This window comes from Isoptericola halotolerans, assembly GCF_003003075.1.
GTDB lineage: Bacteria > Actinomycetota > Actinomycetes > Actinomycetales > Cellulomonadaceae > Isoptericola > Isoptericola halotolerans_A.
The window spans coordinates 1-57,671 of sequence record NZ_PVTX01000009.1 but is presented as its reverse complement, the minus strand read 5'-3'; the positions used below and the strand labels follow the sequence as shown (position 1 = coordinate 57,671).

General features: G+C 73.3%; 44 protein-coding genes and 1 rRNA gene. 31 read left to right on the top strand and 14 right to left on the bottom strand.

Features of this window, described 5'->3' with window-relative positions; genetic code table 11:
* The first annotated feature begins 263 nt into the window (after nt 1-263).
* Genes BCL65_RS13335 through BCL65_RS13325 form a run of 3 tightly spaced genes read left to right on the top strand, consistent with a single transcriptional unit; the run spans nt 264 to nt 5,625 of the window.
* Nucleotides 264-1,679, top strand: coding sequence for an MFS transporter (locus BCL65_RS13335; RefSeq protein ID WP_106268821.1), 1,416 nt, complete (start codon nt 264-266; stop codon nt 1,677-1,679).
* Complete coding sequence (locus BCL65_RS13330) at nt 1,676-3,925, top strand: molybdopterin oxidoreductase family protein (RefSeq protein ID WP_106268819.1); 2,250 nt, start codon at nt 1,676-1,678, stop codon at nt 3,923-3,925. The genes BCL65_RS13335 and BCL65_RS13330 overlap by 4 nt, the downstream gene beginning before the upstream one ends.
* Nucleotides 3,922-5,625: an FAD-dependent oxidoreductase gene (locus BCL65_RS13325; RefSeq protein ID WP_106268817.1), complete on the top strand. Its 1,704-nt coding sequence runs from the start codon at nt 3,922-3,924 to the stop codon at nt 5,623-5,625. The genes BCL65_RS13330 and BCL65_RS13325 overlap by 4 nt, the downstream gene beginning before the upstream one ends.
* A 22-nt stretch (nt 5,626-5,647) precedes the next feature.
* Here the strand turns inward: BCL65_RS13325 and BCL65_RS13320 are convergent, their stop codons facing one another.
* Nucleotides 5,648-7,015 carry a cellulase family glycosylhydrolase gene (locus tag BCL65_RS13320; RefSeq protein WP_106268815.1) on the bottom strand — a complete coding sequence of 456 codons (1,368 nt, stop codon included), beginning with the start codon at nt 7,013-7,015 and terminating at the stop codon, nt 5,648-5,650.
* 219 nt (nt 7,016-7,234) lie between these two features.
* Here BCL65_RS13320 and BCL65_RS13315 point away from each other — a divergent pair, with 219 nt between their 5' ends.
* Genes BCL65_RS13315 through BCL65_RS13300 form a run of 4 tightly spaced genes read left to right on the top strand, consistent with a single transcriptional unit; the run spans nt 7,235 to nt 12,293 of the window.
* Entirely contained in the window at nt 7,235-9,976 is a 2,742-nt protein-coding gene (locus BCL65_RS13315) for an FAD-dependent oxidoreductase (protein ID WP_106268813.1), read from the top strand.
* Nucleotides 9,973-10,380, top strand: coding sequence for a nitrite reductase small subunit NirD (gene nirD / locus BCL65_RS13310; RefSeq protein WP_106268811.1), 408 nt, complete (start codon nt 9,973-9,975; stop codon nt 10,378-10,380). The genes BCL65_RS13315 and nirD overlap by 4 nt, the downstream gene beginning before the upstream one ends.
* Nucleotide 10,381: 1 nt before the next feature.
* The gene (gene cobA / locus BCL65_RS13305; RefSeq protein WP_106268809.1) at nt 10,382-11,164 is read left to right on the top strand and encodes a uroporphyrinogen-III C-methyltransferase; all 783 of its coding nucleotides are present in this window, start codon (nt 10,382-10,384) and stop codon (nt 11,162-11,164) included.
* Between the two features lie 31 nt (nt 11,165-11,195).
* Complete coding sequence (locus BCL65_RS13300; protein WP_106269061.1) at nt 11,196-12,293, top strand: uroporphyrinogen-III synthase; 1,098 nt, start codon at nt 11,196-11,198, stop codon at nt 12,291-12,293.
* Between the two features lie 9 nt (nt 12,294-12,302).
* On the opposite strand, the gene BCL65_RS13295 is transcribed toward BCL65_RS13300, so the two are convergent.
* Together BCL65_RS13295 and BCL65_RS13290 are read right to left on the bottom strand one after the other, a co-directional pair.
* Complete coding sequence (locus BCL65_RS13295) at nt 12,303-13,604, bottom strand: ATP-binding protein (protein WP_106268807.1); 1,302 nt, start codon at nt 13,602-13,604, stop codon at nt 12,303-12,305.
* Nucleotides 13,601-14,257: a response regulator transcription factor gene (locus BCL65_RS13290; protein WP_106269059.1), complete on the bottom strand. Its 657-nt coding sequence runs from the start codon at nt 14,255-14,257 to the stop codon at nt 13,601-13,603. The genes BCL65_RS13295 and BCL65_RS13290 overlap by 4 nt, the downstream gene beginning before the upstream one ends.
* 91 nt (nt 14,258-14,348) lie before the next feature.
* On the opposite strand from BCL65_RS13290, the gene BCL65_RS13285 reads away from it, so the two are divergent.
* From BCL65_RS13285 to BCL65_RS13275, 3 genes are read left to right on the top strand one after another with little or no spacing between them, the layout of a single operon-like run.
* Entirely contained in the window at nt 14,349-15,569 is a 1,221-nt protein-coding gene (locus BCL65_RS13285) for a LolA family protein (RefSeq protein ID WP_106268806.1), read from the top strand.
* Complete coding sequence (locus BCL65_RS13280; protein ID WP_106268804.1) at nt 15,566-16,555, top strand: ABC transporter ATP-binding protein; 990 nt, start codon at nt 15,566-15,568, stop codon at nt 16,553-16,555. The genes BCL65_RS13285 and BCL65_RS13280 overlap by 4 nt, the downstream gene beginning before the upstream one ends.
* Complete coding sequence (locus BCL65_RS13275) at nt 16,542-17,408, top strand: ABC transporter permease (RefSeq protein ID WP_106268802.1); 867 nt, start codon at nt 16,542-16,544, stop codon at nt 17,406-17,408. Before BCL65_RS13280 ends, BCL65_RS13275 begins: the two co-directional genes overlap by 14 nt.
* Here BCL65_RS13275 and BCL65_RS13270 read toward each other — a convergent pair.
* The 6 genes from BCL65_RS13270 to BCL65_RS13245 are packed head-to-tail and all read right to left on the bottom strand — an operon-like array spanning nt 17,383 to nt 21,829.
* On the bottom strand, nt 17,383-17,808 hold the full coding sequence (locus BCL65_RS13270) for an iron chaperone (protein WP_106268800.1): 426 nt from the start codon (nt 17,806-17,808) through the stop codon (nt 17,383-17,385). The genes BCL65_RS13275 and BCL65_RS13270 overlap by 26 nt on opposite strands.
* A gap of 32 nt (nt 17,809-17,840) precedes the next feature.
* Nucleotides 17,841-18,896 (bottom strand): sulfate/molybdate ABC transporter ATP-binding protein, encoded by a 1,056-nt coding sequence (locus BCL65_RS13265; RefSeq protein ID WP_106268798.1) that lies wholly within the window; start codon nt 18,894-18,896, stop codon nt 17,841-17,843.
* Nucleotides 18,893-19,735 (bottom strand): ABC transporter permease, encoded by an 843-nt coding sequence (locus BCL65_RS13260; RefSeq protein WP_106268796.1) that lies wholly within the window; start codon nt 19,733-19,735, stop codon nt 18,893-18,895. The genes BCL65_RS13265 and BCL65_RS13260 overlap by 4 nt, the downstream gene beginning before the upstream one ends.
* Nucleotides 19,732-20,511 (bottom strand): molybdate ABC transporter substrate-binding protein, encoded by a 780-nt coding sequence (gene modA / locus BCL65_RS13255; protein ID WP_106268794.1) that lies wholly within the window; start codon nt 20,509-20,511, stop codon nt 19,732-19,734. The genes BCL65_RS13260 and modA overlap by 4 nt, the downstream gene beginning before the upstream one ends.
* Entirely contained in the window at nt 20,508-20,915 is a 408-nt protein-coding gene (locus tag BCL65_RS13250) for a TOBE domain-containing protein (protein ID WP_106268792.1), read from the bottom strand. The genes modA and BCL65_RS13250 overlap by 4 nt, the downstream gene beginning before the upstream one ends.
* A gap of 47 nt (nt 20,916-20,962) precedes the next feature.
* Complete coding sequence (locus BCL65_RS13245; protein ID WP_165800024.1) at nt 20,963-21,829, bottom strand: AraC family transcriptional regulator; 867 nt, start codon at nt 21,827-21,829, stop codon at nt 20,963-20,965.
* Nucleotides 21,830-21,926: 97 nt separating this feature from the next.
* On the opposite strand from BCL65_RS13245, the gene BCL65_RS13240 reads away from it, so the two are divergent.
* The 7 genes from BCL65_RS13240 (at nt 21,927) to BCL65_RS13210 (ending at nt 30,951) form a co-directional block, all read left to right on the top strand.
* Nucleotides 21,927-23,213 carry a molybdopterin molybdotransferase MoeA gene (locus BCL65_RS13240; RefSeq protein WP_243401046.1) on the top strand — a complete coding sequence of 429 codons (1,287 nt, stop codon included), beginning with the start codon at nt 21,927-21,929 and terminating at the stop codon, nt 23,211-23,213.
* Nucleotides 23,210-23,701 (top strand): cyclic pyranopterin monophosphate synthase MoaC, encoded by a 492-nt coding sequence (gene moaC, locus BCL65_RS13235; RefSeq protein ID WP_106268790.1) that lies wholly within the window; start codon nt 23,210-23,212, stop codon nt 23,699-23,701. Before BCL65_RS13240 ends, moaC begins: the two co-directional genes overlap by 4 nt.
* Nucleotides 23,698-24,678: a molybdenum cofactor biosynthesis protein MoaE gene (locus BCL65_RS13230; RefSeq protein ID WP_243401045.1), complete on the top strand. Its 981-nt coding sequence runs from the start codon at nt 23,698-23,700 to the stop codon at nt 24,676-24,678. The genes moaC and BCL65_RS13230 overlap by 4 nt, the downstream gene beginning before the upstream one ends.
* A gap of 139 nt (nt 24,679-24,817) precedes the next feature.
* Complete coding sequence (locus BCL65_RS13225; protein WP_106268789.1) at nt 24,818-27,094, top strand: PhoX family protein; 2,277 nt, start codon at nt 24,818-24,820, stop codon at nt 27,092-27,094.
* 424 nt (nt 27,095-27,518) lie between these two features.
* Nucleotides 27,519-28,766: a cysteine desulfurase family protein gene (locus BCL65_RS13220; protein WP_106268787.1), complete on the top strand. Its 1,248-nt coding sequence runs from the start codon at nt 27,519-27,521 to the stop codon at nt 28,764-28,766.
* Nucleotides 28,763-29,917 (top strand): tRNA 2-thiouridine(34) synthase MnmA, encoded by a 1,155-nt coding sequence (gene mnmA / locus BCL65_RS13215; RefSeq protein WP_106268785.1) that lies wholly within the window; start codon nt 28,763-28,765, stop codon nt 29,915-29,917. Before BCL65_RS13220 ends, mnmA begins: the two co-directional genes overlap by 4 nt.
* Nucleotides 29,914-30,951, top strand: coding sequence for a hypothetical protein (locus BCL65_RS13210; RefSeq protein ID WP_106269051.1), 1,038 nt, complete (start codon nt 29,914-29,916; stop codon nt 30,949-30,951). Before mnmA ends, BCL65_RS13210 begins: the two co-directional genes overlap by 4 nt.
* Before the next feature lie 48 nt (nt 30,952-30,999).
* Here BCL65_RS13210 and BCL65_RS13205 read toward each other — a convergent pair whose 3' ends face one another.
* Entirely contained in the window at nt 31,000-33,174 is a 2,175-nt protein-coding gene (locus BCL65_RS13205) for a prolyl oligopeptidase family serine peptidase (protein ID WP_106268783.1), read from the bottom strand.
* 223 nt (nt 33,175-33,397) lie between these two features.
* On the opposite strand from BCL65_RS13205, the gene BCL65_RS13200 reads away from it, so the two are divergent.
* The 5 genes from BCL65_RS13200 to BCL65_RS13180 are packed head-to-tail and all read left to right on the top strand — an operon-like array spanning nt 33,398 to nt 37,355.
* A complete protein-coding gene (locus BCL65_RS13200; RefSeq protein WP_106268781.1) occupies nt 33,398-34,759 on the top strand; it encodes an ATP-binding protein in 1,362 nt (453 codons plus the stop codon).
* Complete coding sequence (locus BCL65_RS13195; protein WP_207767729.1) at nt 34,756-35,175, top strand: roadblock/LC7 domain-containing protein; 420 nt, start codon at nt 34,756-34,758, stop codon at nt 35,173-35,175. Before BCL65_RS13200 ends, BCL65_RS13195 begins: the two co-directional genes overlap by 4 nt.
* 11 nt (nt 35,176-35,186) lie before the next feature.
* Entirely contained in the window at nt 35,187-35,540 is a 354-nt protein-coding gene (locus BCL65_RS13190) for a DUF742 domain-containing protein (protein ID WP_106268779.1), read from the top strand.
* On the top strand, nt 35,521-36,129 hold the full coding sequence (locus tag BCL65_RS13185) for a GTP-binding protein (RefSeq protein ID WP_106268777.1): 609 nt from the start codon (nt 35,521-35,523) through the stop codon (nt 36,127-36,129). Before BCL65_RS13190 ends, BCL65_RS13185 begins: the two co-directional genes overlap by 20 nt.
* Nucleotides 36,126-37,355 (top strand): cytochrome P450, encoded by a 1,230-nt coding sequence (locus BCL65_RS13180; RefSeq protein WP_106268775.1) that lies wholly within the window; start codon nt 36,126-36,128, stop codon nt 37,353-37,355. The genes BCL65_RS13185 and BCL65_RS13180 overlap by 4 nt, the downstream gene beginning before the upstream one ends.
* 43 nt (nt 37,356-37,398) lie before the next feature.
* Here the strand turns inward: BCL65_RS13180 and BCL65_RS13175 are convergent, their stop codons facing one another.
* Complete coding sequence (locus BCL65_RS13175; RefSeq protein ID WP_106268773.1) at nt 37,399-38,886, bottom strand: flavin-containing monooxygenase; 1,488 nt, start codon at nt 38,884-38,886, stop codon at nt 37,399-37,401.
* A 146-nt stretch (nt 38,887-39,032) separates the two neighbouring features.
* On the opposite strand from BCL65_RS13175, the gene ligA reads away from it, so the two are divergent.
* Nucleotides 39,033-41,444 carry an NAD-dependent DNA ligase LigA gene (gene ligA / locus BCL65_RS13170; RefSeq protein WP_106268771.1) on the top strand — a complete coding sequence of 804 codons (2,412 nt, stop codon included), beginning with the start codon at nt 39,033-39,035 and terminating at the stop codon, nt 41,442-41,444.
* A gap of 21 nt (nt 41,445-41,465) precedes the next feature.
* Here ligA and BCL65_RS13165 read toward each other — a convergent pair whose 3' ends face one another.
* Nucleotides 41,466-42,137 (bottom strand): ThuA domain-containing protein, encoded by a 672-nt coding sequence (locus tag BCL65_RS13165; RefSeq protein WP_106268769.1) that lies wholly within the window; start codon nt 42,135-42,137, stop codon nt 41,466-41,468.
* Nucleotides 42,134-43,330 (bottom strand): ROK family protein, encoded by a 1,197-nt coding sequence (locus BCL65_RS13160; RefSeq protein ID WP_106268767.1) that lies wholly within the window; start codon nt 43,328-43,330, stop codon nt 42,134-42,136. The genes BCL65_RS13165 and BCL65_RS13160 overlap by 4 nt, the downstream gene beginning before the upstream one ends.
* 128 nt (nt 43,331-43,458) lie before the next feature.
* Here BCL65_RS13160 and BCL65_RS13155 point away from each other — a divergent pair, with 128 nt between their 5' ends.
* The 7 genes from BCL65_RS13155 to BCL65_RS13125 all read left to right on the top strand — a co-directional run bounded on the left by BCL65_RS13155 (nt 43,459) and on the right by BCL65_RS13125 (nt 56,394).
* The gene (locus BCL65_RS13155; RefSeq protein WP_207767728.1) at nt 43,459-44,979 is read left to right on the top strand and encodes a sugar ABC transporter ATP-binding protein; all 1,521 of its coding nucleotides are present in this window, start codon (nt 43,459-43,461) and stop codon (nt 44,977-44,979) included.
* Nucleotides 44,976-46,007 carry an ABC transporter permease gene (locus tag BCL65_RS13150; RefSeq protein ID WP_207767727.1) on the top strand — a complete coding sequence of 344 codons (1,032 nt, stop codon included), beginning with the start codon at nt 44,976-44,978 and terminating at the stop codon, nt 46,005-46,007. The genes BCL65_RS13155 and BCL65_RS13150 overlap by 4 nt, the downstream gene beginning before the upstream one ends.
* 62 nt (nt 46,008-46,069) lie before the next feature.
* Nucleotides 46,070-47,137 (top strand): substrate-binding domain-containing protein, encoded by a 1,068-nt coding sequence (locus BCL65_RS13145; RefSeq protein WP_106268764.1) that lies wholly within the window; start codon nt 46,070-46,072, stop codon nt 47,135-47,137.
* Between the two features lie 102 nt (nt 47,138-47,239).
* Complete coding sequence (locus BCL65_RS13140; RefSeq protein ID WP_106268762.1) at nt 47,240-48,415, top strand: Gfo/Idh/MocA family protein; 1,176 nt, start codon at nt 47,240-47,242, stop codon at nt 48,413-48,415.
* A 174-nt stretch (nt 48,416-48,589) separates the two neighbouring features.
* Nucleotides 48,590-54,478 (top strand): ThuA domain-containing protein, encoded by a 5,889-nt coding sequence (locus BCL65_RS13135; protein ID WP_243401044.1) that lies wholly within the window; start codon nt 48,590-48,592, stop codon nt 54,476-54,478.
* Nucleotides 54,479-54,701: 223 nt separating this feature from the next.
* Nucleotides 54,702-55,343 (top strand): hypothetical protein, encoded by a 642-nt coding sequence (locus BCL65_RS13130; protein WP_106268758.1) that lies wholly within the window; start codon nt 54,702-54,704, stop codon nt 55,341-55,343.
* A 52-nt stretch (nt 55,344-55,395) separates the two neighbouring features.
* Nucleotides 55,396-56,394, top strand: a complete 999-nt coding sequence (locus BCL65_RS13125; RefSeq protein WP_106268756.1) for a sugar phosphate isomerase/epimerase family protein — start codon at nt 55,396-55,398, stop codon at nt 56,392-56,394.
* A gap of 15 nt (nt 56,395-56,409) precedes the next feature.
* On the opposite strand, the gene BCL65_RS13120 is transcribed toward BCL65_RS13125, so the two are convergent.
* Nucleotides 56,410-56,997, bottom strand: a complete 588-nt coding sequence (locus BCL65_RS13120; RefSeq protein ID WP_106268754.1) for a GNAT family N-acetyltransferase — start codon at nt 56,995-56,997, stop codon at nt 56,410-56,412.
* 531 nt (nt 56,998-57,528) lie between these two features.
* On the opposite strand from BCL65_RS13120, the gene BCL65_RS13115 reads away from it, so the two are divergent.
* A 16S ribosomal RNA gene (locus BCL65_RS13115) occupies nt 57,529-57,671 on the top strand; the annotation flags it as partial.

The window sequence follows — 57,671 nt, the reverse complement described above, 5'->3', positions numbered from 1 at the left end:
ATGTGTCGTCGGCGAAGCAATGTCCTCACCACCGGTGGTCCTGCACTGTGAGGAATCGGCAGCGTCCGGAACTCACAGCGGGGGCCCGAGGTCTGAGAGATTCGCCTCATCGAGAATTCACGCCCCCACGCCGCACGGCGAAACACCCGGTTCCTACTGTCGTCAGCACCGGCCCGACGTCGAGCCGGTCCGGCACCCGTCACCCGGCGGGCGCCGTGACCCGCCCGACGTCGTCGGGCACGAGCACGGAGGGGAGAACGACGATGGTTGCTCCGACCAGCGGGACCACCTCGTCCGAGGCGGTGCCGGCAGGCACCACCACCACCGCCACGGCCGGGACGGGGGGGACGGTCGAGGCCGACGCCCCGCCCCGCCGCCCGGTACATCGCTCCGGCCGGTGGATCGACCACTGGGACCCTGAGGACCCCGTCTTCTGGCGCGACGGCGGTCGCCGCATCGCCCGACGCAACCTCGTCGTCTCGATCTTCGCCGAGTTCCTGGGCTTCTGCGTCTGGGCGATCTGGTCGATCGTGGTCCCGCAGCTGCCCGAGGCCGGGTTCGCGCTCACCGCCGACCAGACGTTCTGGCTCATCGGCCTGCCGGCGCTCGTCGGCGCCGCGCTGCGGGTGCCCTACACCCTGGCCGTGCCGGTCTTCGGTGGGCGCAACTGGACGATGATCTCTGCGGCGCTGCTGCTGGTCCCCGCGCTCGCCCTGGTATGGGTGGTGCAGCGGCCCGAGACCTCGTTCGGCGTCCTGCTGCTCGTCGCGGCGCTCGCGGGCTTCGGCGGCGGCAACTTCGCCTCCTCCATGGCGAACATCTCGTTCTTCTTCCCCGAGAAGGAGAAGGGTGCCGCGCTCGGCTGGAACGCCGCCGGCGGCAACATCGGCACCGCCGCCGTGCAGTTCGTCGTGCCGCTGGTCATCGTCACCGCGGCCGGGGTGTCGCTGCAGCGCGCCGGCCTCGTCTTCATCCCGTTCATCCTGCTCGCCGTGATCCTGGCGTGGCGGCTGATGGACAACCTGGGCACCGCCAAGGCCGACCCCCGCTCGTTCGGGGTCGCCGCCCGCGAGAAGCACACCTGGGTCATCTCGTTCGTGTACATCGGGACCTTCGGCAGCTTCGTCGGCTTCGCCGGTGCGTTCCCGACCCTGTTGTCGCGGGAGTTCCCGGAGGTGACGCTGTCGCTGGCGTTCATGGGGGCGCTGGTCGGGTCGCTGACCCGCCCCCTCGGCGGCTGGATCGCCGACCGGCTCGGCGGGGCCGTGGTGAGCGTCGCGAGCTTCGCCGTCATGATCCTGGGCGCGCTCGGCGCGATCCAGGCCCTCGGCACCGGCTCGTTCGCCCTGTTCTTCGGCTCGTTCATGCTGCTCTTCGTGGCCACCGGCGTCGGCAACGGGTCGGTGTACCGGATGATCCCGGCGACCTTCCGGGTCGCGAACGTGGGCGGCGGCGGGGCCGCGACGGCGAAGGCGGCGGCCGGCTGCATCGGGATCGCCGGCGCGGTGGGCGCCTTCGGCGGGTTCCTCATCCCGCGCGGGTTCGCGATGTCGGACTCCCTGACGGGCTCGCTCGTGCCCGCCCTGTGGGCGATCATCGGCGCCTACGTGGTCATGGCGCTGGTCACGTGGCTCGTCTACGGGCGCCGGGGGAGCGCCATGGGGGCTGCCCGCGTATGAGCACCACCGTGGCCGCGCCCGCGGCGCCGCAGAAGACGCACTGCCCCTACTGCGCCCTGCAGTGCGGCATGGAGCTCACGCCCGCCGGGACCCCGGGTCCCGACGGGCGTGCGCCCCTGCCCGTGACCGTCGCCCCGCGCGACTTCCCCACGAACGCGGGCGGGCTGTGCCAGAAGGGCTGGACGAGCGCGACGGTGCTGGGTGTGCCGGACCGCCTCACCACGCCGCTGGTCCGGGGCGCGGACGGCGGGCTGACCGCGGTGACGTGGGACGCGGCGCTCGACCTGGTCGTGTCACGGGTGCGCGCCGTCCAGGCCGAGCACGGCCGCCACGGCGTGGCGATCTTCGGTGGCGGCGGGCTGACCAACGAGAAGGCCTACGCGCTGGGCAAGTTCGCGCGGACGGTGCTGCGGACCCCGAACATCGACTACAACGGCCGGTTCTGCATGTCGTCCGCGGCCGCGGCCGGCAACCGGGCGTTCGGGGCCGACCGCGGCCTCCCGTTCCCGCTCACCGACCTGGGCGGCGCGGACGTCGTGCTCCTGCTCGGGTCCAACCCCGCCGAGACGATGCCGCCGTTCGTCCAGCACCTCGCCGGTGCCCGGGGTCGCGGCGGGCTGATGGTCGTGGACCCGCGGCGCTCGGCGACGGCGCGGCTCGCCGACGACGGCCAGGGCGTGCACCTGCAGCCGGTCCCGGGCACGGACATGGTGGTCCTCCTGGCCCTGCTGCACGTCGTCGTCGCGGAAGGGCTCGCCGACCGCGACTACCTGGCGGCGCGCACCACCGGGTGGGACGACGTCGTCCGGTCGGTCGCGGCGTGGTGGCCGGAGCGCGCGGAGACCGTGTGCGGCATCCCCGCCGAGGAGCTGCGGGCCACGGCGCGCCGGCTCGCGGCCGCTGCGCCCGCGCGAGGCGGCCGGGGCGCCTACGTGCTCACCGGCCGGGGCGTCGAGCAGTCGGCGCAGGGCACCGCGACCGTCACGGCGGCGATCAACCTGTCCCTCGCGCTCGGCCTCGTGGGCCGCGAGGGGTCCGGGTACGGCTGCCTGACGGGCCAGGGCAACGGCCAGGGCGGCCGGGAGCACGGCCAGAAGAACGACCAGCTGCCCGGGTACCGCAAGATCGACGACCCGGCCGCCCGCGCGCACGTCGCCGGCGTGTGGGGCGTGGACCCCGCCACGATCCCCGGCCCGGGCCTGCCCGCCGTCGCGCTGCTGGGCTCGCTCGGGACGCCTGGCGGCCCGCACGCGCTGTTCGTGCACGGCTCGAACGTGCTCGTCTCGGCACCGAACGCCGACCGGGTCCGCGAGCGCCTCGCCGCGCTCGAGCTGCTCGTGGTCTGTGACGTCGTGCCGTCCGAGACGGCGCGGATGGCGGACGTCGTGCTCCCCGTGACGCAGTGGGCGGAGGAGGAGGGCACGATGACGTCGCTCGAGGGGCGCGTCATCCGGCGCCGGCAGGCGGTGGACCCACCGGGGGAGGCACGCTCCGAGCTGTGGCTCCTCGCGGAGCTCGCCCGCCGGCTGGGGTCGGACGTCGCCTTCCCCACGGACCCGGCCGTGGTGTTCGACGAGCTGGCCCGGGCGTCGGCCGGCGGCGTCGCGGACTACTCGGGGCTGTCCCACGCCCGCCTGGACGTCGCGGAGGAGGCCGGCGCCCCCGGCCTGTTCTGGCCCTGCCCGGCAGAGCCGCCGGGGGAGCCCGCCCATCCCGGGACGCCACGGATGTTCCTGGAGGAGTTCGCGACGCCGGACGGGCGCGCGCGCATGGTCCCGGTGGACCACGCCGGGCCCACCGACGACGTGCGCGACGACGCCCCGACGTACCTGGTGACCGGTCGGGTCCTGCAGCACTACCAGTCCGGGGCGCAGACCCGCCGGGTGCCCGAGCTGGACCGGATCGTGCCCGAGCCGTACGTGGAGCTGCACCCGCAGCTCGGGCTGCGCACGGGCGTGGCCGACGGCGCTCGGGTGCGCGTCACCTCGGCCCGCGGTGCCGTCGAGGCCGTCGCGCGCTGGACGGACACGGTCCGCCCCGACACCGTCTTCATGCCCTTCCACTGGAGCGGGGCCGGCAGCGTCAACCGCATCACGAGCGACGCCGTCGACCCGATCTCCTCGATGCCCGAGTTCAAGGTGTGCGCGGTCAGCGTCGCTCCCGTCCCACAGATGGCGGACGACGTCGGCGCGCACGACGCGCACGACGCGCACGACGCGCACGACGCTCAGGAGGTACCCGCATGACTCTCCACGTGCCGCTGAAGGTCGTCGTCGTCGGTCACGGCATGGTCGGCTCCCGCCTGGTGGACGAGCTGGTCCGCCGCAGCGCCGAGTCGTTCGACATCACCGTGCTGGGCGCCGAGCCGTACGAGCCGTACAACCGGGTGCTGCTGAGCGACGTCGTCGCCGGCCGCACCGACGTCGCGGCGATCACCATGCCGGACCCGGGCGGCGACCACGTCACCACCTTGCGCGGCGTGGCCGCGGTGTCGGTCGACCGCCGGGCCCGGACGGTCACCGACGCGGCCGGGGCGGTGCACGCCTACGACCGCCTGGTGCTCGCGACCGGCTCTCGCGCCCGCGTCCTGCCCCTGCCGGGCCTCGTCGCCGACGACGGCACGGTAAACCTGCCCGCCGGGGTGCACGCGCTGCGCACCCTCGACGACGCCCGCGAGATCGTGGCCGCGAGCGTCAACACGCCCCGCGCGGTCGTGGTCGGCGGCGGGGTCCTCGGTGTCGAGGCGGCCTACGGGCTGGCGGGGCGCGGGTTGCAGGTCACCCTGGTCGACCCCTCGCCGGCGCCGATGTCCCGGCAGCTCGACACCGCCGCGGGCGCCGTCCTGGCGGCCGGCCTGCGGGACGCCGGGGTGACGCTGCGCCTCGGCGCGCGGCCCAGCGAGGTGCTCGTGGCTGGCGGTCGCGCGGTGGGCGTGCGCCTCGGCCCCGGCCGCGGTGGTGACGGCGGGACCGGCCACGGCGGTACCGGGCACGACGGCGGTGACGCGGGTGACGTGGTCGCCGCCGGCCTCGTCGTGCTCACCGCCGGCACGGTCCCGGAGACCGGGATCGCGCGCGAGGCGGGCCTGTCCACGGACCGGGGGATCGTCGTCGGGCACGACCTGGCCTGCCCGGACGACCCGCGGGTCTTCGCGATCGGCGACTGCGCGCAGCCTCCGCAGGGGTCGCGTGGGCTGGTCGCCGAGGGTTGGGACCAGGCGCGGCGGCTGGCGGACCATCTCGCCTCGCTGGTGGCGGTCCGTGCCCAGGAGGCCCAGCGCGCGGCGGCGCCTCGCGAGCACCTGCGGTTCCCGCACGAGGGCGAGCGTCCGTCGATGGCCGTGCGCCTCGGCACGCTGCTCGCCTCCCGGGCGGCGACGGACCAGGGCGTGGACACCCGCGGCACGGACGTCGTCAAGGTCAAGGCGGGTGCGCTGAGCATCGTGTCGATGGGCGTGAGCGGCCCGCGCGAGCCGGCACCCGGGCACCGCGCGGTCGCGCTCCACGACGCCGCGGCGGGCCGCTACGTCGAGGCGGTCGTCGCGGACGGGATCCTGGTGGGTGCCACGTGCGTCGGCGACCCGCGGGTCGCGGCGGACCTGACGGCGGCCTACACCCGCCGCACCCCGGTGCCGGTGGACCCGGCGTTCCTGCTCCTGACGCCGGTGATGCCGAGCGCGGAGCCGGCGTCGTCGCCGGAGCACATGCCCGACGACGCCACGGTCTGCCGGTGCAACGGCGTCACCAAGCACGACATCACGGCCTGCTGGGACGACGGCGCCCGGTCGGCCGACGACATCGCCGCGGCGACGCGCGCCACGACCGGGTGCGGCAGCTGCCGCGAGGCCGTCTGCGGTCTGGCCGACTGGCTGGCCGCGACGCGCGACGGCGGGGCGCCGGTCGAGCCCGGCGCAGCGCTGGTTCACGCGTCAGCCGGTGAAGGGTGAACCAGCGCTCCGTCGGCTGCCGTCAGCCGGCGGCGCAGGTGACGTCGGCGTCCGACGGCGCAGCACCGGAGCCGATGAACCCGTACGACGTCGACGCCCCGGCGGCCAGGCTGCCGTTCCAGGCGGCGGGGGTGACGGTCGCGCCGTCGTCGCCCAGCGTGCCGCCCCAGAGCTGGGCGACCGCGACGCCCGTGGGCAGGGTGGTGATCCAGCCGTCGACGGCGGTGTCCCCGGCGGTGACGGTGACCTGGGCCTGGTAGCCGCCCTGCCACGCGTTGGCCACGGTGAGCTCGGCCGTGCAGGCGGCGCCCGCCGGGGGGCCCGTCGGGTCGGGGTCCGGGGTGGGGTCCGGCGTCGAGTCGGGGTCGGGTGCGCCGCCGAACACGGAGGCCTCGACCGAGGTCTCCGAGAGCCCGTCGGGCCCGGTGAAGATGCGTTCGCCCCACGACGACGGGGAACCGACGTCGAAGTTCTCCACCAGGTCGAGGTACTCGACGCCGCCGCCGTTGCCGCTCCAGGACCAGGCGAGCCAGCCGATGCCCAGCCGTTCGGTCTCGGCGAGGATCGTGTCGTAGGCGACCGAGCCGTCGGAGTGCGTGTAGCCGAACTCACCGATCATCAGGGGCAGCCCGGCGTCGACGAAGTGCTCGAGGTACTGGGTGACCGTGGAGCCCTGGCTGTACACGCCGTACATGTGCACGGAGAAGATCGTGTTGCCGTCGGGGTCCGCGGCCGCGACGGCGGGCGCCTGGTCACGCATGATGTGGGCCCAGTCCTGGCCCCAGCTCGGGGCGTCCACGACGAGCGCGTGGTCGTAGCCGACGTCGCGCAGCCGCTGGACGGCGGCGGAGGTGTCGTCCGCCCAGCCGGCGTTGGTGGCGGCGTCGTTGCCGTACGGCTCGTTGCCGATGTTGACCAGCACGTGGTCCTCGGTGCCGGCGAGGGTCGGGTAGAGGTACTCCCAGTAGTCCGCGGCCTGGTCGAGCGTGGCGGCTCCGGCCTGCTCGCCGTAGCCCGTGGTGTCGTGCACCTCGAGCTGGCAGATCAGCCGGTTCGCCTCGCACCCGTCGACGATGGCCGCGACCTCGGCGGCGCTGGTCCGGGTCCAGCGGTCGCCGCTGGCGAGGACGACGCGCACGGCGTTGGCGTCGACCGCCTTGATGTCGGCCAGCGCCTGCGTCGTCGTCCCGGTGTACCAGGCGTGCGGGTGGTTGACGCCGCGCAGCACCAGGTCGGTGCCGTCGGCCTCGACGATGCGGCCGTCGGCGACGTGGATGCCGGATGCGTCGTCGTCGGCGACGGCGCCGTGGGCGGCGAGCGCGCTCAGGCCGGCGGCGGCGAGCGTCGCGGCCGCGACGCCCGCGACGGTGCGGGTGCGGAGGCGGGTCATGGTGGGTCCTTCCGGTCGGGTCCCTGGCACGGTCACCGTGCCCGACGGCGGCGCGCGAGGAAAGGCACTTAAGCGTTTAAGTCGAGGGGTGTGGAGCGGGACGCCCGCGGCACTGTGTCCGGCTCCTCTCACGGGCACCGCGGGGCGCGTGAGCAAGATGTTCCCGCGGGGTAACCACGTCCTGACGGTGCGGTCACGGTGGCTGCCTAGGTTCGGGGCATGACCAGCGAGCCCCTCACCTCAGCCCAGCCGGACGGCCGTCGTCACGTGGTCGTCGTCGGCGGCGGCATGGTCGCGCAGCGCTTCGTCGAGGCCCTGCGCGCCCGCGACACCGCCGGCGAGTGGCGCGTCAGCCTCTTCGCCGAGGAGCCGCGCAAGCCGTACGACCGTGTCGGCCTGACCCGCTACTTCGAGGTCCGCGACGCCGAGGAGCTCACGCTCGGCGACCCGGCGCTCTGGGACGACCCGCTGGTGGACCTGCACCGCGACTGCAAGGTCGTCGCCATCGACCGCGAGGCCAGGACCGTCACCGACCGCCTCGGCACCGTCCACGCGTACGACGAGCTGGTGCTGGCCACCGGCTCGAACGCGGCGCGTCCCCCCATCCCGGGCAACGAGCTGCCGGGCGTGTTCGTCTACCGCACCATCGACGACGTGGCCGAGCTGCGCGGCTGGGTCGAGGCCAAGCGGGAGGCCAACAAGGTCACGACCCGCGGCGGCGTCGTCGAGAAGCCGGTCCGGGGCGCCGTGATCGGCGGCGGCCTCCTCGGTCTCGAGGCCGCCGGCGCGCTCAAGGCGCTCGGTGCCCAGGCGACCGTCATCGAGTTCGGCACCCACCTCATGGGCGTCCAGGTCGACCTCGGGGGCGGGCAGGCGCTCAAGCGGCTCATCAACGACAAGGGCATCGCGGTGCGCGCCGAGACCGCCACGAAGGAGATGAAGCCGCACCGTCGCACCGGGCACGTCGGGCGCATGGACTTCGCCGACGGCGGCCGCCTCGACGTCGACGTCGTCGTCATGGCCACCGGGGTGCGGCCGCGCGACGAGCTCGCCCGCTCCGCCGGGCTGCCGATCGGCGAGCGAGGCGGCGCCGTCGTCGACCTCACCTGCCGCACGGAGGACCCGCACGTCTGGGCGATCGGTGAGGTCGCCTGCATCGAGGGCCGCTGCCTCGGCCTGGTGGCGCCCGGCAACACCATGGCGGAGGTCGTCGTCGACCGGCTCCTGGGTGGCGACGCCGAGTTCCCCGGCGCGGACACCGCGACCAAGCTCAAGCTCTCCGGCGTCGACGTCGCGTCCTTCGGCGACGCGCACGGCCGCACCGAGGACTGCATCGAGATCGTGTGGGCCGACCCCACCGCGGGCGTGTACAAGAAGCTCGTCATGTCCGACGACGCGCGGACGCTGCTCGGCGGCGTGTTCGTCGGCGACGCCGCGCCCTACGCCTCGCTGCGCCCCATGCTCGGCGCCGAGCTCCCGGGCGACCCGGCGGCGTTCCTCCTGCCCGAGGGCGGGGGAGCGCCGGACCTCGAACTGCCCGACGAGGCGAACGTCTGCTCCTGCAACAACGTCTCGGCCGGCACCATCCGTGGCGCCGTGACGGACCACGACTGCACCTCCGTCGGGGACGTCAAGAGCTGCACCAGGGCCGGCACCACGTGCGGCGCCTGCCTGCCGCTGGTCAAGAAGATCACCGAGACCGAGATGGCCAAGGCCGGCATCGAGGTCTCCACCGCGCTGTGCGAGCACTTCGCGCTGTCCCGGGCGCAGCTCTTCGACGCCGTGCGCGTCGCGGACCTGCACTCCTTCAGCGAGATCATCGAGCGGTTCGGCGTCCGCGCCGAGCCGTCCGCGAGCCCGGGCCGCGGCTCTGCTGCCGGCCGCGATTCTGCGGGGCTCGCAAGCCCACTCCTCCATCGCGGCTGCGACATCTGCAAGCCCGTCGTCGGCTCGATCCTCGCCAGCCTCGGCAACGGCCACATCCTGTCCGGCGAGCAGGCCGCGCTGCAGGACACCAACGACCACATGCTCGCCAACATGCAGAAGGACGGCACCTACTCCGTGGTGCCGCGCATGCCCGGCGGCGAGGTCACGCCCGAGGGGCTCATCGTCGTCGGGCAGGTCGCCAAGGACTTCGGGCTCTACACGAAGATCACCGGGGGGCAGCGCATCGACATGTTCGGCGCCCGGGTCGAGCAGCTCCCCGAGATCTGGAAGCGGCTCGTCGACGCCGGGTTCGAGTCCGGGCACGCGTACGGCAAGTCGCTGCGCACGGTGAAGTCCTGCGTGGGTTCCACGTGGTGCCGCTACGGCGTCCAGGACTCGGTCGGCATGGCCGTCGAGCTGGAGCTGCGGTACCGCGGCCTGCGCTCGCCGCACAAGCTGAAGATGGGCGTCTCGGGCTGCGCCCGCGAGTGCGCCGAGGCCCGTGGCAAGGACGTCGGCGTGATCGCGACCGACAAGGGCTGGAACGTCTACGTCGGTGGCAACGGCGGCCAGACGCCCAAGCACGCCCAGCTCCTCGCCGAGGACCTCACGTCCGACGAGATGCTGCGCGCCATCGACCGGTTCCTCATGCTCTACATCCGCACCGCGGACCGCCTGCAGCGCACTGCGCCCTGGGTGGAGGAGTACGAGGGCGGCCTCGACGCCATCCGCGAGGTCATCCTGGCCGACTCCCTCGGGATCGCCGACGACCTGGACGCCGCGATGGCCGCCCACGTCGAGGGCTACGAGGACGAGTGGAAGGCCGTCCTCGAGGACCCCGAGAAGCTCGCCCGGTTCGGCTCGTTCGTCAACGCGCCGACGACGCCGGACCCGACGCTCGCGTACGTCGCCGAGCGCGGGCAGAAGCGTCCGGCCACCCCGGAGGAGATCGCCGCCGGACCCGACGGTCCGGTCGACCCCTCGCTCACCGGTCCGGTCCTCGTGGCCGGCGCCACCCTGGAGGTCCGCGCATGACCGTCACCGACGCCCACACCGACCCCACCGTCGATCGCTGGACCGCCGTGTGCCGGCTCGACGACCTGGTGCCCGAGCGCGGGGTCGCCGCGCTGCTCGAACGCAGCGACGGCACCGCGGTCCAGGTCGCGATCTTCCGGCTGCTCGACGACTCCGTCCGCGCGGTCCAGCAGCTCGACCCGTACTCGGGCGCCCACGTCATGTCCCGCGGCATCGTCGGCAGCCGGGGCGAGGAGCCCACGGTCGCCTCCCCGGTCTACAAGCAGGTGTTCGCGCTGGCCACCGGCCGGTGCCTGGAGGCGGGCGGCAAGACGCCGAGGCCCGGGCTGGGCGCTCACCTGGAGCCGTTCGCTGCCGAGGTGCGCGACGGCGTCGTGCACGTCGACGTCGCAGGACCGGCCTGACATGACCGCACAGGCCGGGCACGTCACGCTGGTCGGCGCCGGCCCCGGAGCGGCCGACCTGCTCACCTACCGGGCCTGGCGGGCGATCGCGCGGGCCGACGTCGTCGTCCACGACCGGCTGGTGCCGCTGGAGATCCTGGAGGACCTGGGCGAGCACGTCGAGGTGATCGACGTCGGCAAGGCGCCCGGCCGGCACAAGGTGCCGCAGGACGAGATCAACGCGCTGCTGGTGCGCCGTGGGCTCGCCGGCCGGCGTGTGGTCCGGCTCAAGGGCGGCGACCCGTTCGTGTTCGGGCGCGGCGGCGAGGAGTACGCGGCCTGCACGACCGCGGGGGTCGCCGTCGACGTCGTGCCCGGCGTCTCGTCCGCCCTGTCGGTGCCGGCGCTCGCGGGCATCCCCCTGACGCACCGCGGCACGACGACGGCGTTTCACGTCGTCACCGCGCACACCCGCAGCGGCGAGCGGGAGCTCGACGACGTCGCCGTGGCCTGCGTCACCGAGCGGGCGGCTACGCTGGTGATCCTCATGGGGGTGTCGTCGCTGCCGGCGATCGTGACCCGGTTGCTCGACGCCGGCGCGGCCCCGGACACCCCCGTGGCGATCGTGGAGCGGGGGTCGACGCCGGAGCAGCGGGTGACGCGCGTCGGGCTGGACCTGGCGGCCAAGCGCGCCGACGAGCTCGGGGTCCGTGCCCCCGCCGTGATCGTGGTCGGAGACGTGGCGGCGCCAGGCCTGCTGGAGGGTGTGAGTGACCGAGGAGACGTGGGGGACCCGCGTGGCTGAGACCTCGACGCGGCCTGCCCTGGGGCAGGTCATGGCGGGGTGCACCGTGCTGGTCACCGCCGACCGTCGCTCCGGCGAGCTGGCCGCCGCCCTCGAGCGGCGAGGGGCGGCGGTCCGGCACGCCCCGGCGCTGAGCATGATCCCGCACGTGGACGACGACGCCCTCGTCGCCGCGACCGCCGCGCTGATCGCCGACCCGCCCGACGTCGTCGTCGCCACGACCGGGGTCGGGTTCCGGGCGTGGGTCGAGGCGGCCGACGCCCACGGGCTCGCCGACGACCTGCTGCGGGTGCTCGGCGACGCACGCATCGTGGCCCGGGGCCCCAAGGCCCGTGGCGCGGTGCAGGCGGCCGGGCTGGCCGCCGACTGGGTCGCGGAGTCCGAGACCTCGGCCGAGGTGGCCGAGGTGCTGCTCAGCGAGGGCGTGGGTGGTCTGCACGTGGCGATCCAGCACCACGGCGCGGGCGCCGACGGGCTCGACGAGGTCTTCGCCAAGGCCGGCGCCCAGGTCTCGCCCCTGGTCGTCTACCGCTGGGGCCCGGCGCCCGACCCGGACGCGGTGCAGGCCTCCGTGCGGGCCGCGGCCGACGGCGAGATCGACGCCGTCGTCTTCACCTCGGCTCCCGGCGCCGAGGCCTGGATGGAGGCCGTCGAGTCCGCCGGCCTGCGCGACCAGGTCGTCTCGCGCTGCACCACCGGCGAGATGGTGGTGGCGTCCGTGGGCCCGGTGACGTCGCGCCCGCTGGCGGCCCGCGGCATCACCCCGCTCGAGCCGGAGCGCGGCCGGCTGGGCGCCCTGGTGCGTGCGCTGGTCGGGCACTACGAGCACATCGAGTCGGTCGCGCTGAGCACCGTCGCGGGACCGCTCGTCATCCGAGCGCGCGTGGCGGTGCTGGACGGCCAGGTCCTCCCGCTGTCGCCCACGGGCGTCGAGGTGCTGCGGCTCCTGGCGTCGGCGGGCGGCGACGTCGTCCCGCGCGACCAGGTGCTCGACGTCCTGCCGGGCGTGTCCCGCGACGGGCACGCCGTCGAGGTGGCCGTGGCGCGCCTGCGCGAGGCCGCCGGCCGGCGCGACCTCATCAAGACGGTGGTCAAGCGGGGGTACCGGCTCGAGCTCGCGCACGACTGACCGCAGCGCTCACCCGCCGCTGCCCGGCACGGGCAGGGTGACCGTGGCGCGCAGCCCGCCGAGCTCGCTGTCGCCCAGCGTGACGTCGCCCCCGTGCTCCCGCGCGATCTCGCGGGCGATGGCCAGGCCCAGCCCGGTGCCCCCCGAGTCGCGCCCGCGTGCCGACCCGAGCCGCGTGAACCGCTCGAACACGCGCTCACGGTCCGGCGCGGCGATCCCCGGGCCGTCGTCGTCGACCGTCACGACGCCGTCGCGCACCTCGACCACCACCCGGTCGCGCGCGAACCGCCGTGCGTTGTCCACCAGGTTGCGCACCACGCGTCCGACGGCGGAGGGATCGACCACCGCACGGCCCTCGCCGCGGACCTCGACCTCCCCCGCAGCGGCCCGGGCGACGCCGGCCAGGTCGACGTCCCGCACCTCGAGCGGTGCGGCCCCGACGCGGGCGAGGACGAGCAGGTCGTCGACGAGCTCCTGCAGGCGGATCACCTCGTGCTCGAGGTCCGCCGTCAGCTCGGCGTCCTCGTACGCCTCGGGGTGGGCACGGGCCACTTCGAGGCTGGTCCGCAGCGCCGCGATCGGCGAGCGCAGCTCGTGGGCGGCGTCGGCCACGAAGCTGCTCTGCCGCTGCGCCGACGCGTCCAGCCGGTCCAGCATCGCGTTGAGGGTCCGGGCCAGTGCGGCGATCTCCTGGGCCGCCGGGACCGGCAGCGTGCCGGGACCGCCCACGTCGCTCACCCGGGCGGCGCCGGCGCGCAGCTCCTCGACGGGGCGCAGCGCCCGCCCCAGCACCACCCAGGTCACCAGGCCGAGAGCCAGCGTCAGCAGCGGGACCACGACCCCGAGCGAGAGGCGCAGCGCGTCGAGCGCACCCTCGATCGTGTCCAGGGGCAGGGCGGTCACGACCCGCTCACCGGTGGGCACGGTGTCGACGAGCACGCGCACCGGCCCGGAGCCGTAGGCCGCGTCGTCGCGGGTGGCGGCGCCGTCGGGCGTCTCGCGGAGGGCGGCGGGAGCCAGGACGGGCAGCGTGCGGCTGGCGTTGGGCGAGGTGGCGACGACACGCCCCGACGCGTCGACGAGCTGGACGACCTCGCCCGGCTCGTCGGCGGCCAGCACGGGCGGCACGCGGTCCTCGGCGACGAGCGCCGACACCTGCTCGGCGGTGCCGCTCAGCACGGCGTCGGTCGCCGCGATCCGGCTCTGCGACACGACCGTGGTGAGCAGGAGCGCGCCGACCACCAGGGCGATCCCGGTCAGGCCCGCCGCCGCGAGGGTCAGGCGCAGGCGCAGCGACCAGCCGCCCCTCACCGCCCCACGACCCGGTAGCCGACGCCGCGGACCGTCTCGATGGCCTCCCGACCGAGCTTGCGGCGCAGGTAGCTGACGTAGACCTCCACGACGTTGAGGTCGTCCCCGACCGCGTCCCACACGTGGTCGCGGAGCTCGATCTTCGTCAGCACCTCGCCCGGCCGGCGCATGAGCTGCTCGAGCAGCGCCGTCTCGCGGGTGGTGAGCTCGACGTCGCGGCCGTCCTGCCGCACCTCGCGGCTCGCCGGGTCGAGGGTCAGGGTCCCGACCTGCAGCACGGCGGGTCGCGGCGGCGCGCCGCGGCGCAGCAGCGCCCGCAGCCGGGCGACGAGCACGCTGAACGCGAAGGGCTTCGGCAGGTAGTCGTCGGCCCCGACGTCCAGGCCGTGGGTGACGTCGTCGTCCGTGCCCCGGGCGCTGAGGACGAGCACCGGCGTCCAGACCTCCTCGTGGCGCATCGTGCGCAGCACGTCGATCCCGGACCGCCGCGGGAGCATCAGGTCGAGGACGACGACGTCGTGGTCGCCCTCGAGGGCGAGCCGGAGGCCGGTCTCGCCGTCGGGCGCCACGTCGACCGCGAAGCCCTCGGCCTGCAGCCCGCGACGCAGCGCACGCGCGAGCACGGCCTCGTCCTCCACCACCAGGATGCGCACCACCGCAGCATGGCACCCGTGCGCACGGCGTGCGTGCTCGGCCCCGCACTTTCTCAGGCTCGTCTCAGGTGTGGTCGGCCACAGTGATCCCATGGACACCACGCGCAGTCTCTCTCCCCGGGCCCGGTGGGCGGTCCCCGCCGTCGTCGCCGGCGCCGTCGCCGCCGCGTTCGCCGTCCCCGCCACGATGGGGGCCGTGGCGAGCGACGAGCTCCCCGCCGTCACCGCCGACGAGCTCGTCGAGCGGCTCGCCGTCGCCGAGAAGGTCCCTGTCTCCGGGACCGTCGTCTACACGGCTCGACTCGGCCTGCCGGACGTCACCGTCTCCGAGATCCAGGGGGCCGGCCCGCTCGACCTGCTCGGGGGCAGCTCGACGGTCCGCGTCTGGTCCGACGGCGAGGACTCGTCGCGGGCCGCCCTGCTCGGCGAGGTCTCGGAGTACTCGGTGGTCCGGGACGGCCCGGAGGCGTGGACCTACTCGAGCGCCGACGACGAGGCGGTGCACTACGTCGTCGACCCTGCGGACCTGGAGCGCTACGAGGCGCTGGCCCAGGAGGGTGCCGAGCCGCCGGTGGACGGCGACGTGCCGACGCCCTCCGAGGCGGCGGGGCTGGCTCTCGCCTACGCCCGCACCACGACGGACGTCACCACGACGGAGCCGGTCGAGGTGGCCGGGCGCGCGGCCTACCAGCTCGAGATGCGCCCGCAGACGGACGGCACCCTGGTGGACCGGGTGCTGGTCGCGGTCGACGCCGAGACCTCCGTGCCGCTGCGCACCCAGGTCTGGAGCGTCCAGGACGCCGAGTCCCCGGCGATCGAGGTCGGCTTCACCGACGTCTCGTTCGACGCCCCCGACCTCAGCGTGTTCGACTTCTCCGCCCCGGCGGGTGCCGACGTGCGCGAGGTCGAGGTTCCCCTCCCGGAGCCGGGGACCCTCGAGCAGCCGAGCAGCGACGCGCTCGGCAAGGACGCGGGGGTCGCGGTCTCCGGCACCGGCTGGGAGACCGTCGTCGAGCTCTCCGACGTCGACGTGGACGAGATCCTCGGCGCGACGTCCGAGGGCCGGCTGCCCGAGGGCAGCACCGGGTCGAGCGGCGCCGACGACCTGTTCGAGGAGCTCACGGAGTCCGAGGACGGCGAGCTGCCGGGCCTGCCGGAGCTCGACACGCAGGCCCTCTACGAGCAGCTCACCACCGAGGTCGACGGCGGCCGGCTCCTCACCTCCGCGCTGCTGTCCGTGCTGGTGACCGACGACGGCCGGGTCCTGGCGGGTGCGGTGCCGCCGGCCACGCTCGAGGAGCTCGCCGGATGAGCGGTGCCGAGGGCGACGCCGGGGATGCTGAGGGCGCCGGCGATGCCGAGGGCGCCGCGGTCCGCACCCGTGGTCTGACGAAGCGCTTCCGGTCCGGGCAGGTCGGCGTCGACGGCGTCGACCTGCTTGTCCCGCGGGGCGCGGTCTACGGGTTCCTCGGGCCGAACGGCTCGGGCAAGACGACGACGATCCGGATGCTCCTCGGGCTCGTGTCGCCCACGGCAGGGTCGGTCGAGCTGCTCGGCACGGCGATGCCCGGTGGAGGCGCGGAGGTGCTGCCCCGGGTCGGGGCGCTCGTGGAAGGCCCGGCCTTCCATCCCTACCTCTCCGGGGAGGCGAACCTGCGGCGCCTGGACGCCGCGGACCCGACCTCCGCCCCCGGCTCGCGCACCCGGCGGATCGGCGCCGCGCTCGAGCGGGTCGGCCTCACAGCTGCCGCGGGCAAGCGCTACCGGCAGTACTCGTTGGGCATGAAGCAGCGCCTGGGGCTCGCGGCGGCGCTCCTGCGTCCGCGCGACCTGCTGCTGCTCGACGAACCCACCAACGGGCTCGACCCGCAGGGCACGCGCGAGGTGCGGGCCCTGGTGCGCGAGGTCGCCGACGCCGGCGCCACCGTCCTCGTCTCGTCGCACCTGCTGAGCGAGATCGAGCAGGTGTGCTCGCACGTCGGGATCATGAGCCGCGGCACGCTGCTCGCCCAGGGCCCGCGGGAGGAGATCGCCGACGAGGGGACCACCGAGGTGCGGGTCATGACACGCCCGGACCAGCGCGCGCATGCCGTGCGCGTGCTGTCGGGCCTCGGTCTGGACGGCGCGCGGGCCGACGGGGAGGTCGTCGCCGCCCCGCTGGGCAGCGTGGCGGTCGAGAAGGTCGCCCAGGCGGTGGTCGGCGACGGCATCGACCTGCTCGGCCTGGAGGTCCGTCGGCCTACGCTGGAGGACGTGTTCGTCCGCCTGACGGGGGAGGGTTTCGATGTCGCTCGTTGACTCCCCGCCGGCCGGCCCGCCGGTGTCGTCCGCACGGGCGACGGCGCGGCTGCTGGGCAGCGAGCTGCGCCTGGTGTTCGGCCGCGTGCGCAACATCGTGCTCCTCGTGGGCCTGGCTGCCGTCCCGCTGCTGATCGGCACCGTCCTCTTCGTCACCCAGGACACGCCCGTGGCCGGGCAGGGACCGCCGTTCCTGGACCGCGTGACAGGCAACGGCGTGTTCCTCGTGTTCGCGGCCCTGGTGAGCTGCCTGCCTTTCCTGCTACCGCTGTGCGTCTCGATCGTCTCCGGTGACGCCGTGGCGGGGGAGGCGTCGGCGGGCACCCTGCGCTACCTGCTGGTGGTGCCCGTCCCGCGGACGCGCCTGCTGCTCGTCAAGGCGGTGGCCGCCCTGGCGTACGCCGCGGCCGCCGTCACCGCCATCGCCGGGGTGGGCCTGGTGGCCGGGGCGGCGTTCTTCGGCGTGGGGGACGTGGTCCTGCTGTCCGGGGACACGATCCCGCTCGCCGAGGGGATGCTGCGCACCCTCGGCGTGGTCGGCTACGTCGTCGCGTCGCTCACGGGTCTCGTGGCGGTCGGGCTCTTCCTCTCGACGCTGACCGAGGTCCCCGTCGCGGCGATGGCGGCGACCGTGGTCGTGGCCATCGTCAGCGGGGTGCTCGACGCGCTGCCGCAGCTCTCCGCGATCCACCCCGCGCTGCTCACCCACCACTGGTTGGACTTCGGCGAGTTCCTCCGGCTGGAGGTCGACGCCTCGACCCTGTTCGCGGGCCTCGCCGTGCAGGCCGCCTGGGTCGCGGTCTTCGGTGCCCTCGCGTGGAGCCGGTTCACCACGGCGGACGTCTCCAGCTAGGGCGAGGTCTCCGCCGTGCGTGCGAGGTCATCTCGTCCTCACCCCCCCCCGGGGCCTCCCCTCGCGACGCCCGCGCCAGCCGTTCGACGAGGTCGTCCGGGATCGGTCTCCGCGGCGAGAAGGTGATGCCGGTCTTGGTCGCCCGGAAGCCGGCGGCCGCGATCTCCTCGGAGTGCGCGGTCAGGGCGCCGGGGAGCAGGTAGAGCCCGCACTGCTTGCTGAACGCCGCATAGCTCGCGACGACCGTGCCGTCGATCCTGAACCCCGGCATCTGGTACGCCACGATCTCGTCCGCCTCCGGCAGGGTGCGGGACAACAGCGTGCGCAGCCGTCGCAGAGCAGGCTGGAAGTGCTCGGGCGCCGCAGCGAGGTAGGCGTCGTGGTCGGCTGCCGACGTCATGCGGGTGCCTCGTTCCTGGTTGCTCGCTGTCGTCAGCGACGGTACACGTCGACCTCGGCGGCCTTGACGGTGGCGACGACGGAACGCCCGGGCACGAGGGACAGCTCGGCGACGGCCTGCGGGGTGACGTCGGCGGCGAGGCGCTCGGTGCGCACCCGCAGCAGGTCACCGCGCGGCTCGACGGTCCGCACCGTCCCGCGGAAGGTGTTCCGCGGGGACCCGTGCGGGTCGGCCAGGTGCAGCGCGACGGCGGCGGGGCGGAAGACGGCGGTCATCGCGGTGCCGAGCGGCACCTCGGGGTGCGTGGCGTGCCCGTGCACCACCTCGCCGGTCGCGGTGGCGACACCGTCTCCGGTCCACGTCCCGGTCAGGAGGTTGAGGCCCGCGATCGACGCCGCGAACGCGCTGCGCGGCCGGGACAGGACCTCCGCCGTCGGCCCCCGCTCGACGACGCGACCGCCGTCGACGACGGCGACCTCGTCCGCGAGCAGCAGCGCGTCCAGGACGTCGTGGGTGGCGAGGACGGTGGTCTGCTCGGCGAGGAGGTGCTGGAGCGTCTGGCGCAGCTGGGGCGTGACGTCGACGTCGAGTGCCGCCATCGGCTCGTCGAGGAGCAGGAGCCGCGGCCGGGCCGCCAGGGCGCGCGCGATCGCGATGCGCTGGGCCTGGCCGCCGGACAGCGCGGCCGGACGACGGTCGGCGAGGTCACCCAGCCCGGTCGCGTCCAGCCACCCCTTGGCCGCGGTGGCGGCCGCCCGCCGCGAACGGCCCTGCGCGCGCGGTCCGAAGGCGACGTTGTCGCGGACGCTCAGGTGCGGGAACAGCATCGGGTCCTGGGCCAGCAGCGCCACCCGCCGGCGGTGCGCGGCGACCCATGCCGTGCGTCGCCCGCCCCGTGCCCGGGCGAGGGTGCGGCCGTCCAGCGTGATGTCGCCGTCGTGCGGGCGCAACGTCCCGGCAGCGAGCCCCAGCGCGGTGGACTTGCCGGCGCCGTTCGGGCCGAGCAGCGCCAGGGTGCGGCCCGCGGCGACGTCGAGGCGGACGTCGACGCCGCGTGACGGCACGGTCGCGGTCAGCTCGAACGTCATCGCGACGGGCCCCGGTGGTGCGTCGCGGCGATCACGACGACGGCGACGGCCACCAGCAGCAGGGACAGCGCCACGGCGGCGTCGGGGTCGGACTCCCGCTGCAGGTAGACCTCCAGCGGCAGCGTCCGGGTGACACCCTGCAGGCTGCCCGCGAAGGTGATGGTGGCCCCGAACTCGCCGAGCGCCCGCGCGAAGGACAGGACGGTGCCGGAGAGCAGGCCCGGCCACACCAACGGCAGGGTGACCCGGCGCAGCACCGTGGTGGGGCCGGCGCCGAGCCCGGCAGCGACGACCTCGTAGCGCTCGCCGGCCGTGCGCAACGCTCCCTCGAGGCTGACGACGAGGAACGGCAGCGCGACGAAGCTCTGCGCCAGCACCACCGCCGTCGTGGAGAACGCGATCTGGAGGCCGAGCACCTCCATCGACTCCCCGAGCAGGCCGCGGCGACCGAACGTGGACAGCAGCGCGACACCGCCGACCACGGGCGGCAGCACCAGCGGCACCAGCACCAGGGAGCGCAGCAGGCTCTGACCGGGGAGCCGGCCGCGCGCCAGCACGAGGGCCAGGGGGATGCCGAGGACCAGGCACACGACGGTGCTCGTCGCGGCGGTCTGCAGGCTGAGGGCCAGGGCGGCGCGCGCGGACTCGCTGGTGATCAGCCCCCAGTAGTTCGTCCAGTCGACGCGGGTGCCCATCGCGACCAGCGGCAGCACCACGAACAGGCCGCCGAGGGCAGCGGGCACGAACGCCCAGCGGGGGAGCCCGCCGGGGACCACGGCCGGGTCGCGGCCGGTGCGGCGACTCGTGCCGAGGGCGGGGGTGCTGGTCCAGGTGGTCATGGCGCGGCGAACCCGAGACCGGCGAGCACGGCCTGCCCCTCGGGGGAGAGGACGGCGTCGACGAACTCCCGGGCCAGCTCGGGCTGGTCGGTGTCGGTCACGGTGGCGATCGGATAGGTGTTCACCGCGGCGTCGGACTCGGCGAACGGGATGCCGTCGACCTGGTCGCCGGCGCGGGCGACGTCGGTGACGTAGACGAGCCCGGCGTCGGCCTCGCCGGCGGTCACCTTGCCCAGGACGTCGGTGACGCTCTGCTCCTCGCTGACGGGCTGGAGCGCGATTCCCGCACCGTCGACGGTGGCGGCCGTGGCGGCGCCGCAGGGCACCTGCGGGGCGCACACGACCAGTCGGAGGCCGGGTGCGGCCAGGTCCTGCAGGGAGGCGACGCCGGCAGGGTTGCCGGGCGGGACGGCGATCTGCAGGGTGTTGGTCGCGAAGTCCTGCGGGGTGCCCACGAGGTCGTCGGCGACGAGCTCGTCCATGGTCGTCGTGTCCGCGGACGCGAACACGTCCGCCGGAGCGCCCTGCTGGATCTGCGCGACCAGGCTGGACGAGCCCGCGAGGCTGAGCCGGACGTCGACGCCGGGGTGGTCCGCCTCGAAGTCGTCGGCGACCTGCTCGAAGGCCTCGGTCAGGGACGCCGCGGCGAAGACGGTCAGGGTGGTGCCGTCCGCCGCCACGGGGCCCGGGCCGCAGCCGGCCAGCCCGGCAGCGACGCTCGTCGCCGCGAGCAGCGCGGCGGTGACCCGGGCCGTGCGGCGGGCGCGTGCCGTCATCGCTCGCCCCGCTCCGGTGCCTCGACGACGACGTTCGTCGACTTGATGGTGGCGACCGCCACCGAGCCGCGCTCGAGCCCCAGGTCCCGGACGGCCTCGCTGCTCATGAGCGACACGACCCGGAACGGCCCGCACTGCAGCTCGACCTGCGCCATCACGGTGTCGACCGTGAGGTCGGTGACCAGCCCGACGAACCGGTTGCGGGCCGAGCTCCTCATGCCGTGGGGGAGGCCGGGCGGGGTGGCGTGCTCGCGGGCGACCATCGCCACCTCGTAGCCGTCGACGACCTGGCGGCCGGAGTCGTCGCGGTCGGCCGTCAGCAGCCCGCGGTCCACCCAGCGTCGGACGGTGTCGTCGCTGACGCCGAGGTAGACCGCGGCCTCACTGATCCTCATCTGCGGCATGCAGTCGATACTAGGCGCGCAGATGCGGCATGGGAAGGTGTAGCGCGTCAGGCGCGTTCGACGGGCATCCAGACCTCGGTCGTCGCCGTGCTGAAGTCCTCCGCGCGGTCGAGCACCGCCACGATCGACGGACCCGGGCGCAGCCGCCACGGGTTGGACGGGAACCACTCCGTCGCCGACGCCGCGTACGTCTCCTGGAGGGCTGCCGGGTACGGGCCGGAGCTGCGGAAGACGACCCAGGTGCCGGCCGGCACCTCGATGACGTCGAGGTCGTCCGGCGGCGTGGTGGCGGCGTCGAGCGCGACGCCGTGCAGGTAGGTGAGCTCGCTGCCCTCGGTGTAGTCCGGGTCGACGTCGGCGCTGACCTGCAGCAGGCCCGCCGGCTCGCCGTTCCCGAGCGACGTGAGGCGAGCGTGCTCGGACGGGGGCAGGGAGGCGATGTGCGCCTGGATGTGCGGGTTCACCCCGTGGTGGACGAGCGGGACACGTGTCGCGTGTCCCACGAGGCGGAGGGCGGGACGATCGGTGAGGCGGGTGTCCATGGCGGAGCTCCCTTCGACGGTCAGGCGGAACCTGAGCTGTGGTTGTGACCGAAGGGGGCCACCGTGCCGGCGCACGTCGGCGGGGCGGGTGCCGTGCACGCTGCGGAACGCCCGCCCGAACGCCTCGGCCGAGCCGTACCCGTAGCGCACCGCCACGTCGAGGATCGGGTCACCGGCGACGACGTCGGTCGCCGCGCGTGTCATCCGGCGACGGCGCACGTACTCGGACAGCGGCATGCCCGCCAACGACGAGAACATCCGGCGCAGGTGGTACTCGGTGGTGCCGAGCGACGCGGCGAGCCGCGCGACGTCGAGGCCGTCGGACAGGCTGTCCTCGACGGCGTCGACCAGGCGGTTGAGCTCGGTGATCACGGTGTCTCCCTTCAGCACCCAGCCTGAGGCAGGACGGGCGGCCACGACCCGATCATCGTGGCCCGATGCGGTCGGGGACGGACGTAGGCTGCCCGGTGTGGACCACGAGTCGAGCCGACGCCCCCTGGCCGACCATGCGCGAGCGCTGGCCACGCTCGTCGGACCAGCGCTGGCGTCGGCGCGGCGCACGCTGAGCGTCGCCCCGTCGGCGGTGCTGTCCGCGGCGCGAGACGCTGCCTCCGGGCCTCGGGTCCTGGTGACCGACGCGGCTGCGGCCACCCACCTGCCCGGTTTCGACAACTCCCAGATGGACGGCTACGCGGTCCGGGCCGCGGACCTCGCCGGGGCGACGCCGTCGGACCCGGTCGAGCTGCCCGTCACGGCGCCGGTCCCGGCCGGCACGCAGCCCTCGCCGCTCGGACCGGGGGCTGCGGCACCGGTGATGACCGGCGCCCCGATCCCCGACGGCGCCGACGCCGTCGTGAAGATCGAGGACGCCGACCCGCCCGCCTTCCCCGAGCCGGGTGCCGACGCGACGGTCCGGTTCAGCACGCCTGTCGCGCCCGGCGCCTTCGTGCGCCGCGCGGGGTCCGACGTCGCCGCCGGGGACGTCGTCGTCCCCGCGGGCACCCCGCTCGGGCCGGCCCAGCTCGGGGTCCTCGTCGCGGCGGGCGTCACCGAGGTCGACGTCGCCGAACCGCCGCACGTGCTGCTGATCTCCACGGGGTCCGAGCTCGTCGCCGCCGGCGAGCCCCTCGGCCCGGCGCAGCTCTACGACGCCAACGGGGCCATGCTCACGGCGGCGCTCGCGCAGGTGGGGGTGCGCACCACGCACCGCGTCGTGCCGGACGACCCGGCAGCGCTGCGCGCCGTCCTGATGGACGCGCCCGAGGACGTCGCGCTCGTGGTCACCAGCGGCGGGGTCTCCGCCGGAGCGTACGAGGTGGTCCGCCAGACCCTCACGGACGCGTGGTTCGGGCACGTCGCCGTCCAGCCCGGGGGGCCGCAGGGCCTGGGCACGATCGCCGTCGGGCCCGTCGAGGCCCGCCGCGAGGTGCCGCTCGTCGCGTTCCCCGGCAACCCCGTCAGCGCGCTGGTGTCCTTCGAGCTGTTCCTGCGGCCGGTCCTCGCCACGGCCACCGGGGCCGGGCCCACGCTCCGGCCACGCGGCCGTGGCCCGCTGGCGGAGCCCGTGGACTCGCCCGCGCACCTGCACCAGGTGCGCCGCGGCCGACTCGACGCCGACGGCCGCGTCGAGATGGTCGGCGGCCCGGGATCGCACCTCCTGGCCCACCTCGCGGCGGCTACGCTCCTCGTGCACGTACCACCCGGCGTCGCGCACCTCGACGAGGGCGACGACGTCGACTACTGGGAGATCCGATGAGCGACCTGTCCCACTACCGCGACGACGGCGCCGCCCACATGGTCGACGTCACCGCCAAGGACGTCACGAAGCGCCAGGCCACCGCCCGCGGCGTGCTGCGCACCCGGCCCGACGTCGTCGAGCAGATCGCGTCCGGCGACCTGCCCAAGGGCGAGGCGATCGCCACCGCCCGCATCGCCGGGATCATGGGCGCCAAGCGCACGCCGGACCTCGTACCGCTGTGCCACCCGCTGCCGCTGTCCGGCGTCGAGATCGACGTCACGCCCGACGGCGCCGGCTCGGGCACCGTCGAGGTCACCGCGACCGTCCGCACCACCGGACGCACCGGCGTCGAGATGGAAGCGCTCACCGCTGTCACCGTCGCGGGCCTGACGCTCTACGACATGATCAAGGCGGTCGACAAGGCCGCCGTCCTCACCGACATCGAGGTGGTCGCCAAGTCCGGCGGGAAGTCCGGCGACTGGGTGCGGGACGAGGAACGCCCGTGAGGGCCGCCGTCGTCGTCGCCTCCGACCGTGCGGCTGCCGGGGCCTACGCGGACCGCTCCGGCCCGGCGGCCACCGCGTGGTTCGCCGACCGCGGCTGGGAGGTCCTCCCGGTCCGCGTGGTGCCCGACGGCGAGCCCGTCCGTGCGGCGCTGCTCGACCTGCTCGCGGCGTCCGACGGCGCCCCGGACGTGATCGTCACCTCGGGTGGGACGGGGCTCGCGCCGTCGGACGCCACTCCCGAGGCGACGCGCGCCGTCCTCGAGCGCGAGGTGGCCGGTATCGCCGAGCTGGTCCGGGCCCGGTCCCTGACGCCCACCGACCCCACGAAGCGCACCGTGCCCGGCGCGGCGCTGTCCCGGGCGACCGCGGGCGTCGCCGGATCCACGCTGATCGTCAACCTGCCCGGTTCCGTCGGAGGCGTCGTCGACGGGCTCGACGCGCTCGCGGACGTCCTGCCGCACGCCGTCGACCAGCTCCACGGGGGTGATCACACCCGCCGGGACGCCCACCCCGACCGTGCCCCGGGAGGCGAGGCGACCGTGCTGGCGGCCGACGTGGTCGACGGCCCGATCGAGGACGCCCTGGCCCGGTTGGCGGTGCTGGTGCGCGACGACGCGTGCGGGGCCGTCGCGACGTTCGCCGGCCACGTGCGCGACCACGACGACGGGCGCGGCGTGACCGCGCTGCACTACGAGTCCCACCCCGACGCCGCCGCCGTGCTGGCCGCGGTCGCCGACCGGGTGGCCCGGCGCACCGCCGCGTCGACCGGGGACACCGTGCGTGCCGCCGTCGTGCACCGGGTGGGCGACCTCGCGATCGGGGACGTCGCCGTCGTCGTGGCCGTCGCCTCGGGCCACCGGCAGGCCGCGTTCACCTGCGCGAGCGACCTGATCGAGGAGCTCAAGGCCGAGGTGCCGATCTGGAAGGAGCAGGGCTTCACCGACGGCTCCAGCGAGTGGGTCGGGTCGCTCGGCTGACGCTCCACAGGAGCGTCCTGCCGCGCCCCACCTGCAGGTCATCGGTTGTTCACCGTGCGGTCGGCCGGGTGATGCCGTCGCGCCACGGACCGTTCCTAGCGTCGGGCACGACCCCCCGGTCCCGATCCTGGAGTGCCCGATGACGATCGCCCCCGAGTCCCGCCCCCAGCTGCCCGTCACGGTGGCCCCGCACTACGCGCGCGGCAAGCGCGCCGCCGCGACGTGCCGCTACAAGTGCGCCGACGCCTGCGCGCACCCCGCGCCGAACCGCAGCGCCAACGAGTACTTCCGCGACGTCGCGTCCCGGGCCCTGAGCCGTCGCGTCATGCTGGGCGGTGTCGCGGCCGCCGCGGCCGCCGTCGTCGTGGGTGCCGAGGTCCTCGGTGCCGAGCCGGCCGCGGCCGGCGGTCGAGGACGCGGCAAGGGCCTCGCCTTCGGTGCCATCGCCGCGCAGCCGATGGAGAACGACCAGTTCGTCGTGCCGGAGGGCTACGAGTGGTCGCCGATCATCCGCTGGGGCGACCCGATCCTGCCCGGCGGCCGCGCGTTCGACCCGGCCCGCCAGAGCCCGGAGCAGCAGGCGCGACAGTTCGGCTACAACTGCGACTACCTCGACATCCTGCCCGAGGACCCGAAGCACATCCGGTCCATGGTCGAGACCCGTCGTGGTCGGCGCGGCGTGCTCGTGTCCAACCACGAGTACACGAACCCCGACATCATGTTCGACGCGTCGTACGACGCCGCCACGCGCCGTGCGATCGAGCGCGCCGCCCACGGCATGTCGGTGGTCGAGCTGCGGCGCGACCGGGAGGGCACGCCCTGGGAGTACGACCGCATCGCACGGCTGAACCGCCGGATCCACATCGGTACCGAGTTCGAGATCGACGGTCCCGCGGCCGGTGACGACCTGCTGAGGACGGTCGCGGACCCGACCGGGACGCGTGTCCTCGGCACGCTGAACAACTGCGCCGGCGGGACCACCCCGTGGGGCACCGTCGTCTCGGGCGAGGAGAACTTCCACGGCTACCTGCGGGTGGACGGCGCCGACCCGCGCGACGCCCGCTACGGCCTGCGCAACGCCCCGACCGGTTACGGCTGGGAGCTCGACGAGCCGCGGTTCGACGGCAACAACGCCGGCTACGAGAACGAGAACCGCCGCTTCGGCTGGGTCGTCGAGCTCGACCCGTACGACCCGGACGCCGCGCCCGTCAAGCACACCGCGCTGGGCCGCCTCAAGCACGAGGGCGCGAACGTCATCATGTCCGACGACGACCGCGCGGTGGTCTACATGGGCGACGACGAGCGGTTCGACTACGTCTACAAGTTCGTCTCCGCCGAGCGCATGCGCAAGGGCAACAGCCGCTGGGCACGCGAGCACAACAAGACGCTGCTCAGCGAGGGCGACCTCTACGTGGCCCGCTTCACGGGCGACTCGCCGGCCTCCGAGATCGACGGCACCGGCGCGGTGCCCTCCGACGGCTCCTTCGACGGCACCGGTGAGTGGCTCCCGCTGGTGCTCGACGGCGAGTCGCAGGTGGACGGCATGTCGCTCGCCGAGGTGCTGGTCTTCACGCGCGTCGCGGCCGACGCGCTCGGCGCGACGAAGATGGACCGGCCGGAGGACGTCGAGCCCAACCCGTTCACCGGTCGGGTCTACGTCGCCTGCACCAACAACTCGAACCGTGGGGTCGGGTCGAACGCGCCGGCCGACGAGGCGAACCCGCGCAGCTCCAACCGCCACGGGCACGTGGTGGAGATCATCGAGGACGGCGGCGACCAGACGGCCACCACGTTCACCTGGAACCTGCTCCTCGTCGCCGGCGACCCGGAGGTCGACGACTCGACCTACTTCTCGGGCTACCCGGCCGAGAAGGTCTCGCCGATCTCCTGCCCGGACAACCTCGCGTTCGACACCGACGGGAACCTGTGGATCTCCACCGACGGTCAGCCGTCGTCGATCCAGAAGGCCGACGGGCTGTTCAAGGTCACCCTGGACGGGCGTCGTCGGGGGCGCGTGGAGCAGTTCCTCTCCGTGCCGCGCCGCGCCGAGACCTGCGGCCCGCTGGTGGACGTCCGCGACTCCATGGCGTACGTCAACGTCCAGCACCCGGGCGACGACGGCACCTGGGGGGCGCAGACGTCGTACTTCCCGGACTACCTGGAGGAGGGCGAGGAGGTGCCGGCCGGTGCCTGGCGCGGCCCCCGGCCGTCGACGATCCAGGTCTACCGGAGCGACGTCGCGGACGAGCACCCGGGCAAGGGCCACGGCAAGGGCAAGGGTCGCGGGAACGGGCGCGACCGGCACGACGGGCCGGGTCCCTTCCCGGGCGGTCGTGGCGGCCGGGGCAAGGGCTCGGACAACCGGGCGTCCTACAACCCCCGCGCCGGCGAGCAGTTCCGCGGCGGGCGAGACTGACCGTCGGGAAACCCCGACGCGGTACGACCCCCGGACCCGGGGGTCGTACCCCCGCCGAGGAAGTGCCCCACCCGCCGAGGTAGTGCCGCTCGCACCGAGGTAGTGGGTCGTCCGCCGAGGTAGTGCCCCACCCGCCGACGTAGTAGCGCGCCGCGCGAGGTAGGGCCGCCTTGCGTGAGGTCGCGCCGGGCGGGAACGTCGAAGCCGGGTGTCGGGTCCCGTGCACGGTCGTCAGTCCCGAAGTGGAGGGCGCCCTGCGCCCGTGAACGCGACCGTGCACGGGACCCGCCACCCGGCGGCACACGAACCGCCCCGCGCTACCTCGGCACAAGCCCTACTACCTCGGCGCGAGCGCTACTACCTCGCGCAACCCCGCACTACCTCGGCGGGATGAGAAACCACCGCGCCGTGGTTCGTAGACTTGGTGACCGTGACATCCTCCGAGGCCCCGGCTGCCTACCTCGACCACGCCGCCACGACACCTATGTCCGCGGCGGCGCTCGAGGCCTTCGTCGCCGAGGCGGGGCGGACCGGCAACGCCTCGTCCCTGCACTCGGCTGGCCGTGCCGCCCGCCGCACGGTCGAGGAGTCGCGGGAGTCGGTCGCCGCGGCGCTCGGCGCCCGGCCCAGCGAGGTGATCTTCACCGGTGGCGGCACCGAGTCCGACAACCTGGCGATCAAGGGCATCTTCTGGGGTCGGCGCAGCCAGGACGCTCGGCGCACCCGCGTGCTGGTCTCCGCCGTGGAGCACCACGCGGTGCTCGACCCGGCCTTCTGGCTGGCCGGCCACGCGGGTGCCGAGATCACCCTCCTGCCGGTGGACGGCGAGGGCCTGGTCGACCTGGAGGCCCTGCGCGCCGAGCTGGCCGCGCACGCGGACGAGGTCGCGCTGGTCTCCGTGATGTGGGCGAACAACGAGGTCGGGACGGTCCAGCCCGTCCGTGAGGTGGTCCGGATCGCGCACCGGTACGGCGTGCCGGTGCACACGGACGCCGTCCAGGCGGTGGGTCAGGTCGAGGTCGACTTCGCCGCCTCGGGTGTCGACGCGCTGACCGTGACCGGCCACAAGCTCGGCGGACCGGTCGGCGTCGGGGCGCTGCTCGCCCGGCGCGACCTGCCCCTCGAGGCCGTGTCCCACGGTGGCGGGCAGGAACGCGGCGTCCGTTCCGGGACGCTCGACGCGGCGGCGATCCGTGCTTTCGCCGTCGCCCTCGGCGAGGCGGCCGCCGCGCGCGAGGAGCGCGCCGCCACCCTGGGCGCGCTGCGCGACGAGCTCGTGGCGGGGGTCCGCCGCGTGGTGCCCGACGCCGTCCTGCGGGGGCCCGACCCGCACGCCACAACACCGTCGGGCGCTCCGGCCCGGCTGCCCGCCAACGCGCACTTCACGTTCCCGGGCGCCGAGGGGGACTCCCTGCTGTACCTGCTGGACTCCGCCGGCGTCCAGGCCTCCACGGGGTCGGCCTGCCAGGCGGGGGTACCGCAGCCGAGTCATGTGCTGCTGGCCATGGGCGTCAGCGAGACGGACGCCCGCGGCGCGCTGCGCTTCTCCCTCGGTGCCACGTCGACGCACGACGACGTCACCCGGCTCCTGGCGGCGCTGCCCCAGGTGGCCGATCGCGCGAGGGCCGCCGGTCTGGTCGCCGCCCGCCCGCTGTCCGGAGGTGTCGCATGAGGGTGCTCGCTGCCATGTCCGGCGGGGTGGACTCCGCCGTCGCCGCGGCGCTCGCCGTCGAGGCGGGGCACGACGTCGTCGGGGTGCACATGGCCCTGAGCCGCAACCGTGACCAGTTCCGCACCGGTTCGCGCGGCTGCTGCTCCATCGAGGACGCGGGCGACGCGCGCCGCGCCGCGGACGTGCTCGGCATCCCCTACTACGTGTGGGACCTGTCCGAGACGTTCGAGGAGACGGTGGTCGCCGACTTCCTGTCGGAGTACTCGGCGGGCCGCACCCCGAACCCGTGCGTGCGCTGCAACGAGCACATCAAGTTCGAGGCGTTGCTGGACAAAGCCACCGCGCTGGGCTTCGACGCCGTCGCGACCGGCCACTACGCCCGCGTGGAGGCCCAGGAGGCTCCCGACGGGACCGTGACGCGTGAGCTGCACCGGTCGCCGAACGACGCCAAGGACCAGTCCTACGTGCTGGCCGTGATGGGCCCGGAGCGCCTGGACCGGGCGATGTTCCCGCTCGGTGGTTTCGCCTCGAAGGACGAGGTACGTGCCGAGGCGGAGCGCCGTGGCCTCTCCGTGAGCGCCAAGCCCGACTCCTACGACATCTGCTTCGTCGCCGACGGCGACACCCGCGGCTTCCTGCGCTCGCGCCTCGGCGCGCAGCCGGGCGAGGTGCGCGACACCGACGGCAACGTGGTGGGCGAGCACCAGGGCGCCTACGCGTACACGGTCGGGCAGCGCAAGGGTCTCGGGCTGGGCCGACCGGCCCCGGACGGACGAGCACGCTACGTCGTCGACGTCGACACCGGCTCGAACACCGTCGTCGTCGGTCCGGCGGAGCTCCTGAGCGTGGACCGGATCGCGGGGGACCGGGCGGTCTGGTTCGCCCCGGCGGCGACGGACTGGACGGACTGCGAGGTCCAGGTGCGGGCGCACGGCCGGGCCGTCCCGGCGCAGGTACGGGCGGTCCCGGGGGCCGACGGCGGCGCGGACGGTCTCGAGCTCCGGCTCGGCGAGGAGCTCCGCGGCATCGCGGCGGGGCAGTCCGTCGTGGCCTACCGCGGGACCCGGGTGCTGGGCCAGGCGACCGTGTCGCGGGCATGGCGCGACGCGCCGGTCACGACCGGTGTGCCGGGCGGGACGGTGCCCGCATGACCGCCGTCAGCGGCCACGGGCCGTGGCCGGGTGGCGAGCGCGACGTGCTGGTGGCCCAGCAGACGGTCGTCGACGACCTGGCGGAGCTGCCGACCGGCGTCGGCGCCGTGCCGTTCCTCGCTCAGCTCACGGAGCGCGGGCCGGGTGCCGGGTCCACGGGACGTACCGCGATCCTCCTGGCCGAGACGGCGATCGAGCTGGGACCGCACGGCTGGAAGCTCGCCGACCGTCCGGGGGTGGACGAGCGACGTGCCCGTGCCCTGCTCCGCGAGGACCTGGGTGCGCTCGCCGTCGCGGCCCACGGCTACGCGGGCCCGCTGACGGTCGAGGTGACGGGGCCCTGGACGCTGGCCGCGGAGCTGTGGTCGGCGCGCGGTGACCGGGTCCTCGCCGACACCGGCGCACGCGCGGATCTCGCGCTCGGGCTGGCGACCGGCCTGGCGGAGCACGTGGCCGACGTCCGTGACCAGGTGCCCGGCGCGGAGGTCGTCGTGCAGCTCTCCGAGCCGCTGCTGGGACAGGTGCACGCGGGCGTGCTGCCCACCTTCTCCGGCTACTCGAGGATCCGCGGCGTGGACGGGCCCGGCGTCGTCGAGGGCCTGCGTCCCGTGATCGAGGCCCTGCACGACGCCGGCGCCACGGTCGTGGTGCACCTCGGCGGCACCTGGGTGGGCATCCCGCCGGCGGTGCTGGCCGGCGCCGACGCGATCGGCCTGGACCTGGCGCAGGTGGGTCCTGACGGCTGGAACGAACGCGCGTGGGAGCTCGTCGCCCGCGCGACGGAGCGCGAGGTGGCGCTGTGGGCCGGTCTGCCGCCGGCTGCCGTGTCCCAGTGCGCGGGCCCGCAGCTCGGCGAGCTGGTCCGGCTCGTCGCCGAGCCGTGGCGTCGGGTCGGGCTGCCTGCCGCCGGGCTGGAGTCGCTCACGCTGCTCACGGCCCCGCGTTCGACGCCGGCGGCCGTCGACGACCACCGGGCGGGACTGGCCAACCTGGGCCGGGTCGCGGAGTCCTTGGCGGAGCGCGCCGCGGTGTGAGCCCGTCGTGCCGGCGGTCGTCGGCCCGGCCCTCGGCCGTCGGTCCCGTCAGGCGAGCCGCGCACGCAGGAACGTCCAGGCGAGCGCCGACATGTGCGCGGCCTGGGCGTTGTTGGCCGCGCCGCCGTGACCGCCCTCGATGTTCTCGTAGTAGGTGACGTCCTGGCCGGCGGCCAGCATCTTCGCCGCCATCTTGCGCGCGTGCCCCGGGTGGACGCGGTCGTCCTTGGTCGAGGTGGTGAGCAGCACCGGCGGGTACTCGCGGTCCGCGTCGAACAGGTGGTACGGCGAGAAGGTCTGCAGGAACTCCCAGTCCTCGGGGACGTCGGGGTCGCCGTACTCGGCCACCCACGAGGCGCCGGCGAGCAGGTGGGAGTACCGCTGCATGTCGAGCAGCGGCACCTGGATCACGACGGCGCCGAACAGGTCGGGGTACTGCGTGAGCATGTTGCCGGCGAGCAGCCCGCCGTTGGACCCGCCCTGCACACCGAGGTGCTCGTGCGTGGTGATGCCGCGGGCCACCAGGTCCCGGGCGACGGCGGCGAGGTCCTCGTAGGCCCGGTGCCGGTTCTCCCGCAGGGCGGCCTGGTGCCAGCGCGGGCCGTACTCCCCGCCGCCGCGGATGTTCGCCACGACGTGGACCCCGCCCCGTGCGAGCCAGGCCCGGCCGGCGGTCCCGGAGTAGCCGGGCAGGAGCGGGATCTCGAAACCGCCGTAGCCGTACAGCAGCGTCGGGGCGGCCCCGGGCGCCGCCGGGTCGCTCGGCCGGACGAGCTCCGCGGCACCCACCACGAAGTAGGGCACGCGGGTGCCGTCGTCGGACGTCGCGAAGTGCTGCTCGGCGACCATCCCGGACGCGTCGAAGAAGGCGGGCGCGGACTTCAGCGGCTCCGGTGCGGCCGGGTCCGTCCCGGGGCCGACGACGGTGGCGAGCGCGAGGGTGGACGGGGAGAGGTAGCCGCTGCTGGTCACCCACACGTCGTCGCTGTCCACGGGGGAGACGGCGCGCACGCCGACGGTCAGGAGCTCGCCGTCGACGGGGAGCTCGGACCGCACCCACCCGTCGGCCGTGTCCGCCCCTGCCTCGAGGTCGGGCGGCGTGAGGACGTGCAGTTCGTTCTTCACGTCGTCGAGGACGTTGAGCACCAGGTGGTGCCGCGTCCAGGTGGCCCCGACGAGGGAGGTGGAGGGTGTCGGGGCGAAGAGGACGGTCAGGTCGCGCGACCCGGCGAGGAAGTCGTCCGCGGCTGCCGCGAGCAGCGAGCCCCCTGCGTAGGTGCGACCCGCCACGGTCCAGTCCTCGCGCAGCTCGACCAGGAGCCACTCGCGGTGCAGCCCGACCTCGGCCGACTCGGGCGCGTCGATGCGCACCAGCTCCTGCTCCGGCGTGCCGACGGCGTTCACCAGGTAGGTCTCGGAGCGGTAGAAGGCGATCGACCGGCGGACGACGTCCCGCTCGAAACCGGGCGTACGGGACCGCCGTCCCATGATGTACATGTCCTCGTCGGTGCCCTCGTAGACGGTGCGGGCGTCCTCGAGCGGGGTGCCCCGGCGCCACAGCTTGACGATCCGCGGGTAGCCGGACGGAGTGGTCGTGCCCGGGCCGAAGTCGGTGAACACGTAGACGGTGTCCTCGTCGGCCCAGGACAGCCCGCCCTTGGCCAGCGGGCGGTGGAAGCCGCCCTCGGACGCCGGGACGAACCGCTTCTCGACGAGGTCGAACTCGCGCGTGACGTCGGCGTCCGAGCCCCCGGGGGACAGGTCCACCAGCGCACGGCGCCAGGGCTCGCCCGCGGCGAGCTGCTCGGGTGCGGGGCGCAGCACCGAGGCCCCGTGCCACACCCACGACTCGTCCTCCGCCGCGGCGAGCTCGTCGAGGTCCAGCACCGTCTCCCACCGCGGGTCGTCGGTGCGGTAGGAGTCGAGGCTGGTCCGCCGCCACAGGCCGCGCTCGTGCTCGGTGTCGCGCCAGAAGTTGTACAGGTGGTCCCCGATGCGCGAGACGTCGGGGATGCGGTCGTCCGAGTCGAGGACCTCTCGCAGAGCGGCCTCGGTCGCATCGAGGTCGCCGCCGCCGAGCGCGGCGTGCGCCTCGTCGTTGCGTGCCCGCACCCACGCGAGCGCTTCGTCGCCCGAGACCTCCTCGAGCCAGCGGTGCGGGTCGGGGACGGAACGCTCGCCGGAGGGCGAGGCGTCCGTGCGCAGCAGGGGGTCGGCACTCATGGCCAGGACCTTAACCCGAGGCTCCCACGCAGGTGCCGCGAAGGTGTCGAGGGGCCGGCCAGGACGCCGTCGTCCTCTTTCACCCGGGTGATCCCTGTGGTAGAAACTCCTGGTCAGGGCATTGTGCCCGCTTCAGACCTTCCTACGGGTTCGCGGAGAAGGTCGCGTTCGCGCGACCTGTGCACGGTGCCGTCGGACCCGGCCTCACACCGACGGAGGTGCGGTGAGCACCACGACCCCGGCACGGCCCCCTGCGACGGGGCGCGTCCTGCCGTGGCTCTGCGTCGCCGGCATGGTCCTGTGCGTGGCGGCGCTCCCTCTGGTGGGTGCCTCCGCTCCGCCGTGGGGCGTCGGGGTGCTCGGCGTCGCTGCTGTCGTCCTGCCCGTCACCGCGGCGGTCCTGCTGTCCCGCGCCTCCCGACGCGACGCCGCCGCCTTCCGCGCCCTGTCCGTCGAGCGCGACGGCCTCGCCGCCGGTCTGCACGAGACCACGCAGGCCTTGCGGGAGACGACGGCGGCGCTCACCGCCGAGCAGGAGGCGCGCGCCGACCAGCGGGCGGCCGTCGAGACGGCCGTCGTCGCCCTCAGCCGCAAGGTGCAGGCGTCGGCGCACCGCATCCAGGAGGAGGCGGCCCGGATGGTCCAGCGGCACGCGGCGGACCCGGACGTGCTGCAGACGTCGATGCGCATCGACCATGCGGCGGCGCAGCACGCCCGGCAGGCGCAGAGCCTGGTGGCGCTGTGCGGTCGCCGCCCGGGGCAGACGTGGGAGGACGCCCTGCCGCTGCCCGACGTGGTCAAGGCTGCCGCCGGGCGGATCACCGCGTTCCAGCGGGTCGAGGTCTCCGGCGACCCGGGTCTGGCGGTCGTCGGGCGTGCTGCCGAGCCGCTGGTGCACGTCGTCGCCGAGCTGCTCGCCAACGCCACCCAGTGCTCCCCGCCGAACACGCAGGTGCTCGTCGTGATCCGGCAGGTCCAGCGTGGCGCCGTCATCGAGATCGACGACTGCGGCGTGGGCATGGACCCGCGCGAGCTGGGACGGGTCCGGGCGATCGCCGCCGGCGAGCGGTCGGTGGGCATCGCCGAGCTGGGCGAGGTGCCGCAGACGGGCCTCGCCGTCGTCGGCACCTACGCACGCTTCCTCGATCTGCGGGTGGACCTCACCGAGTCGGTGTACGGCGGGATGCGCGCGGTCGTGATGGTCCCCGGCGACCTCACCGAGGTGGCGGCCACGGCTCCGACGGTGCTGGCACCGAGCGTCGACGACGCCTGGGCGGCGACCCCGGCCCGGGAACCGGCGTCGACCGGAGCGGTGCCGCCGGTCGCCGCGGACCGGCCGCCGGCCGGACCCCCCGTGCTGCCGCAGCGACGGTCGCGGCGCGGGGCGGCGGACGGCCCGCTCACGGTGGGGCGTGGTCAGCCCCAGACGAATCGCCCGGAACGCCCGACCCATGACCAGACCGCGGAGGAGGCGGGAGCCTGGATCGGCGCATTCTTCGCCGCGACGGCGGACGCACCCTCGCAGGACGACCCTGACACCCATGAGCCGTCCGTCGCGACGGACGGGACCTCGGAGGACAGATGACCACCCAGACCACCGGAACGACGCCACCCGGGACCGAGCACCCGGACAGCTGGATGCTCGACCTCGTGGCTCAGGTGCGTGGCGTGCAGCATGCCGTCGTGCTGAGCTCGGACGGCCTCGTCAAGGTCCGGACCGACGACACGGACCCGGACACCGCCGACAAGGTGGCGGCGGCGTGCGCGGGGCTCGTCGCGCTCGGCATGAGCATGGGCCGGGAGTTCGGGGCGGGCGACCGGCTCCGGCAGGTCGTCGTGGAGTTCGAGGGCGGGTTCCTGTTCGTGCGCGGCGCCGGCGACGGCTCGCGGCTCGCGGTCGTGACGGACGCGACCGTCGACCCCGGGCTCGTCGCGCAGCAGATGCAGGCGCAGGTCCTCATGATCGGCGAGCACGCGCTCGGCACGGACCCGGCCAGCTGAGGGATGGCGGCATGCACTCGGACGGATACCGCGACCACCCGGTACGTTCCTACGTCCTGACCGGCGGACGGGCGCACCCGACCAGGAACACGCTGCGGCCGGAGACGCTGCTGCGTGCCGTCGACGACGGTCGCGAGCTGCCCGGGACGGCCGGCCGGCACGAACGCGCGCTCCTGCAGACCTGCCGCGGCACGCTCGCGCTCGCCGAGCTCGCCGCCTACCTGCACCTGCCGGTGAGCCTCGTGGCCGTGCTGGTCTCGGACCTCGTCGACGGCGGCTACCTCGCCGTCCTGTCCACCCCGGTGCACGACCTGCCCGACACGGACCTGCTCGAGGAGGTGCTCGATGGGCTCCGCGGCCTCTGAGCCCCGCACGGCACAGCACCTGGCGCCGACCGTCGACCGGTCGGTCAAGGTGCTGGTGGTCGGCGCGTTCGGCGTCGGCAAGACGACGCTCATCCGGGCGGTGAGCGAGATCCCCATGCTCAGCACGGAGGAGTCGATCACGACGGCGAGCGTGGGGGTCGACCCGCGGCGTGACGAGAAGCGGACGACGACGGTCGCGATGGACTTCGGCCGCGTCACCGTCGGCTCCGACACCGCCCTCTACCTGTTCGGCACGCCCGGTCAGCGCAGGTTCTGGGACCTCTGGTCGGGACTCGCGGACGGCGCGGTCGGCGCCCTGGTGATGGTCGACACGCGGGACCTGGCCCAGAGCTTCGAGGTCCTCGACCAGCTGGAGGAGCACACCCGGCTGCCGGTCGCGGTGGTCGTCAACGAGTTCCCCGACTCCCCGCGTCACGCGCTCGACGAGGTCCGGGCCGCGCTGGACCTGCCGAAGGGCACTCCTGTCGTCTCCGGTGACGTGCGTGGTCGCCCCCGGGCGGTCGAGGCGCTGACGACGCTGGTCGCCCACGCGCTGGAGCTCCGACGGGCCGAGGGCGTCGCCGCATGAGCCTCACCGCCGCCGGTCGCGTCGTGCGGCTCGAGGAGGTCGCCGACCGTCCGCTGCTCGCCGACCTGGCCGGGGCCCGTGATCCCCGGGCCGGCTACGCGGCGCTGCGCTCCCGGTGGGGCGCCGTCGCCCCGGTGGACCTGGAGCCCGGGGTGCCGGCATGGCTGGCCCTGGGCTACGACGAGGTCCGCACGGTGCTGCGCAACGAGGTGCTGTTCTCCCGTGACTCCCGCGCCTGGCGCTACGAGGCCGAGCGGCTGGTGGCCTGGAGGTCACCGTCGCGGGCGGTGCTGGCCCAGCGGGACAGCGTGCACGACCGCGACGGCGCCGAGCACCGCCGGCTGCGTGCTCCCGTCGCGGACGTCCTGGCGGGCGTCGACGAGAAGCGGCTCACGCGGACGGTCAGCGTCGCGTGCACCTCGGCGCTCGAACGCCTCGCCGCCCGCGGCGAGGCCGACCTGGTGGCCGACTACGCGGTCGACGTCCCGGTCCGGGTCCTGGCCGACCTGCTCGGGATGACGCTGGCCGACGCGCGCCGCATGCACGAGCTCACCGTGGAGCAGCGCTCGGGGACCGACGCCGCGTATCCGGCCGTCGCCGCGATGGAGAACCTGCTCGCGACGTTCGTGGCCGGCCGGCGGGCCGAGCCGGGCGACGACCTGACCTCGCAGCTGCTGGCCCACGACCAGCACGCCAACGACCTCGAGGTGATGGGCGCGGTCGGGCTGCTCTTCCGGACGGCCCACGACGCCGAGGTCGCCTGGATCGCCACCGCGATGCAGCGGATGCTCGCCGACCCCGGGTTCGGCGCGAAGGTGCACGGCGGAAGGCTCTCCCTCGACGACGCGCTCGACGAGATCGCCCGGGGCACGCCGCCGATCCCGCACCTGCTGCCGCGCTACGCGCTGACCGACAGCGAGCTCGGTGGGCAGCCGATCGCGGCGGGGGACGCCGTCGTCCCCGCCGTGGCGGCGGCCAACGCCGACGCCGCGGTGCAGTCCGCGGACCCGTGGGAGCAGGTCGACTCCCGCTTCCACCTGACGTGGGGCCTGGGTGCGCACGCCTGCCCGGCCCACCGCACCGCTCCGCTGATCACCCGGCTCGTGGTGGGCCACTTCGTGGGCAGGGTCGCCGACATCGAGCTGTCGGTCGAGCCCGGCGACATCGAGCTCGCGCGGTCGGCGTGGAGCCGTTACCCGCGCGAGCTCCCGGTCCGCTTCCGCTGAGGCGGCGGGACCGGCAGCTCGCGCCGGGTGGTGGCGCCTGCCGTCAGGCGCCGACGCGGGCGCGCAGCTTCCCTGCGACGCCGCGGTAGGCCTTCGGGTCGATGGGCACCAGCCACTGCGTCGCCCGTGCCGGGGCCGAGAGGTTGAGGTCCAGGTCGCCGAGCAGCTCGTCGACCTGGTGCATCGAGAACGGGATCACGTTGGTGCCCCGCGCGTGCTTGCCCTCGGTCCGCTTCTCCATCCAGTCCACCCGGTCCCGCACGTGCTCCCGCCGGACCTCGAGGGGCGGCAGCTCCAGCGCGCCGGCGAGGTAGCCCGCGGTCCACACGGCGCCGATCTCCGCGGAGAGCGGGCTGAAGAGCGACGAGTTGTAGCCGGCGAACGTCAGGTGGGGCACGTCGTGCGGCAGCATCTGGCGGTAGAGCTGGAAGTTGCCGCGAGCGTCCAGCAGCCGGTCGGTGACGTCCTGGTCGAGGAACGGGACCCGCTGGTGGAACCCGGTGCCGCACACCACGAGGTCGGCGCGGACCGTGCTGCCGTCGCTGAGGACCGCGACCGGGGCACCGTCGTCGTCCGTGGTGAACCGTTCGATCTCGGTGTCGCGGTGGACCACGACGGCGCCGTCGGCGACCTGGTCGTAGAGGGCGTCGGAGGCCAGCGAGACGGTCGACCGCGCGATGTCCTCGAACTCACCGCGCGGCACGAGCCCGAGCTCCTTGAGCCGGAGCTGCTTCGTGGTGACCGCGGCGACGGAGGCGAGCAACGACTTGCGCACGGTGTTGCCCGGCCCGTGGAGGAACTTCTCCACGCCGGTGAGCGACTGGTAGCGGAAGAGGGCCTCGCCCATCCGCGTGAGCAGCAGGTACTTCATGTTGACGGCGTGGCCGAGCTTCTTGGGGACCTTCCACAGCAGCTCGCGGGCCACGAGGTGGGTGCCGGCAGCGACGGGTCCGACCTCCGCGGCGACGTCGCACGCCGACTTGCCGTACCCGACGACGACGACGTGCTTGCCGCGCGCCTCCTCCACGGAGGGGAGCTGGCTCGCGGCCACGACCTTCCCGCCCGCGCGCATGAGTTCCGCGAGCCCGTCGAAGGCCGGGATGACGGGGTCGGAGAAGATGCCGTTCGCGACGATCAGGTGGTCGAACGGCTCCGGGTCGCCGACGGCCTCGCCGACGTGCCGTGAGGTGACCAGCCAGCCGTCCTCGGTGTCGGTGAGCTCGGCGCGCACCACCTCCGTGGACAGGCGCAACGCGTCCGAGAGGCCGTGCTTCTCGACGTACTGCTCGAGGTAGGCCTGGACCTGCTCGCCGCTGGGCCACTCCGGGTAGTGCTTCGGCATGGGCAGGTCGGAGAAGGAGTACGAGCCCTTGTTGTTCTGCGTGTAGAGACCGGTGTAGCGACGGGTCGCGCTCCAGACGCCCCCCACGTCGGGGGTCTTGTCGAACACGACGACCTGGTGGCCGAACTCGGTCAGGACCTTGGCGCTGGCCAGACCGGCGAATCCAGCGCCGACGACGGCGATCTTCATGGGCGTCCTTGCTTTCGGTCGGGCGGTGGTGATCGCAAGGATCGTAGCGGTCCGGACAGACCGGGCGATAGGCCCGAGACCGGGACCAATCGGTCAGGCCTGCCGGGAGCCCTGCTGCTGTCGGTGACCCACGGCAAGATGGGACCGTGACCGACACGACGGAGCCCACCGATCCCGCCGCGCTCGACGAGCCCGCTGCCCAGCGTCGCTGGGCCGAGCTGGCCACCCTCGTCGAGGAGGACCAGCGGGCCTACTACCAGCAGGACGCCCCGAAGGTCTCCGACGCCGAGTACGACGCCCGCATGCGTGAGCTCGAGGCGATCGAGGCCGCCCACCCGGCCTTGCGCAGTCCGGAGTCGCCGACGCAGCGGGTCGGTGGGCAGGCCGCGGCCGGGTTCGCCACCGTCGAGCACCTCGAGCGCATGCTGTCCCTGGACAACGTGTTCAGCATCGACGAGCTGCGCGCCTGGGACGCCCGGATCGCCCGTGACCTCGACGTCGAGGGCGGCGAGGTCGGCTACCTCTCCGAGGTCAAGATCGACGGCCTGGCGATCGCGCTGCTGTACGAGCGGGGCCGGCTGGTGCGAGCCGCGACGCGCGGCGACGGCCAGACGGGCGAGGACATCACGGCCAACGCGCTGCGGATCGCGGAGATCCCCCGCCGTCTCGCCGGCGACGACCACCCGGAGGTCGTCGAGGTACGCGGCGAGGTCTTCATCCCCGTCGCCGCCTTCGACCGGCTCAACGAGCTGCAGGAGCAGCTGCGCGAGCGGGCGGTGACCGAGGCGCGGGAACGAGCGGACAGCCGGGCGACGTCGTCCCGGGCGTTCGACGAGGAACGTGCCCGCGTCGCCGCGCTGCGCCGCTTCCCGCAGTTCGCGAACCCCCGCAACGCTGCCGCCGGCGGGCTGCGCCAGCTCCTGGACAAGAAGAGCGGGCTCGAGCGGGAGGCCGGCCTCGCCAGGGTCGAGTCGCTGCGGATCTACGCGCACGGCGTCGGCGCCCTGCAGTGGACGGAGGGCGAGCACGCGGAGCTGGCGAACCAGTCGGACGCGTACGCGCTGTTCGAGCAGTGGGGTATCCCGGTCTCGCCGCACAACCGCGTGGTGCAGGGGATCGAGGGCGTCGTGGACATGATCACCCACTTCGCGGAGCACCGGCACGACATCGAGCACCAGCTCGACGGCATCGTGGTCAAGGTCGACGCCCTGGCCGACCAGCGCCGGCTGGGCGCCACGAGCCGCGCGCCGCGGTGGGCCACCGCGTACAAGTATCCGCCCGAGGAGGTCAACACCCGCCTGGTCGCGATCCAGGTGGGCGTGGGCAGGACGGGCCGCGCCACGCCCTACGCCGTCATGGAACCGGTGACGGTGGCCGGGTCCACGGTGCGTCAGGCCACCCTGCACAACCAGGACGTGGTCAAGGCCAAGGGCGTGCGCATCGGCGACATGGTCGTGCTCCGCAAGGCCGGTGACGTGATCCCCGAGATCCTCGGCCCGGTGCCTGCCCTGGCCGACGACGGCTACCCGCGCGAGGACTTCGTCATGCCCGGCGAGTGCCCCGAGTGCGGCACCGCCCTGCGGGCGATGAAGGAGGGCGACGTCGACCTGCGGTGCCCGAACGCGGAGTCCTGCCCGGCTCAGGTGCGCGGACGCGTGGAGCACATCGGGTCCCGGGGCGGACTGGACGTCGAAGCGCTCGGCGAGGTCACGGCGGCGGCCCTCACCCAGCCGGACGTCCCGGCAGACCCGCCGCTGCGCACCGAGGCGGGGCTGTTCGACCTGACTCTTGAGCAGCTCCTGCCGATCGAGGTCGTCGTCCGGGACGCCGAGACGGGGCTGCCCAAGGTTGACGACGACGGGGAGGTTCGCCGTCGGACGCCGTTCCGCAAGAGGCTCAACCACTCCAGGGCCGCACGTCTGGCGGCCGAGGAGGCGGGGGAGGCGCTCCCGGACCACGAGCCGTCCAGCCAGGCGACCAAGCTCCTCGACGAGCTGGACCGCGCCCGGACGAAGGACCTGTGGCGCATCCTCGTCTCGCTCAACATCCGGCACGTCGGGCCGGTGGCGGCGCGGGCGCTCGCGGACTGGTTCGGCTCCCTGGACGCCATCCGTTCCGCCTCGCGCGAGGACCTGGCGGCGGTGGAGGGCGTGGGCCCCGTGATCGCCGACGAGCTGCTCGCGTGGTTCGAGGTCGACTGGCACCGCGAGATCGTGGAGGCGTGGGCCGCGGCGGGCGTCCGGTTCGCCATCCCCGACCACCCGGGACCCGCCGTGATGGCGGAGAAGGCCGCCGAGGGGCCGACGGGTCCGCTCGCCGGCCTGACCGTCGTCGTCACCGGCTCGCTCGAGGGCTACACCCGCGACGGGGCCAAGGAGGCGGTCATCGCCGCCGGGGGCAAGGCCGCGGGCTCCGTGTCGAAGAAGACGGACTACGTCGTGGTGGGGGAGAACGCGGGCTCCAAGGAGACCAAGGCACGTGACCTCGGGCTGCCGATCCTCGACGAGGACGCGTTCACGCGACTGCTGGAGGGCGGCCCGGAGGCGCTCGCCGAGTGACAGCCCGCCACCTCGGATGGCTCAGCGGTGGTCCCGGGCCGCCCAGAGGATGCCTCGTTCGATCATGGTGCGGATCTCGGGGATCTTGAGGTCTGCGACGGTGTGCCCGACGGCGCACGCGAACACCTTGCCGCGGCCCCAGTGGCGGGTCCAGACGACCGGGACGGTCACGGGCTCGCGCCACGGTGCTCCGTCGCGGACGGCGTGCGTGGTCGTCGCGAGCACGTCGCAGAGCGGGTCGGTCTGGAGCCAGTACTGCTCGGTGGTGAGCCGGATCGTGGGGCCGATGCCGGCGACGACGGGATGGTCCGCCCGGTCCGGGCGCACGACGACCTCGTGGTCGACCATGTCGTCCGGGTGCGCGACGAACTGTCCACCGACGATGTGCTGGTAGTCGGTGGCGCCACGGAACGCGTCGAGCAGCCCGCCGTGCCAGCCGGCGAGGCCCGTGCCGTTCTCCACGGCGAGGCGCAACCCGTGCATCTCGTCGGCGAGGATCTCGCCCATGGTCCAGCTCTGCACGATCAGGTCGACCTCGGACATCACCGACTCGTCGGCGTACACCTCGAGCGAGTCCTCGACGGTGACGTCGAACCCGGCGACGGCGAGCATGGGAAGGAACAGGTCGGTGGTGGCGACGGGGTCGTGGCCCTGCCAGCCTCCGCGGACGACGAGGGCCTGACGGTTGCTCAAGAGTCCTCCTTGACGGTGATGAGCGCGTCGATCGAGTGTGGTGCCAGGAAGCGGTCGGTGACCAGTGTGGCCGCACCGACGACGCCCGCCTGCGCACCTGCTCGCGACGTGACGATCCGCAGGTGCTGGGTGGCCAGGGGCAGCGAGCGCTGGTAGACGACCTCGCGGATGCCTGCCACGAGGTGCTCCCCGGCGCCGGCGAGGATGCCGCCGATGATGATGCGCGACGGGTTGAGCAGGCTCACCGAGGCGGCCAGCACGGTCCCGATGTCGCGGCCCGCCTGGCGCACGGCCTGGCCGGCCGCCACGTCCCCGGCGCGGACCAGGTCGACGATGTCCTGGGTGGTCCGGATGCGTGCGCCGGACTCCTGCAGCGCGCCCGCGATCGCCAGCCCGCCCGCGACGGCTTCGAGGCACCCGACATTGCCGCAGCGGCAGGGGATCTCGGCGGCGCCGGAGACCGCGACGTGCCCGAGGTCACCGGCAGCGCCCTGCGCCCCGCGGCGGAGCTCGCCGTCCATGACCACGCCCGCCCCGATGCCGGTGGCGACCTTGACGAAGAGGAGGTCCTGCTCGTCGGGGCACACGGTGCGGTGCTCGCCGAGCGCCATGACGTTGACGTCGTTGTCCACCACCACGGGGGCCCCGAGGAGCCGGTGCAGGATGCCGGGGACGTCGGTCCCGTCCCAGCCCGGCATGATCGGCGGGTTGACCGGTCGGCCGTCGGCGTGGTCGACGGGACCGGGCAGCCCGATGCCGATGCCGGCGAGCTCCTCGACCTTGCGGCCGGCCTGGGCCACGAGCGAGGCGCCCGTCTCGGCGACCCACGAGAGCACGGGTTCCGGGCCGTCGGCGATGGCGAGCGGTTCCTGCGTCGAGGCGAGAGGGTTGGCTGCGAGGTCGGTGATGGCGAGGCGCGCATGCGTGGCGCCGAGGTCCACGCCGAGCACGATGCGGTTCGAGGGGTCGAACGCGAAGGTCGACGGCGGCCGCCCGCCGGTGCTGGAGGCCTCGCCGGCGGGTGTGAGCAGACCCACGGCGGTCAGCGCCTCGATCCGCGCGGCGACGGTGGATCGGGACTGGCCGGTCTCGGAGACGAGCGAGGCCCGGGTGTGCGGCGTGCCGTCCCGGAACAGCTGGAACATCTCCCCCGCCCCGGTGGGACGTGGAGGAAACTTCTGCAGCCCTTCCATGAGCACAGTGAACCACGCCTTTCCGGCCTCGCGTTGTGTCGCTGGGTGTCTATCACGAGCGGGTAACGATCACAAAGTACCCGCACTTTTGCTTGACGGACAACATAAGTCCGTCTACGTTTCATCACATGGTCACAGAAGACCCCCCAGCACTGCTGCTGCAGATGCAAGGCATCGTGAAGACGTTCCCCGGAGCGCGCGCCCTCGACGGAGTGGACCTCGACGTCCGTCCCGGCGAGGTGCACTGCCTCCTCGGCCAGAACGGAGCGGGCAAGTCCACGCTGATCAAGGTCCTCGCCGGTGCCCACCAGCCGACCGAGGGCACGATCCTCATGGACGGCGAGAAGATCGAGATCCCCCACCCGGTGGCGGCGCTGGAGCACGGGGTCGCCACCATGTACCAGGAGCTCGACGTCGTCGACGGGCTCACCGTCGCGGAGAACATCTACCTCGGCCACGAGCTCGCCAACGTCGGCGTGACCCAGCGGCGTGAGGTCGCGAACCGGACGCGCCAGCTCATGGAGCGGCTCGGGCACCCGGAGATCTCGCCGCACCGCGAGGTCGGCACGCTGTCGGCGGCCGGCAAGCAGGTGGTCTCGATGGCTCGCGCCCTCTCGCGTGACGCCCGGGTGATCGTCATGGACGAGCCCTCGGCGGTGCTCGACTCCGGGGAGGTCGACAACCTCTTCCGCGTGGTCGAGGAGCTGGTCGCCCAGGGCATCGCGATCATCTACATCTCCCACCGTCTCGAGGAGATCCGCCGGATCGGCGACCGCATCACCGTCATCAAGGACGGCCGCACCGTCGGCCGCAACCTGGACGTGGCGTCGACCTCCACCGACGAGCTCATCCGGCTGATGACCGGCAAGGACGTCGAGTACTCCTTCCCGGAGCGTCCCGGGGTCCCCGCCGACGCCGCCGTCCGGCTGCAGGTCGAGGACCTCTCGCTGGCCGGTGTCTTCTCGGACGTGTCGCTGACCGTGCGCGCCGGTGAGATCGTCGGGCTCGCCGGGCTCGTCGGCTCCGGGCGCTCGGAGATCCTCGAGACCGTCTACGGCGCACGCCGGGCGACCGGGGGGACCGTCAGGCTCGACGGCCGGCGCCTCCACAACGGCTCCGTGCCCACGGCCGTCGGCGCGGGCATCGGCCTGGCTCCCGAGGAGCGCAAGAGCCAGGGCCTGGTGCTCGACGAGCCCGTCTACCGGAACATCACGCTGTCGTCGTTCGCCCGGACGGCGCGGGGCGGCTGGCTCGACGAGCGCGCCGAGAAGAAGGCCGCCCAGGAACAGGCGACGGCGCTCGACCTCCGCCCCGCAGACGTCGAGCGGTCCATCCGCACGCTCTCGGGCGGCAACCAGCAGAAGGCCATGCTCGCCCGCTGGCTCGTGCACGGCTGCGAGGTGCTGCTGCTCGACGAACCCACCCGTGGCGTCGACGTCGGTGCCCGGTCCGAGATCTATGCCCTCGTGCGCCGTCTCGCCGACGCCGGGACCGCCGTCGTCGTCGTCTCCAGCGAGATCCCCGAAGTCCTGGGCCTGGCCGACCGTGTCCTCGTGATCTCCGAGGGACAGGTCGTGCACTCCGGGCCCGCCGAGTCGATCGACGAGCACCAGGTGCTCGACATGGTCATGGAAGGAAGTGCCGCGTGAGCGAGCAGCAGACGTCGCCGAACCCGGCGGTGGACAGCCCCAAGACAACGGCAGGACGGCGTCGCGGGTTCAGTGCCCTGTCCGGCGGCACGGCCCGCAACCTCGGGCTGGTCGCCGCCCTCCTCCTGCTGTGCCTGGTCGGGTTCCTCACCGGCGGCGAGCGGTTCGCCAGCCTGTCGAACCTGATGATCGTGCTGAGCCTCGCCTCGGTGATCGGTGTCATGGCCGTCGGGATGACCTTCGTCATCACGACGGGCGGCATCGACCTGTCGGTCGGCTCCGTGCTCGGCCTGACGACCGTGTGGGCCACGACCCTGGCCACCCAGAACCTGGCCGACCAGTACGGCTGGATCGTCATGGTGACCTGTGCGCTCCTGGTCGGCCTCGCCGCCGGGCTCGTCAACGGCGTCATCATCGCCTACGGGAACGTGGTCGCATTCATCGCGACCCTGGCGATGCTCGTCGCGGCGCGTGGCCTCGCCGAGCTCATCGCGAACCGCCGCACGCAGCTCGTCCAGTCGTCGTCGTTCGAGGGGACGTTCGAGGGCAACCTCCTGGGCGTGCCGAAGATCGTGTGGATCTTCGTCTTCGTCGTGGTCGCCGGCTGGTTCCTGCTCACCCGCACCACGTTCGGCCGTCGCACGGTCGCCGTGGGCGGCAACCCGGAGGCGGCACGCCTGGCTGGCATCAAGGTCAAGCGGCACCTGATGTACGTCTACGGGCTCTCCGGCCTCACGGTGGGCATCGCCGGCGTCATGATGCTCGCTCGCACCGGCGCCGGTTCGTCCACCAACGGGCTGCTCTACGAGCTCGACGTGATCGCCGCGGTCGTCGTGGGTGGCACGCTGCTCGCCGGCGGACGCGGCACCATCGTCGGCACCGTCATCGGCGTGCTCATCTTCGCGACACTCTCGAACGTCTTCATCATCAACAACCTCGACAGCTCGGTGCAGCAGATCGCCAAGGGCGCGATCATCGTCGGCGCCGTGCTGCTCCAGCAGCGGATCTCGGCACCGAGATCCACCTGACACACCAGCCGTCCCACCAGAATCCAGACCCTGCACGACCGGACCGAATCGAGGAAGATCCTATGTCCGCACGGATGAAGAACCGTCGCCGTATGCTCGCCGTCCCCGCAGCTCTCGCCGCCTCGGCGCTGCTGCTGACCGGCTGCGTCAGCAACGAGCCGGCCGAGGAGGAGACCGAGTCCGACTCCATGAGCGAGGAGGGCGCGGCTCCGGCCTCCGACAACGACGCACCGGGCGAGGAGGTCGTCATCGGCTTCTCCGCCCCGGCGGCCGACCACGGCTGGATGGGCGCGATCACCTCGGCCGCGGAGGCCGAGGCCGAGAACTACGAGGACGTCGAGCTCCGTGTCGCGGAGGGCACCAACGACGTCAACGTGCAGATCAGCCAGATCGAGGGCTTCATCGCCGACGGCGTGGACGCCATCGTGCTCCTGCCGTTCGACGGCGCCGCGCTCACGGACGTCGCCATCCAGGCCATGGAGGCCGGTATCCCGGTCATCAACGTCGACCGCGAGTTCTCCGACCCGTTCGCCGCCCGCACGACCGTGCTGGGCGACAACTACGGCATGGGCGTCTCTGCCGGCCAGTACATCTGCGAGCAGCTCGGCGACCAGCCGGACGCCGTCGTGGCCGAGATCCAGGGCATCGCGTCGCTGCCGCTCACCCAGGACCGCAGCCAGGGCTTCGAGGACGCGCTCGGCGAGTGCGGGCTGGACGTCGACAACCAGGTGTCGGCCGACTTCACCGTGCAGAGCGGTGAGTCGGTGACGGCGAGCCTGCTGCAGGCGGCGCCCGAGATCGACGCCATCTGGAACCACGACGACGACCAGGGCGTCGGCGTGCTCCAGGCGATCGAGAACGCCGGCCGTGACGAGTTCTTCCTCGTCGGCGGGGCGGGCTCGGCCAACATGATGCGGGAGATCCAGAGCGGCGACTCCGTCGTCCAGGCCACCGTCATCTACCCGTCGACGCAGGCGGCGGACGGCATCAAGCTCGCCCGCCTGGTCGCGCACGAGGCCAGCATGAGCGACCTCGCGTCGTCGAACGTGCCGCGCACCGTCCAGCTCTACGCGCCCGTCGTGACGACGGACAACGTCGACCAGTACCTGTCCAGCGCGTTCGAGTCCTGACCGACGCGACCTGACCCGGCGGCGGGGCCCTGTCCCCGCCGCCGCGGCCCTGCCTGCCCCGAGCGGGCGGTGGCCGTGCCACACCACGGAAGGACCACTCACATGGGTGACGCAGATCGCGCACGTCTCGGCGTCGGGATGGTCGGCTACTCGTTCATGGGCGCCGCGCACTCCCAGGCCTGGCGCACCGCCCCCCGATTCTTCGACCTGCCGCTGCGCACGGAGATGACCGCCGTCGTCGGCCGCGACCCCGAGCGGGTCGCCGAGGCTGCGGCACGCCTCGGCTGGGACTCGACCGAGACGGACTGGCACCGCCTGCTGGAGCGCGACGACGTCGACCTCGTCGACATCTGCACGCCGGGGGACACGCACGCCGAGATCGCGATCGCGGCGCTCGACGCCGGCAAGCACGTGCTCTGCGAGAAGCCCCTCGCGAACACGGTCGCCGAGGCCGAGGAGATGGTGGCCGCGGCCGACCGCGCCGCTGCCCGTGGCGTCCGCGCGATGGTCGGCTTCACCTACCGACGCGTGCCGGCGATCCAGCTCGCGCGGCAGCTCGTCGCCGACGGCCGGATCGGGCAGGTGCGTCACGTGCGGGCCCAGTACCTGCAGGACTGGCTCTCGGACCCCGCGACACCGCTGTCGTGGCGGATGGACAAGAAGAAGGCCGGCTCGGGCGCCCTCGGTGACATCGGCGCCCACATCGTCGACCTGACGCAGTTCATCACCGGCGAGCAGATCACCGGGGTCACCGGAGTGCTCGAGACCTTCGTGACCGAGCGGCCGGTGGCCACCGAGTTCGCCGGGCTGTCCGGCACCGGGGGCGACGAGACCGGCCCCGTGAGCGTCGACGACGCCGCCTGCTTCCTCGCGACGATGTCCGGCGGAGGGCTCGGTGTCTTCGAGGCGACGCGGTACGCGCAGGGACGGAAGAACGCCATCCGCCTCGAGATCAACGGCTCCCGGGGCTCCCTGGCCTTCGACTTCGAGGACATGAACGTCCTGCACTTCTACGACGCCGACGAGTCGGGGGCGACCGCGGGCTTCCGCAGGATCGTCGTCACCGAGTCCGACCACCACGCCTACGTCGCCGCCTGGTGGCCCCCCGGGCACGGGCTCGGCTACGAGCACGCGTTCACGCACCAGGTCGTCGACCTCGTCTCGGCGATCGCGGCGGGCGACGACCCGGCGCCGTCGTTCGCCGACGGGCTGGGCGTCCAGCGGGTGCTGGACGCCGTCGAGCGCAGTGCCGAGAAGGGCATCTGGCTCGACGTCTGACCTCCTGCACGGACCGAGGAAGGAGGCACGCCCCAGGCAGCACCAGCATCGACCGGTTCCACCACGTCCGGGCCGACGTGAGCGGGTACCGCGGAGCGCTCTTCTCAGCAGCACCACTGATCCAGACCGAAGGAGTTCCTGGTGAGTACAGTGCTCAGCGCACGTTCGCGAGCCGTGAGACGAGGTGTCGGGGCCGCCGTGTCGGCCGCCGTCGTCCTGCCGCTCTCGTGGGCCGGCGCCGCCGGCGCCCAAGCCGCCGAGGCCGACGAACCGCCGCCCGTCGAGGCGGCGGTCGAGGCCGCGGCCGAGGAGTTCGACCTCCTCGTCTTCTCCAAGACGGCGGGCTTCCGCCACGGATCGATCCCGGCCGGCATCGCGGCCATCCAACAGCTCGGCACCGACAACGGTTTCTCGGTCACGGCGACCGAGGACGCCGGGGCGTTCACGTCGGAGAACCTCGAGCAGTACGAGGCCGTGCTGTTCCTGTCGACGACGGGTGACGTCCTCGACGCCGACCAGCAGGCCGCGTTCGAGGCGTACATCCAGGGTGGCGGCGGCTACGCCGGTGTCCACGCCGCCTCCGACACGGAGTACGACTGGCCCTGGTACGGCGAGCTGGTCGGCGCCTACTTCAACAGCCACCCGCAGAACCAGGACGCCACGATCAAGGTGGAGGACCACGTCCACGAGTCGACCGCGCACCTGCCCGCGCGCTGGGACCGGTTCGACGAGTGGTACAACTTCCGCGAGAACCCGCGGGACGAGGTCCACGTGCTGGCGAGCCTCGACGAGTCGAGCTACTCGCCCGGCTCGGGCGCGATGGGCGCCGAGCACCCGATCGCGTGGTGCCAGGCCTACGACGGCGGCCGGTCCTGGTACACCGGCGGTGGCCACACCGACGCGTCGTACGCCGAGCCGGAGTTCCTCCAGCACCTGCTGGGCGGTATCCAGACGGCGGCCGGCGTCGTGGACTCGGACTGTGCGGCGACGCAGAGCGAGAGCTTCGAGGCGGTGCCGCTGGACGACGACACGTCGAACCCCATGATGCTCGAGGTGGCGCCGGACGGCACCGTGTTCTACGTCGAGCGGGACGGCCGGGTCCGTGTCATCGACCCGGACACCAACGTCACGACGACGGCGGCGACGCTGGACGTCACGCAGTCGAACGAGGACGGCCTGACGGGCATCGTGCTCGACCCGGACTTCGCCACCAACGGCTGGGTGTACCTGTTCTGGTCGCCGACCGACGTCGGTGACGACGGTCCGCACAACCGGGTCTCCCGCTTCACCTACGCCGACGGCTCGATCGACCTGTCCACCGAGCAGAAGGTGCTGGTGATCCCGACCCAGCGGCAGACCTGCTGCCACGCGGGCGGCGACATGGTCTTCGACGCCGAGGGCCACCTGTACATCGCGACCGGGGACAACACCAACCCGTTCGAGTCGGCGGGCTACGCGCCCATCGACGAGCGGTCCGGTCGCGAGAACTACGACTCGCAGCGCACGTCGGCGAACTCGAACGACCTGCGGGGCAAGATCCTGCGGATCACCCCCCAGGAGGACGGCTCCTACACCGTGCCGGACGGCAACATGTTCGCACCCGGCACGGCGGACACCCTGCCCGAGATCTACGCGATGGGCTTCCGCAACCCGTTCCGGATCGGGCTCGACCCGACGTCGGGGAACGTGCACGTCGCGGACTACGGTCCCGACGCGGGCAGCGCCAGCGCCACGAGGGGCCCGGCGGGCACCGTCGAGTGGAACGTGGTGAGCGAGCCGGGCTTCTACGGCTGGCCGTACTGCACGGGCTCGAACAACGCCTACGTCGACTACGACTTCGCCACCGGCCAGTCCGGCGAGGCGTTCGACTGCGCCGGCGGCGTCGTCAACGACTCCCCGCACAACACCGGCATCGAGCAGCTCCCCGGGGCCCTCGAGGCGGAGGTCTGGTACGGGTACTCCACCAACCCGCTGTTCCCCGAGATCGGCGGCGGCGGTGCCCCCATGGGCGGGCCGGTCTACGAGTACGACGCCGAGCTCGACTCCGACGTCAAGTGGCCGGAGTACTGGGACGGCAAGGCCCTGTTCGGCGAGTGGAACCAGGGACGCATGTACTCGTTCCAGCTCGCCGGCGAGGACCGCGACGACCTGGTCGACATCAACCGCGTGCTCCCGCAGATCTTCGACCCGAGCGCAGGCTTCGACCGGCCGATGGACTTCGAGTTCGGTCCGGACGGCGCCCTGTACATGGTCGACTGGGGCTCCGGCTTCGGCGGAAACAACGACTCGTCGGGCATCTTCAAGGTCAACTACGTCCAGGGCGACCCGGCGCCGATCGCGCGTGCTTCCGCCGACGTGACGAGCGGTCCGTCCCCGCTGACGGTGCAGTTCTCCTCGGAGGGCTCACGGCACCCGGACGGTGACCCGATCACCCTGCAGTGGACGTTCGGCGACGGTTCGGAGCCGAGCACCGAGGCGAACCCGACGCACACGTACACCGAGGAGGGCTCGTACACCGCCCAGCTCACGGTGACCGACGACAACGGCCAGACCGGCGTCGCGAACGTCACGATCGTGGTGGGCAACGAGGCCCCGACCGTGTCGATCACGTTCCCGGAGAACGGCGGCTTCTTCGAGTGGGGCGACCAGGTCGCCTACGAGATCGCCGTCGACGACCCGGACGGTGAGGTCGACTGCGCCGACGTGCGGCTGTTCACCTCGCTCGGCCACGACTCGCACGCCCACCCGTTCGACGAGCTGACCGGCTGCGAGGGCGTCATCCAGACGGCCCGCGACGAGGGCCACGGCATCGAGTCGAACATCTTCTGGGTGATCGAGGCGACGTACTCCGACGACGGCGGCTCCGCGGGCGTCCCGCTCACGGGCAACGACCTGCAGGTGCTGCAGCCCAAGCTCGTCCAGGCGGAGTTCTTCACGTCGACGGGCCGGCTCGACGGCTCCACGAGCCCCGGCGACGCCGGGGTCCAGCGGGAGGACACGGGGGACACCGCCGGCGGTGGCCAGAACATCGGCTACATCGAGCCCGACGACTGGTGGGCCTACGACCCGATCAGCATGGGCAACGTCGAGGGGCTCTCCCTGCGGGTCGCGTCCCCCGACGGCGGCGAGGTCTCGCTGCGCTGGGACGCCCCGGACGGTCCGGAGATCGGGCGCCTGTCGATCCCGTCGACCGGTGACTGGCAGGCCTACGAGGACGTCGCGGCGACGCTGACCGACGTACCGACCGGGTCGGGCACGCTGTACTTCGTGCTCGAGTCCGGCGGCATCAACGTCAACTGGTTCGAGATCGACGGCCGTGGCGTGACCGCCAACGAGCGCCCCGAGCTCGATCTCGAGGTGTCACCGCTGGAGGGCGTGGCGCCGCTGACCGTGACCGCCACGGCCACGGCCACCGATCCGGACGGCGACGACGGCGAGCTCGTGCACGCGTGGGACCTCGGTCTCGGCGACGGGTTCACCGACGGCGACCCGACGCTGGAGCACACGTACACCGAGCCCGGCACGTATCGCCTCCAGGCGAGAGTGACGGACGGCGGCGGTGCCTACGTCCAGGAGTACGTGACGATCACCGTGACCCAGGAGGCCACCGAGCCGGTGCTCTGCTTCCAGGGTCGGTCGGACGACTTCCTCGGCGAGGAGCTCGACACGGACCGCTGGACGGTGCTCGACCGGAACCAGGACCTGCAGGTCGCCGACGGGACGCTGACCATCCCGGCGACGGTCACGGACTTCTACGGCACGAACAACGTGACGGTGCCGAACGTCGTCCTGCAGGACCTCCCGGACGGTCCGTTCACCGCGACGGCGAAGGTGACGATCCCGGCTCACGCGCAGTACCAGCAGGCCGGCCTCGTCATCTACGACGACGCGGACAACTACGCCAAGATGGTGCTGCAGGGCCGTTCGGCGCCTGCCGACCCGGCCACGCGCATCTTCCAGTTCATCCGTGAGGAGGGCGGGGCGCCGAACGAGGTCGGCGAGTCCAACACGGCGGCACTCGGCGCGGCGTACCCGGACACGGTGTACGTGCGCTTCACCAGCACCGACGGTTCGGACCTGCGGGCCTCGTACTCGGCGGACGGCGTGGAGTTCACGCAGATGCCGCAGACGAAGTCGCTCGACGGCCTGGCCGACCCGCAGATCGGTCTCGTGTCCCTCGCGGGCACGGGGTCGGCGGCGCCGGTGGTGGACGCCGAGTTCGACTGGTTCCACCTGACGCCGGACGACTCGGTCTCGACCGTGCCGGACGACGAGTTCGACGGGTCGGAGCTGGACACCTGCCGGTGGGACCGGATCGTCCGCGAGGACGAGTCGGGCTACCGGGTGGCCGATGGGTCGCTGGAGATCGACACCACGGCGACCGACATCTACACCGGCAACAACACCGCGGTGCCGAACATCGTCCTCCAGGACCAGCCGGAGGGTGACTGGACGGTGGAGACCAAGGTCGACGCCTCCGAGTTCACGGAGCAGTACCAGCAGGGCGGTCTGATCCTCTACGGGGACGACGACAACTACGTCAAGCTGGACTACGTCGCGGACAACACCGCGGGCAGCGCGCTCTCCGCACGTCTGGAGCTCCGCTCGGAGGTGGACGCCACGGTCGTGGACCCGCAGCCGAACGTCTCCGACCTCGCGGACGGCGTCTGGCACCTGCGCCTGACCAAGGAGGGCACGACCTTCACGGGGTCGTACTCGACCGACGGTGAGACGTGGCAGACGATCGCGGAACCCGTCGAGCACGCGGGTCTCGCCGATGCCGGCATCGGGCTGTACGCGCTGGGTGCGTCGCAGACCACGTCGGCGACGGCGTCCTTCGACTACTTCCGGGTGGTCGGGGACGACGTGGAGCCGCTCGCGGTGGTCGGTTCGCTCGACCCGGCCGAGCCGGATCGTGCCGACGGCACCTACACGGGACCGGTGACGGTCACCGTGGAGACCACGGGTGGTCCCGACGGCGCGACGGTCTACCGCGAGGTGAACGTCGACGGCGCCGGCTGGGCCGAGTACACGGCTCCGGTCGAGGTGTCCGAGCCGGGTGACCACACGGTCGAGGTGCGCGCTTCCGCCGGTGGTGAGGACGTCGTGGGCGAGACCCTGACGTTCACCATCGCGGCACCGGACGCGACGCCGGTGACTCCGGCCGTCGAGGTCGTCCAGGCCTCGTGCACGTGGGGCGCCGACGGCAGCCACGAGATCACCGGTGGCGCCGTGGTCACGACCGAGGTGGAGGGCGTGCGGTACGTCGTGCGGCCCGTCACCGAGGACGGTGCCGGCCCGGTCGTGGACGACCTGGCCGACCTCGACCCGGGCACGTACCGGGTGGCCGCGCGTCCTGGCGACGGCTTCGTCATCGAGCCGGGCGACGGCTGGAGGGTGAACGCGAACGGCTTCGGCGTCCTGCGGTTCACCATCGACGAGCCGGAGTGCCCGGACCCGGTCCCGGCGACGCCGGCCGTGTCGCTCACGCAGCCCAGCTGCGAGGTCGACGCCGACGGTGAGAACGTCCGCACCGGTGGCTCGCTCACCGGCGTGGAGGTCGACGGTGTCAAGGGCTACGTGGTGCACAACTGGGTGGACGGCGACCTGAACGACGGCAAGCCGTCGGACCTCGGGGACCTGGCACCCGGCCAGTACCACGTCATCGCGACGCCGGAACCCGGCTACGTGCTCGACGTCGAGGGTGACTGGGAGCTGAGCCCGTCGGGCAAGGCCACCCTGGTCGTCACGATGGAGAGCTACGGCTGCGACCGCGTCCCTGCCGTGGAGCTGGTGCAGGCGACCTGCACCGACGGCACCACCGTGCCGGCCTCGCTGACGCCGCTCGACGTCGTCGGGGTCAAGGGGTACGTGGTGCACAACTGGGTCGACGGCAAGGCCAAGGGCAAGCCGAAGGACCTGTCGGCGCTGGACGCGGGCAGCTACCGCGTCATCGCGAGCCCGGAGGCGCGTACCGACCTCGAGGTCGAGGGTGACTGGGAGCTGAGCCCGTCGGGCAAGGCCAAGGTGATCCTCACCGTGGGGGAGGTGGACTGCCTCTGATCCGGTCGCGGGGGGCCGCCGGTGTGCGGCCCCCCGCCACGATCGCCGCTGGGCGGGACGCCGGACGTCCGTACGGCGCGGTCCCGGCCCGGGGACGGTGCCGGCGGCCGGTGGCCACCCAGCGGTACGCCGGCCTCGAGCCGGCAGACCCTCGGCACAGGACGGTGCGCTCCGCTCCTGTGCCGAGGGGCCTCGGTGTCACGAACTCGAAGGAGCACGGCAGATGATCACCCAGCACGTGGTGCAGCACCGGCGAGGCCGGCGGACGACGGCGACGCTCGCCGTGCTCGCGGCACTCGTCCTCTCCGTCGTGGCATGGGTGGCCGCCGTGCCGCAGGCCGCGGCTCACGGCGGTGAGCTGAAGATCGACGTCGGGACCGACGGTGCCGGTGGCGTCGACGCCGTCGTCGTCTGGGCGGCGGACGGGCATCCTGTCGAGGAGACGGTCGACGTCACCATCAAGGCCGTCTCCGACACGGGGGAGGAGGTCGGGCCGGTGCAGCTGACGTCGGCCTCGGAGGGGGTGGGCTGGTACCGGTCCGAGCCCGGCCTGCTGGGTGAGGGGCACTGGACGCTCACCGTGCGGGCGACGGAGCCCTCGAAGCACAAGTCGAAGACAGAGCTCGACGTCGTCGCGCCGCCGACGCCGACTGCCGAGCCCTCTGCCGAGCCCGCCGGGGACGAGAGCGGAGAGCCGGCCGGTGGCGACGAGGCCGGCACGGAACCTGCCGCCGACTCGGCCGACGCCACCGACACCGCGAGCACGGCCCCTGCCGGGCCGGCGCCCTGGGTCTGGATCGTCCTGGGGCTCGCCGCCGTGGGCGTCGCTGCGTTGATCCTGGTCCGGCGACGACGCTCCGCCTGACCGCTGTCACGAACTCGTCTCCGGCCGGAGGCGACCGAAGGAAGGAACCGACATGACCCGACCGATCTCTCTCTTCACCGGCCAGTGGGCCGACCTGCCGCTCGAGGAGGTCGCCGGTCTGGCTGCGGGCTGGGGCTACGACGGCCTCGAGCTGTGCTGCTGGGGCGACCACATGGACGTGACGCGGTGGGACGACGCCGAGTACGTCCAGGGACGCCTGGATCTCATGGAGCGGCACGGTCTGCGCATCGTCGCGATCTCGAACCACCTCACGGGCCAGGCGGTGTGCGACGACCCCATCGATCGACGCCACGAGGAGATCCTGCCGCCGCACGTCTGGGGCGACGGAGACCCCGAGGGGGTCCGGCAGCGGGCCGCAGAGGCGATGAAGGACACGGCGCGCATGGCCGCCAAGCTCGGCGTGAAGACGGTCGTCGGGTTCTCGGGCTCGTCGATCTGGAAGACCGTGGCGATGTTCCCGCCGGTGCCGGCCGACATGGTGGAGGCGGGCTACCAGGACTTCGCGGACCGGTGGAACCCGATCCTCGACGTCTTCGAGGAGGTCGGGGTCCGGTTCGCCCTCGAGGTGCACCCCAGCGAGATCGCCTACGACTACTGGACGGCGAAGCGCACGCTCGAGGCGATCGGCCACCGGGAGTCGTTCGGCCTGAACTGGGACCCCAGCCACATGGTGTGGCAGGACATCGACCCGGTGGCGTTCCTCTGGGACTTCGCCGACCGGATCTACCACGTGCACTGCAAGGACACGAAGAAGCGTCTGAACGGCCGCAACGGCCGGCTCTCGTCCCACCTCGCGTGGGCGGACCCGCGCCGTGGATGGGACTTCATCTCCACGGGGCACGGCGACGTCCCCTGGGAGGACGCCTTCCGCATGCTCAACGCGATCGGCTACGACGGCCCGCTCTCCGTGGAGTGGGAGGACGCCGGCATGGACCGGCTGGTCGGGGCGTCCGAGGCGGTGCAGTTCGTGCGCCGGTACGCGTTCGACGCGCCCGACGCGGCGTTCGACGCGGCCTTCTCGTCGCAGTGACGTTCTGCTCGTGAGCTACTCGGCGGGGGCCTGCAGCATGACCACGTCGTCGTGCTGCACCCCGCCGACGTCGTAGGTGCGCCGCCCGATCACCGTGAACCCGTGCCGGCGGTAGAACGACTGGGCCCGCGCGTTCTGACCGTTGGTGCCGAGCCAGAACGGTCGGCCGGGAGCCAGACGCTGCGCCTCGGAGGTCGCGGTCGTGAGCATCCGACCGGCGGTGCCGTGGCCGAGGTGGTCGGGATGCACGTAGATCTTGGACAGCTCCACGTACGGCCCCGGCCCGACGGCGGAGCGCAGGGCCGCGAGCTCGTCGGGCCCGGCGGGCTCGCCCACGGCGAGCAGCGTGTAGCCCACGAGGCTCACGGGGCTCACGGGGCTCCCGGAGTCGTCGCCGCTCTCGGCGACCAGCAGCACGTGCTCGGCAGAGCCGCTCCACGCCGCGAAGTGCGCGGGCGTCAGGTGCGCCCCGACGTGGGCCGCCATCGTGGCCACCGGGGTCCCTTCGGGGCACGCGAGAGGAAACGTCAGAGCGGCGAGCCAGGCGATCTCGGCCGCCTCCTGAGGACGGGCTGTGCGTACGACGACGGGTTCTGCAGTCACGACCTCGAACCTAGCGCGGCCCGGCGGTCACCGCGTGGCCGGACGCCGGCTCCCTGACCTGCGTCGACGCGTCCGAGCGGGGTGTGCCGGGCATCACCGTCCTGCGAAGTTGGCGTCAGGCGGCAGGACGTGTAATGTTCTCGAAGTCAGCCCGACAGGGAACGGACACCGCGAGGTGGCCGCCGGGGTTGAAACTCTCACTGAAGGTCTCGGGTAGCTTCGTGCGCTCCGAACCAGCATCGAGGGGTCTTGCCGCGGGAAGCGGCTGGGTGCGGATCGCCACGGCGGTTTGACCAGGCCGGAAGATCGGGTAAGGTTGAAGGGTTGCCCCGGACGGGGTCGGGACGGTGTTCCGGTCGTGGATGGTGTGCGTCGGTTGTTTGAGAACTCAACAGTGTGCTTGATAGTCAATGCCAAATTTTGAACCTTTTTGGTTCCTTTGGACTGGATTGAACAGCTAGTCTGTTTGGTCTGGCCAGTATCGATAGGCGACTGGTGGCTCCTTCGGGGGTCGTTGGTTGTTTTCTCTCTTTTACGGAGAGTTTGATCCTGGCTCAGGACGAACGCTGGCGGCGTGCTTAACACATGCAAGTCGAACGGTGAAGCCCAGCTTGCTGGGTGGATCAGTGGCGAACGGGTGAGTAACACGTGAGCAACCTGCCCTCCACTTCGGG

Coding starts and splice junctions, on each gene's coding strand:
- BCL65_RS13280 (WP_106268804.1), top strand. CDS start 15,566: ATGAGCGGTGCCGAGGGCGACGCCGGGGATGCTGAGGGCGCCGGCGAT.
- BCL65_RS13250 (WP_106268792.1), bottom strand. CDS start 20,915: ATGCCGCAGATGAGGATCAGTGAGGCCGCGGTCTACCTCGGCGTCAGC.
- BCL65_RS13265 (WP_106268798.1), bottom strand. CDS start 18,896: ATGACGTTCGAGCTGACCGCGACCGTGCCGTCACGCGGCGTCGACGTC.
- BCL65_RS13285 (WP_106268806.1), top strand. CDS start 14,349: ATGGACACCACGCGCAGTCTCTCTCCCCGGGCCCGGTGGGCGGTCCCC.
- BCL65_RS13330 (WP_106268819.1), top strand. CDS start 1,676: ATGAGCACCACCGTGGCCGCGCCCGCGGCGCCGCAGAAGACGCACTGC.
- BCL65_RS13185 (WP_106268777.1), top strand. CDS start 35,521: ATGGGCTCCGCGGCCTCTGAGCCCCGCACGGCACAGCACCTGGCGCCG.
- BCL65_RS13315 (WP_106268813.1), top strand. CDS start 7,235: ATGACCAGCGAGCCCCTCACCTCAGCCCAGCCGGACGGCCGTCGTCAC.
- BCL65_RS13160 (WP_106268767.1), bottom strand. CDS start 43,330: ATGGAAGGGCTGCAGAAGTTTCCTCCACGTCCCACCGGGGCGGGGGAG.
- BCL65_RS13180 (WP_106268775.1), top strand. CDS start 36,126: ATGAGCCTCACCGCCGCCGGTCGCGTCGTGCGGCTCGAGGAGGTCGCC.
- BCL65_RS13325 (WP_106268817.1), top strand. CDS start 3,922: ATGACTCTCCACGTGCCGCTGAAGGTCGTCGTCGTCGGTCACGGCATG.
- BCL65_RS13195 (WP_207767729.1), top strand. CDS start 34,756: ATGACCACCCAGACCACCGGAACGACGCCACCCGGGACCGAGCACCCG.
- BCL65_RS13210 (WP_106269051.1), top strand. CDS start 29,914: ATGACCGCCGTCAGCGGCCACGGGCCGTGGCCGGGTGGCGAGCGCGAC.
- BCL65_RS13300 (WP_106269061.1), top strand. CDS start 11,196: ATGGCGGGGTGCACCGTGCTGGTCACCGCCGACCGTCGCTCCGGCGAG.
- BCL65_RS13335 (WP_106268821.1), top strand. CDS start 264: ATGGTTGCTCCGACCAGCGGGACCACCTCGTCCGAGGCGGTGCCGGCA.
- BCL65_RS13275 (WP_106268802.1), top strand. CDS start 16,542: ATGTCGCTCGTTGACTCCCCGCCGGCCGGCCCGCCGGTGTCGTCCGCA.
- BCL65_RS13145 (WP_106268764.1), top strand. CDS start 46,070: ATGTCCGCACGGATGAAGAACCGTCGCCGTATGCTCGCCGTCCCCGCA.
- BCL65_RS13270 (WP_106268800.1), bottom strand. CDS start 17,808: ATGACGTCGGCAGCCGACCACGACGCCTACCTCGCTGCGGCGCCCGAG.
- BCL65_RS13190 (WP_106268779.1), top strand. CDS start 35,187: ATGCACTCGGACGGATACCGCGACCACCCGGTACGTTCCTACGTCCTG.
- BCL65_RS13320 (WP_106268815.1), bottom strand. CDS start 7,015: ATGACCCGCCTCCGCACCCGCACCGTCGCGGGCGTCGCGGCCGCGACG.
- nirD (WP_106268811.1), top strand. CDS start 9,973: ATGACCGTCACCGACGCCCACACCGACCCCACCGTCGATCGCTGGACC.
- mnmA (WP_106268785.1), top strand. CDS start 28,763: ATGAGGGTGCTCGCTGCCATGTCCGGCGGGGTGGACTCCGCCGTCGCC.
- cobA (WP_106268809.1), top strand. CDS start 10,382: ATGACCGCACAGGCCGGGCACGTCACGCTGGTCGGCGCCGGCCCCGGA.
- BCL65_RS13175 (WP_106268773.1), bottom strand. CDS start 38,886: ATGAAGATCGCCGTCGTCGGCGCTGGATTCGCCGGTCTGGCCAGCGCC.
- modA (WP_106268794.1), bottom strand. CDS start 20,511: ATGACGGCACGCGCCCGCCGCACGGCCCGGGTCACCGCCGCGCTGCTC.
- moaC (WP_106268790.1), top strand. CDS start 23,210: ATGAGCGACCTGTCCCACTACCGCGACGACGGCGCCGCCCACATGGTC.
- BCL65_RS13140 (WP_106268762.1), top strand. CDS start 47,240: ATGGGTGACGCAGATCGCGCACGTCTCGGCGTCGGGATGGTCGGCTAC.
- BCL65_RS13155 (WP_207767728.1), top strand. CDS start 43,459: ATGGTCACAGAAGACCCCCCAGCACTGCTGCTGCAGATGCAAGGCATC.
- BCL65_RS13260 (WP_106268796.1), bottom strand. CDS start 19,735: ATGACCACCTGGACCAGCACCCCCGCCCTCGGCACGAGTCGCCGCACC.
- BCL65_RS13225 (WP_106268789.1), top strand. CDS start 24,818: ATGACGATCGCCCCCGAGTCCCGCCCCCAGCTGCCCGTCACGGTGGCC.
- BCL65_RS13125 (WP_106268756.1), top strand. CDS start 55,396: ATGACCCGACCGATCTCTCTCTTCACCGGCCAGTGGGCCGACCTGCCG.
- BCL65_RS13130 (WP_106268758.1), top strand. CDS start 54,702: ATGATCACCCAGCACGTGGTGCAGCACCGGCGAGGCCGGCGGACGACG.
- BCL65_RS13205 (WP_106268783.1), bottom strand. CDS start 33,174: ATGAGTGCCGACCCCCTGCTGCGCACGGACGCCTCGCCCTCCGGCGAG.